Source organism: Burkholderia sp. B21-005, assembly GCF_020843965.1.
Taxonomy (GTDB): Bacteria; Pseudomonadota; Gammaproteobacteria; order Burkholderiales; family Burkholderiaceae; genus Burkholderia; species Burkholderia ambifaria.
The window spans coordinates 1532703-1587517 of sequence record NZ_CP086301.1; the positions used below are offsets into that span (position 1 = coordinate 1532703).

At 62.4% G+C, this 54815-nt stretch carries 66 protein-coding genes and 1 pseudogene (2 of these 67 cut by a window edge); 55 read left to right on the forward strand and 12 right to left on the reverse strand.

The genetic code is table 11. The features are described from left to right. The 11 genes from LMA02_RS07195 to LMA02_RS07245 form a co-directional block, all read left to right on the forward strand. Positions 1-192, forward strand: partial view of a nuclease domain-containing protein gene (locus LMA02_RS07195; protein ID WP_228907445.1) — the final stretch only. The gene continues 258 nt to the left of window position 1, outside the view; the window shows 192 of its 450 coding nt (coding positions 259-450); its start codon lies beyond the left edge, outside the window; it ends in the stop codon at positions 190-192. A gap of 2 nt (positions 193-194) precedes the next feature. Continuing rightward, positions 195-497 carry a hypothetical protein gene (locus LMA02_RS07200; protein WP_212116261.1) on the forward strand — a complete coding sequence of 101 codons (303 nt, stop codon included), beginning with the start codon at positions 195-197 and terminating at the stop codon, positions 495-497. After that, positions 494-730, forward strand: coding sequence for a hypothetical protein (locus LMA02_RS07205; RefSeq protein WP_228907446.1), 237 nt, complete (start codon positions 494-496; stop codon positions 728-730). The genes LMA02_RS07200 and LMA02_RS07205 overlap by 4 nt, the downstream gene beginning before the upstream one ends. Next, positions 730-1002, forward strand: a complete 273-nt coding sequence (locus tag LMA02_RS07210) for a hypothetical protein (RefSeq protein WP_228907447.1) — start codon at positions 730-732, stop codon at positions 1000-1002. The genes LMA02_RS07205 and LMA02_RS07210 overlap by 1 nt, the downstream gene beginning before the upstream one ends. After that, the gene (locus tag LMA02_RS07215) at positions 986-1414 is read left to right on the forward strand and encodes a hypothetical protein (RefSeq protein ID WP_228907448.1); all 429 of its coding nucleotides are present in this window, start codon (positions 986-988) and stop codon (positions 1412-1414) included. Before LMA02_RS07210 ends, LMA02_RS07215 begins: the two co-directional genes overlap by 17 nt. Then, positions 1411-1722, forward strand: coding sequence for a DUF4406 domain-containing protein (locus tag LMA02_RS07220; protein WP_228907449.1), 312 nt, complete (start codon positions 1411-1413; stop codon positions 1720-1722). Before LMA02_RS07215 ends, LMA02_RS07220 begins: the two co-directional genes overlap by 4 nt. A 289-nt stretch (positions 1723-2011) precedes the next feature. Next, the gene (locus LMA02_RS07225) at positions 2012-2221 is read left to right on the forward strand and encodes a hypothetical protein (RefSeq protein WP_228907450.1); all 210 of its coding nucleotides are present in this window, start codon (positions 2012-2014) and stop codon (positions 2219-2221) included. Positions 2222-2312: 91 nt separating this feature from the next. Next, on the forward strand, positions 2313-2528 hold the full coding sequence (locus LMA02_RS07230) for a type II toxin-antitoxin system HicA family toxin (protein WP_279607970.1): 216 nt from the start codon (positions 2313-2315) through the stop codon (positions 2526-2528). 60 nt (positions 2529-2588) lie between these two features. Beyond that, positions 2589-3008 carry a type II toxin-antitoxin system HicB family antitoxin gene (locus LMA02_RS07235; protein WP_324251287.1) on the forward strand — a complete coding sequence of 140 codons (420 nt, stop codon included), beginning with the start codon at positions 2589-2591 and terminating at the stop codon, positions 3006-3008. A 12-nt stretch (positions 3009-3020) separates the two neighbouring features. Further along, positions 3021-3416, forward strand: coding sequence for a phage protein NinX family protein (locus LMA02_RS07240; RefSeq protein ID WP_228907451.1), 396 nt, complete (start codon positions 3021-3023; stop codon positions 3414-3416). Further along, positions 3403-3774, forward strand: coding sequence for a phage protein NinX family protein (locus LMA02_RS07245; protein ID WP_228907452.1), 372 nt, complete (start codon positions 3403-3405; stop codon positions 3772-3774). Before LMA02_RS07240 ends, LMA02_RS07245 begins: the two co-directional genes overlap by 14 nt. Positions 3775-3814: 40 nt before the next feature. Here LMA02_RS07245 and LMA02_RS07250 read toward each other — a convergent pair whose 3' ends face one another. Then, a complete protein-coding gene (locus LMA02_RS07250) occupies positions 3815-4099 on the reverse strand; it encodes a hypothetical protein (RefSeq protein WP_226151232.1) in 285 nt (94 codons plus the stop codon). A 230-nt stretch (positions 4100-4329) separates the two neighbouring features. Here LMA02_RS07250 and LMA02_RS07255 point away from each other — a divergent pair, with 230 nt between their 5' ends. The 27 genes from LMA02_RS07255 to LMA02_RS07385 all read left to right on the forward strand — a co-directional run bounded on the left by LMA02_RS07255 (position 4330) and on the right by LMA02_RS07385 (position 27771). Continuing rightward, positions 4330-4674, forward strand: coding sequence for a hypothetical protein (locus LMA02_RS07255; RefSeq protein ID WP_228907453.1), 345 nt, complete (start codon positions 4330-4332; stop codon positions 4672-4674). Positions 4675-4681: 7 nt separating this feature from the next. Further along, positions 4682-5359, forward strand: coding sequence for a hypothetical protein (locus tag LMA02_RS07260; protein WP_226151228.1), 678 nt, complete (start codon positions 4682-4684; stop codon positions 5357-5359). Positions 5360-5534: 175 nt separating this feature from the next. After that, positions 5535-6128 (forward strand): hypothetical protein, encoded by a 594-nt coding sequence (locus LMA02_RS07265; protein ID WP_228907454.1) that lies wholly within the window; start codon positions 5535-5537, stop codon positions 6126-6128. Next, positions 6064-8229 carry a phage terminase large subunit family protein gene (locus LMA02_RS07270; RefSeq protein WP_228907455.1) on the forward strand — a complete coding sequence of 722 codons (2166 nt, stop codon included), beginning with the start codon at positions 6064-6066 and terminating at the stop codon, positions 8227-8229. The genes LMA02_RS07265 and LMA02_RS07270 overlap by 65 nt, the downstream gene beginning before the upstream one ends. A gap of 7 nt (positions 8230-8236) precedes the next feature. After that, positions 8237-8482, forward strand: a complete 246-nt coding sequence (gpW, locus tag LMA02_RS07275) for a gpW family head-tail joining protein (RefSeq protein ID WP_175738523.1) — start codon at positions 8237-8239, stop codon at positions 8480-8482. Then, complete coding sequence (locus LMA02_RS07280) at positions 8482-10152, forward strand: phage portal protein (protein WP_175738525.1); 1671 nt, start codon at positions 8482-8484, stop codon at positions 10150-10152. The genes gpW and LMA02_RS07280 overlap by 1 nt, the downstream gene beginning before the upstream one ends. Before the next feature lie 47 nt (positions 10153-10199). Continuing rightward, positions 10200-10979: a GIY-YIG nuclease family protein gene (locus LMA02_RS07285; protein WP_175738527.1), complete on the forward strand. Its 780-nt coding sequence runs from the start codon at positions 10200-10202 to the stop codon at positions 10977-10979. Further along, positions 10976-11854: a S49 family peptidase gene (locus LMA02_RS07290; protein WP_175738529.1), complete on the forward strand. Its 879-nt coding sequence runs from the start codon at positions 10976-10978 to the stop codon at positions 11852-11854. The genes LMA02_RS07285 and LMA02_RS07290 overlap by 4 nt, the downstream gene beginning before the upstream one ends. Positions 11855-11880: 26 nt before the next feature. Beyond that, positions 11881-12537: a DNA primase gene (locus tag LMA02_RS07295; RefSeq protein WP_175738531.1), complete on the forward strand. Its 657-nt coding sequence runs from the start codon at positions 11881-11883 to the stop codon at positions 12535-12537. A gap of 34 nt (positions 12538-12571) precedes the next feature. Then, on the forward strand, positions 12572-13219 hold the full coding sequence (locus tag LMA02_RS07300; RefSeq protein WP_228907456.1) for a head decoration protein: 648 nt from the start codon (positions 12572-12574) through the stop codon (positions 13217-13219). Between the two features lie 63 nt (positions 13220-13282). Then, complete coding sequence (locus tag LMA02_RS07305) at positions 13283-14320, forward strand: major capsid protein (RefSeq protein ID WP_228907457.1); 1038 nt, start codon at positions 13283-13285, stop codon at positions 14318-14320. Further along, on the forward strand, positions 14320-14658 hold the full coding sequence (locus LMA02_RS07310; RefSeq protein ID WP_228907458.1) for a head-tail joining protein: 339 nt from the start codon (positions 14320-14322) through the stop codon (positions 14656-14658). The genes LMA02_RS07305 and LMA02_RS07310 overlap by 1 nt, the downstream gene beginning before the upstream one ends. Next, a complete protein-coding gene (locus LMA02_RS07315) occupies positions 14651-15250 on the forward strand; it encodes a hypothetical protein (protein WP_175738539.1) in 600 nt (199 codons plus the stop codon). The genes LMA02_RS07310 and LMA02_RS07315 overlap by 8 nt, the downstream gene beginning before the upstream one ends. Before the next feature lie 12 nt (positions 15251-15262). Continuing rightward, the gene (locus LMA02_RS07320; RefSeq protein ID WP_175738542.1) at positions 15263-15442 is read left to right on the forward strand and encodes a DUF2635 domain-containing protein; all 180 of its coding nucleotides are present in this window, start codon (positions 15263-15265) and stop codon (positions 15440-15442) included. After that, positions 15439-16923 carry a phage tail sheath subtilisin-like domain-containing protein gene (locus LMA02_RS07325; RefSeq protein WP_228907459.1) on the forward strand — a complete coding sequence of 495 codons (1485 nt, stop codon included), beginning with the start codon at positions 15439-15441 and terminating at the stop codon, positions 16921-16923. Before LMA02_RS07320 ends, LMA02_RS07325 begins: the two co-directional genes overlap by 4 nt. Before the next feature lie 58 nt (positions 16924-16981). Beyond that, entirely contained in the window at positions 16982-17698 is a 717-nt protein-coding gene (locus tag LMA02_RS07330) for an HNH endonuclease signature motif containing protein (RefSeq protein ID WP_228907460.1), read from the forward strand. Positions 17699-17758: 60 nt separating this feature from the next. Further along, complete coding sequence (locus LMA02_RS07335) at positions 17759-18133, forward strand: phage tail tube protein (RefSeq protein ID WP_175738546.1); 375 nt, start codon at positions 17759-17761, stop codon at positions 18131-18133. A 3-nt stretch (positions 18134-18136) separates the two neighbouring features. Further along, positions 18137-18697: a phage tail assembly protein gene (locus LMA02_RS07340; RefSeq protein WP_228907461.1), complete on the forward strand. Its 561-nt coding sequence runs from the start codon at positions 18137-18139 to the stop codon at positions 18695-18697. 163 nt (positions 18698-18860) lie between these two features. Then, entirely contained in the window at positions 18861-20285 is a 1425-nt protein-coding gene (locus LMA02_RS07345) for a DNA circularization protein (RefSeq protein WP_228907622.1), read from the forward strand. Between the two features lie 16 nt (positions 20286-20301). Further along, positions 20302-21858 carry a phage tail tip lysozyme gene (locus tag LMA02_RS07350; protein ID WP_228907462.1) on the forward strand — a complete coding sequence of 519 codons (1557 nt, stop codon included), beginning with the start codon at positions 20302-20304 and terminating at the stop codon, positions 21856-21858. Beyond that, the gene (locus tag LMA02_RS07355) at positions 21858-23000 is read left to right on the forward strand and encodes a phage baseplate assembly protein (protein ID WP_228907463.1); all 1143 of its coding nucleotides are present in this window, start codon (positions 21858-21860) and stop codon (positions 22998-23000) included. The genes LMA02_RS07350 and LMA02_RS07355 overlap by 1 nt, the downstream gene beginning before the upstream one ends. After that, on the forward strand, positions 23000-23563 hold the full coding sequence (locus LMA02_RS07360; RefSeq protein WP_228907464.1) for a phage baseplate assembly protein V: 564 nt from the start codon (positions 23000-23002) through the stop codon (positions 23561-23563). The genes LMA02_RS07355 and LMA02_RS07360 overlap by 1 nt, the downstream gene beginning before the upstream one ends. 3 nt (positions 23564-23566) lie before the next feature. Beyond that, entirely contained in the window at positions 23567-24796 is a 1230-nt protein-coding gene (locus LMA02_RS07365; protein WP_228907465.1) for a phage GP46 family protein, read from the forward strand. Between the two features lie 31 nt (positions 24797-24827). Then, positions 24828-25961, forward strand: coding sequence for a baseplate J/gp47 family protein (locus tag LMA02_RS07370; RefSeq protein WP_228907466.1), 1134 nt, complete (start codon positions 24828-24830; stop codon positions 25959-25961). Between the two features lie 6 nt (positions 25962-25967). Then, entirely contained in the window at positions 25968-26564 is a 597-nt protein-coding gene (locus tag LMA02_RS07375; protein ID WP_175725174.1) for a YmfQ family protein, read from the forward strand. A gap of 8 nt (positions 26565-26572) precedes the next feature. After that, positions 26573-27550, forward strand: a complete 978-nt coding sequence (locus LMA02_RS07380) for a hypothetical protein (RefSeq protein ID WP_228907467.1) — start codon at positions 26573-26575, stop codon at positions 27548-27550. A gap of 8 nt (positions 27551-27558) precedes the next feature. Then, complete coding sequence (locus LMA02_RS07385) at positions 27559-27771, forward strand: hypothetical protein (protein WP_228907468.1); 213 nt, start codon at positions 27559-27561, stop codon at positions 27769-27771. 1 nt (position 27772) lies between these two features. Here the strand turns inward: LMA02_RS07385 and LMA02_RS07390 are convergent, their stop codons facing one another. Both LMA02_RS07390 and LMA02_RS07395 read right to left on the reverse strand, forming a co-directional pair. Continuing rightward, the gene (locus tag LMA02_RS07390; RefSeq protein ID WP_228907469.1) at positions 27773-28528 is read right to left on the reverse strand and encodes an SGNH/GDSL hydrolase family protein; all 756 of its coding nucleotides are present in this window, start codon (positions 28526-28528) and stop codon (positions 27773-27775) included. Continuing rightward, positions 28525-28806 (reverse strand): XRE family transcriptional regulator, encoded by a 282-nt coding sequence (locus tag LMA02_RS07395; protein ID WP_228907470.1) that lies wholly within the window; start codon positions 28804-28806, stop codon positions 28525-28527. The genes LMA02_RS07390 and LMA02_RS07395 overlap by 4 nt, the downstream gene beginning before the upstream one ends. A gap of 175 nt (positions 28807-28981) precedes the next feature. On the opposite strand from LMA02_RS07395, the gene LMA02_RS07400 reads away from it, so the two are divergent. The 7 genes from LMA02_RS07400 (at position 28982) to bamC (ending at position 33724) form a co-directional block, all read left to right on the forward strand. Next, on the forward strand, positions 28982-29368 hold the full coding sequence (locus LMA02_RS07400; protein ID WP_175725178.1) for a hypothetical protein: 387 nt from the start codon (positions 28982-28984) through the stop codon (positions 29366-29368). Between the two features lie 2 nt (positions 29369-29370). Continuing rightward, positions 29371-29940, forward strand: a complete 570-nt coding sequence (locus LMA02_RS07405) for a glycoside hydrolase family 19 protein (protein ID WP_228907471.1) — start codon at positions 29371-29373, stop codon at positions 29938-29940. Positions 29941-29977: 37 nt separating this feature from the next. Beyond that, entirely contained in the window at positions 29978-30277 is a 300-nt protein-coding gene (locus tag LMA02_RS07410) for a hypothetical protein (protein ID WP_228907472.1), read from the forward strand. Then, positions 30274-30606, forward strand: coding sequence for a hypothetical protein (locus LMA02_RS07415; protein ID WP_228907473.1), 333 nt, complete (start codon positions 30274-30276; stop codon positions 30604-30606). The genes LMA02_RS07410 and LMA02_RS07415 overlap by 4 nt, the downstream gene beginning before the upstream one ends. Positions 30607-30615: 9 nt before the next feature. Continuing rightward, positions 30616-31065, forward strand: a complete 450-nt coding sequence (locus LMA02_RS07420) for a hypothetical protein (RefSeq protein WP_228907474.1) — start codon at positions 30616-30618, stop codon at positions 31063-31065. Further along, complete coding sequence (locus LMA02_RS35380; RefSeq protein WP_324251288.1) at positions 31062-31907, forward strand: patatin-like phospholipase family protein; 846 nt, start codon at positions 31062-31064, stop codon at positions 31905-31907. Before LMA02_RS07420 ends, LMA02_RS35380 begins: the two co-directional genes overlap by 4 nt. Before the next feature lie 608 nt (positions 31908-32515). Continuing rightward, on the forward strand, positions 32516-33724 hold the full coding sequence (gene bamC, locus LMA02_RS07430; protein ID WP_228907475.1) for an outer membrane protein assembly factor BamC: 1209 nt from the start codon (positions 32516-32518) through the stop codon (positions 33722-33724). A 668-nt stretch (positions 33725-34392) separates the two neighbouring features. Here the strand turns inward: bamC and LMA02_RS07440 are convergent. The 3 genes from LMA02_RS07440 to LMA02_RS07450 form a co-directional block, all read right to left on the reverse strand. Next, entirely contained in the window at positions 34393-34650 is a 258-nt protein-coding gene (locus tag LMA02_RS07440) for a hypothetical protein (protein ID WP_006758856.1), read from the reverse strand. A gap of 136 nt (positions 34651-34786) precedes the next feature. Continuing rightward, a complete protein-coding gene (locus tag LMA02_RS07445; RefSeq protein WP_228907476.1) occupies positions 34787-35059 on the reverse strand; it encodes a hypothetical protein in 273 nt (90 codons plus the stop codon). Positions 35060-35281: 222 nt separating this feature from the next. Beyond that, entirely contained in the window at positions 35282-35956 is a 675-nt protein-coding gene (locus LMA02_RS07450; RefSeq protein WP_324251293.1) for a YdcF family protein, read from the reverse strand. Positions 35957-36155: 199 nt separating this feature from the next. Here LMA02_RS07450 and LMA02_RS07455 point away from each other — a divergent pair, with 199 nt between their 5' ends. Continuing rightward, positions 36156-36473, forward strand: a complete 318-nt coding sequence (locus LMA02_RS07455) for a hypothetical protein (RefSeq protein ID WP_006754206.1) — start codon at positions 36156-36158, stop codon at positions 36471-36473. 191 nt (positions 36474-36664) lie between these two features. Here the strand turns inward: LMA02_RS07455 and LMA02_RS07460 are convergent, their stop codons facing one another. Next, the gene (locus tag LMA02_RS07460) at positions 36665-36916 is read right to left on the reverse strand and encodes a hypothetical protein (protein WP_228907477.1); all 252 of its coding nucleotides are present in this window, start codon (positions 36914-36916) and stop codon (positions 36665-36667) included. A gap of 202 nt (positions 36917-37118) precedes the next feature. Beyond that, positions 37119-37514: pseudogene (locus tag LMA02_RS07465) on the reverse strand (transposase); the annotation flags it as partial. Positions 37515-37946: 432 nt separating this feature from the next. Between LMA02_RS07465 and LMA02_RS07470 the strand changes: the two are divergent. The 9 genes from LMA02_RS07470 (at position 37947) to truB (ending at position 50021) form a co-directional block, all read left to right on the forward strand. Beyond that, positions 37947-38849 carry a LysR family transcriptional regulator gene (locus LMA02_RS07470; RefSeq protein ID WP_166721490.1) on the forward strand — a complete coding sequence of 301 codons (903 nt, stop codon included), beginning with the start codon at positions 37947-37949 and terminating at the stop codon, positions 38847-38849. Between the two features lie 64 nt (positions 38850-38913). Then, the gene (locus LMA02_RS07475; protein ID WP_228907478.1) at positions 38914-40116 is read left to right on the forward strand and encodes a pyridoxal phosphate-dependent aminotransferase; all 1203 of its coding nucleotides are present in this window, start codon (positions 38914-38916) and stop codon (positions 40114-40116) included. Positions 40117-40387: 271 nt separating this feature from the next. Next, positions 40388-41410 carry an SMC-Scp complex subunit ScpB gene (gene scpB / locus LMA02_RS07480; RefSeq protein WP_228907479.1) on the forward strand — a complete coding sequence of 341 codons (1023 nt, stop codon included), beginning with the start codon at positions 40388-40390 and terminating at the stop codon, positions 41408-41410. A 60-nt stretch (positions 41411-41470) separates the two neighbouring features. Then, the gene (gene rluB, locus LMA02_RS07485) at positions 41471-43189 is read left to right on the forward strand and encodes a 23S rRNA pseudouridine(2605) synthase RluB (protein ID WP_228907480.1); all 1719 of its coding nucleotides are present in this window, start codon (positions 41471-41473) and stop codon (positions 43187-43189) included. A 426-nt stretch (positions 43190-43615) separates the two neighbouring features. Further along, complete coding sequence (gene rimP, locus LMA02_RS07490; protein ID WP_006752291.1) at positions 43616-44074, forward strand: ribosome maturation factor RimP; 459 nt, start codon at positions 43616-43618, stop codon at positions 44072-44074. Next, positions 44074-45549 carry a transcription termination factor NusA gene (gene nusA / locus LMA02_RS07495; RefSeq protein WP_006757628.1) on the forward strand — a complete coding sequence of 492 codons (1476 nt, stop codon included), beginning with the start codon at positions 44074-44076 and terminating at the stop codon, positions 45547-45549. The genes rimP and nusA overlap by 1 nt, the downstream gene beginning before the upstream one ends. Before the next feature lie 91 nt (positions 45550-45640). Next, entirely contained in the window at positions 45641-48562 is a 2922-nt protein-coding gene (gene infB, locus LMA02_RS07500) for a translation initiation factor IF-2 (protein ID WP_228907481.1), read from the forward strand. A gap of 114 nt (positions 48563-48676) precedes the next feature. Continuing rightward, the gene (gene rbfA / locus LMA02_RS07505; protein ID WP_006752288.1) at positions 48677-49075 is read left to right on the forward strand and encodes a 30S ribosome-binding factor RbfA; all 399 of its coding nucleotides are present in this window, start codon (positions 48677-48679) and stop codon (positions 49073-49075) included. Between the two features lie 13 nt (positions 49076-49088). Beyond that, positions 49089-50021, forward strand: a complete 933-nt coding sequence (gene truB / locus LMA02_RS07510; protein WP_175798254.1) for a tRNA pseudouridine(55) synthase TruB — start codon at positions 49089-49091, stop codon at positions 50019-50021. A 92-nt stretch (positions 50022-50113) separates the two neighbouring features. Here truB and LMA02_RS07515 read toward each other — a convergent pair whose 3' ends face one another. From LMA02_RS07515 to LMA02_RS07530, 4 genes are all read right to left on the reverse strand, one after another. Then, complete coding sequence (locus tag LMA02_RS07515; protein ID WP_228907482.1) at positions 50114-51673, reverse strand: DHA2 family efflux MFS transporter permease subunit; 1560 nt, start codon at positions 51671-51673, stop codon at positions 50114-50116. 22 nt (positions 51674-51695) lie between these two features. After that, a complete protein-coding gene (locus LMA02_RS07520; protein WP_228907483.1) occupies positions 51696-52919 on the reverse strand; it encodes an efflux RND transporter periplasmic adaptor subunit in 1224 nt (407 codons plus the stop codon). Positions 52920-52971: 52 nt separating this feature from the next. Next, on the reverse strand, positions 52972-54468 hold the full coding sequence (locus tag LMA02_RS07525) for an efflux transporter outer membrane subunit (protein WP_228907484.1): 1497 nt from the start codon (positions 54466-54468) through the stop codon (positions 52972-52974). An 84-nt stretch (positions 54469-54552) separates the two neighbouring features. Further along, positions 54553-54815 carry the 3' portion of a MarR family winged helix-turn-helix transcriptional regulator gene (locus LMA02_RS07530; protein WP_228907485.1) on the reverse strand. The gene runs 232 nt beyond the window's last position, so only the last 263 of its 495 coding nucleotides appear in the window; the start codon falls outside the window, past its right edge; its stop codon occupies positions 54553-54555.

Genomic DNA, 54815 nt, shown 5'->3' on the forward strand with positions numbered 1-54815 from the left:
GGGAAGGCTGGCGCGATGAAGGCGAAAAACGAATTCACAGTTCCCGGGTGCGGCGCGTGTCACGCATGGCTCGACCAGAACCGACTCGGCACGCCCAAGCAGGTGAAGTTCGACGTGTGGGATCGAGCATTCGAAGAGTGGGAGCCGGCGCGGGCTCGAAAGATGGGGTTGATGGAGGAAGTGTGCGACTAGTCGTGAAGATGTCCCTGCCGGCCGTGCGCCACTGGCGCCACTACCGTGCGAACTGGGTGACGTTTGAATGCCGTGCTGTTCGACTGCGCGGCCCGGTTCGCCGGGGAACTCCCGCGAAGCCGGCGCCGGCATGGATCTATGCCGACGTCATCGTGCCGGAACAGTACCGCGACCAGGCCGCACCGCATGCATGGAATCCGGATGGGACATATCCCGTTGAAGTGCCAGTGAATTGGAATTCGAAGACTCTGGCGCCGTTCATTGCGAGCGGCGATCTCGAATGGAACGTAGGAGGTGACGAGTGAGCGAGGTTGCATGCATCGAACTGTCATCGGTGCCCGAGCCGCTGCGCGCGATCGCGGCGAGCCGCGTTGATGATGCTGGCGGCCGGCTGATTGCGTTCACGGGTTGCCCGGTGGTCGGACGCGAAGCGGACAACGGAGAAATCGAATTTTCGTTTCCCCGGGGCGTTGAGCTGCGTGAGTCGCTCATCGACTGGATGCTGTATTGGGGCATCCCTTTCCGGGTGATGCCGTGATGAGCGCGCTCCAACGACCGAAGGGCGGCCCGCTGGCGAACCTTGCCGGACGCTGGGCGAATGATCCGACATTCCTTGACTGGATGCGCGTGAGCGGTCAGCCGGCCAACACGCCGGTCGATGCCGCTGATTTCATTCGGGCTCGATGCTGCATAGAGAGCCGCGCGCAGCTCGACCATGATTCGCGCGCGAGAGCCAGATTCGATCAGTACGTTCGCGGGCCCTATGCCAAGTACCGAGCCGCGCAGAAACTCGATGAAAATCAAAATTGACGACAGGAAGACCATGACGCCCGATCAGAGCCAACAAATCGAAGAACGCCTGCTGACCTGGTACCGCTGGCAGATCCGCCAGTCGCATGCGGAGACCCTGTCGCACTTCTACCGACCGGAGGACCGGACCTGCCGCGGCTATGTGACGCCGACGACCGACGAAGAAGACGACGAGAACGCCTATCAATGGGCCGATGATCGGCAGTCGGAGCAGGTGCAGCTCTGCGTCGATTTGCTGGCGGTCGAGCAACGCGCGGCGATCTCCGTGAGCATGCGCAACAAGGAATGCGGCCGTGATGTCTGGAGCAGCGTTCGGGCCGGCGATCAGCACGCCACGTATCAGGCAGCGAAGGCGGCGTTGCTGCCGATGTTCCTTATCAAGGGGCTGGTGAAGGTCGGGGAGGTTGCATGAAGATCTATGTCGCTGGCCCGATGACGGGACACCCTCACCTGAATTTCCCGGCATTCCACGCGGAAGCGGCTCGTCTCCGCGCCCTCGGATATGAAGTCGTCAATCCGGCAGAACTGAATGCCGATTCGTCGGCAGGCTGGCTGGAGTGCATGCGCATCGACATTAAGCATTTGGTCGACTGCGATGCGATCGCCATGCTGGAGGGTTGGCAGACGTCTCGCGGCGCACAGCTCGAGTACACAATCGCGCTGACGCTGGGTCACGTCGTGTTTCGTGCGGTCGACATCGTCGACGGGGTGGCGGCATGAAACTCTGCATCAACTGCCAATACTACGACCGGAATATGCGGCCGCCGGCGCCGAAGGATGGGCGCGCGCCGGTCGTGATTCATCAGCCCGGCATGGCGCTTTGCTTGCATCCGAGCACGATGGACCGAACGAGCCTCATTTCCGGGGAGCCGGTCCGATACACCGATCGAGCTGGTGTGGGGAATCAGCGGTACACCACACATCTGTTCGCTGTAATTTTCGACCGATGCGGGCCGCGGGGACGTCATTTCGTCCCGGTCGATGTATCCAAACCTAGCGAGGCAAAAACATGAAGACGACCATTCTCGCTGACGGCACGCTCAGTATTACGCCAGAGTCAGATCTCGAAGCCTATGCACTGAACCAGTGGGGGAGAGCGAACTTGGACTACTCGCGCGTCCCGCCGACCTGCGAGCCGCTGCCGAAGATGATCCTCGAATTGAATGAATACGCTGAGCGTCTAGGACTATTCGTCGCTGCGCCCGGCATCCGCAAGTAACGATCAGGGCTGACGATCTTAAGGGCCCGGCGGTGCGAGGCGGCGCAGTAAGCAAAAAAGTTTAAGAAAATGCTTGCCGAAGTAAGCAAAAATGTTTAAAGTATCTCCATGGTCACAACACGGAGGGACGGTGAAACAGAGTGAGTTCAAGAAGTGGTTAGCCGACCAAGGGGCGATCTTCAAAGAAGGAGCGAAACACACGAAGGTCTACCTCAACGGCGAGCAAACCGCACTTCCCAGACACCCGGGGCACGAAATCGGGGAAGGTCTCAGGAAGAAGATTTTGAAGCAGCTCAAACTGAAGTAGGAGGGAGGCCCCGAAAGGGGCTTTCCGCGCACCGTCCGCCAAGCACAATGGAGAATCACTATGTTGCGTTATCCAGCCCTGATCGAGCCTGACGAGGATGGGTTTATGGTGTCGTTCCGCGACATCCCCGAGGCGCTCACGGGCGGCAAGACCGTCGAGGAAGCGCGAGAGATGGCCGCCGACGCTCTGTTGACGTCGATGGACTTCTATTTTGAGGATCGACGCCCTGTTCCCGCGCCGTCAAAGGCAAAAAAGGGAGAGGAGTTGATCTCGCTGCCGGCGAGCGTTTCAGCAAAGGTGTTGCTGTTGAATGCGATGTTGGAGCAGGGTGTCACGCCATCAGAGCTCGCACGTCGCTTGGGAACACGGCCGCAGGACGTCAATCGGATTATGGATCTCGGGCATACGACGAAGATCGACACGATCGCCGCGGCATTTGAGGCGATCGGGCGGCATCTCGAGTTGTCGGTCACCGCATAAAGGAACAATGCAATGAAGGTATCTGACCTGACTGGCGTATTGCTTGATTACTGGGTGGCTAGGGCTGAAGGTATCGAAGCGGAACGTCTTTCTGTCCGCTTTGCGCCGGAGGTCGTCGAGGACGCGTGCATCCGCGACGATATTTTCAAATTCAATCCGTCTGAGAGTTGGATGCTGGGAGGCCCAATCATTGGGCGTGAACGAATTGGTTTCTTCCAAACCTTTCACGACAGGCATCCGTATTTTTCGGAGGGTACGCGCTGGACGGCATGTCTGAACGCGACATCTTATGAAGGCGACATGGTGGACGGAGACGCGAGCAGTCGGGGGCCCACTCAACTGGTCGCCGCTATGCGCGCATACGTCGCATCCAAATTTGGAAACGAGGTGCCGGATGAAGGTTGCTGACTTGAGCGGCGCGCAGCTCGACTACTGGGTCGCTCGCGCGGAGCGCAATCTCGCCCATGGTTCGACATCTCCTGAAAACGCTGTCGTCGAACACTACGGGTATGGTGGTGAGGTTGAGTTTCGTTCTTCACTCAGCAACTGGTCGCCATCGACTGACTGGGAGGATGGCGGACCCGTCATCGATCACACTCCGTTCGGGATATTCGAAAGGGTCGATGGCGGCTGGGCGGCAGGCATCTATAGGCCGCAGGCTGGGATGAGAGACCTGTGCATCGCCTATCAAACCGGCGACACGCTTCTGATCGCTGCCATGCGTGCCTATGTCGCTTCGAAGTTTGGCGATGAAGTGCCGGAGTAGCGCCGGCACTTCCCGGGATGGCATTATCCTCGTGCGCCTCTTAGGCGCGGGCGAGCGTGTTCTTCAGCCATTCAGAAGCAGTGTCGCTGAAACTTCCAGTCCAAGCAGCTTCGTTTTGTACTCGAATGACTAGAAGTCTGTCGTCACTGTGAATGTGCTGCTTTAGATTGTCTCGAATCTGGCTGCATGACTGAGTGGACTCAATCAGCCAAGTAGAGTCGAGGTTTCCCCAGTAGGTTTTGTAAGCCTTGATCGCTGAGATCAGGTTTTCATAGCTTTGGAACTGCTTTCGGGTCAGGTCGTACCCAATGAAATAAACGGCCACGTTGGTCTCCGCGGAATGTGAGGAATGTGCGGCGGATCACGCTTGCACTGCCGTGTTTCCGCAGCAAAATGATTGTAGGGTTTGCGCTACCAAAAAAAAGGGTTGTAAACCCGAAAAAACCGGCGTATAGTTCGTTCCCGGGAAGATGCGTCCTGAGAAAGCCCGCTGATCGAGAGGTCAGCGGGCTTTTTGCATTGGCGTTTCGTCTCTGTTGGGTCTCCTCCTGTCGAGTGATCGACTTTTCGCCCGGTTTGCCGGGCGTTTTTATTTCTGGTGCTGAAATGGCGCGTTCCCCGAAGAAGGCAGAGGCGAGCGCCCCGCATTTCAGCATCGACGACCTGCTGGCAGAATCGGTGCTCGTGCGTTCCCCGCTCTGGCTGAACGGAAGGCGCAAGGTGGCAGCGATCATCGCCGACGCGACCGTCGATCCTGCGCTCTTACCGGAAAATGCAATCGCGCTCGTGAGCCTCACTGCATTCCCGCCTGGCGCGCCGTCCCGAATGATGGTCGATGTTCCGCTGTACGACGGTCCGCAAAGCGATGATGTGCTTCCTGCGGCGTGGCTGAAGCGATGAGGCTCATGTGTTCAAGATCAGTGTTGCAGACGACATCGCGAAGATTCGGAAGTCGCTGACTGATCTGGAAAAGCGGCAATTGCCGTTTGCGACGGCCAATGCGCTGACAGCGCTTGCGAAGAACGCGCAAGCCGCCGAGAAAGAGGCGATGCCGGAAGTATTCGACAGGCCTACCCCTTTTACCGTTAATTCGGTCGCGGTGCGAGGTGCGCGCAAGAGCAACCTCGAAGCGCGCGTGTTCATCAAGGACATTGCCGCAGCGTATCTAGAGCCATTCGAGTTTGGCGGAAACCATAAACTGCTTGGCTCCGGACGGACATGGCTGAACCCGAAAGACAAGACGCAGCTTAACCAGTACGGCAACTTCAGTAAGACAGCTCTCAAGCGGTTGCAGGCCCGTCCCGACATCTTCATCGGCAATATCAAGACATCATCGGGCGAGACGATTGGTGGCGTCTGGCGCCGTCCGCCCTCTGCCCGTGTGACGAAGGTGAAGGGCAAGCGTGGATCGGTCGTCCAAGGCAGCCCACGAGGGCATCTCAAACTGCTCGTTCGATTCGGCGATGCACGCCCAGTGAAGCAGCATCTCGAGTTCGGTGAGAGGGCTTTCGAGGTCGTGAACGACACGTTCGAGCGGGAGTTCGAGGTGGCGATGAATCAGGCAATTGCCACCGCGAAGCTGTGAAATGTTGCGAAATCGCAACGAAAATCAACGAATGTTGCAAAAAAGCGACGAATCTGGCCGGGTCGGGGCGCGAGCGGGTCCTTCCGCCGCCCTTCCGAACACGCGGGCACTGCGCACTGCGATTTTCGACCAGCGCTGAGTTTTGAAATTTGGGTAACAGGTAACAGATCGCGCGATGAATCAGAGCGAGTTCGCGGCACTCCACGGCGTCAGCCGGAAGACGGTCACGAAGTGGAAGGAGCGCGGCTGGCTTGTGTTTGAGGGCGATGTCGTCAATGTTGAAGCCTCGAACAAACTGCTCAAGCGCTACCGCCGTGACGGAGTTCCGGATGTTACCCAGGGTGTTACCCAAACGGCGAAAGGTAACAAACGCAAATCTGTTACCCAGGCAGCTAAGGAGGTAACACTCGACGCCGGCGAAAGCGCTGCCGACGCTGTAAATCGAATTCTTGCTGGCAATGTTGCCTTGCTGAATTTCGACGAAGCGCGCTGCCTGAAAGAGAACTATCTCGGGCTGATGGCTCAGCTCGAGTACGAACGCAAGTCCGGGTCGCTCGTCGAGCTGGATACCGCAACAGCAATCCTCTTTGAGGAGTTCCGGGCGCAGCGCGATGCGTGGCTTAACTGGCCGACAAGGGTAGGTCCGATCTTGGCAGCCGAACTAGGCGTCGAGGCCGACCGAGTTGTCGAGACCCTAACCGCGCATGTCCACAAGCAAATTGCCCAACTCGGCGAGCCGGAAGCCAATTTCTCCGAGCGAGAAGGCTAATCGGCTTCGCGCGTCGGTGCGCCGTGCATGGACGCCGCCACCGCGTATCAGCGTCCCGGCATGGGCGGATAGATACCGCAAGCTCGCGAAAGAAGCGGGGAGCACGTCGGGTAACTGGGAGACGTCGACGGTTGAGGTGGCGCGCGGTCCGATGCTCGCCGTTACCGAGCCTGGTGTGCACATCGTCACGACGATGGTGAGTACGCAGTTGCTCAAGACGGCCCTCCTGGAGAACGTGTTTGGGTATTTCGCGCACCTGGATCCGTGCCCGATTCTGCTGCTGCAGCCGAAAGAGGATGCGGCAGAACAGTTCAGCAAGGAACGGATTAGCCCGCTGATCCGTGTGACGCCCGTGCTGCGTGAGCTCGTAGGGACGAGCAAGACGCGAAACGCGGACGAGACGCTTCTATTCAAGGCATTCCCTGGCGGTTTTCTGGCGCTAGCGGGTGCCGGTAGCCCCGACAACCTTGCGCGTCGACCAGTGCGCGTCATCCTCGCGGACGAGGTCGACAAGTACCCAGTGACGCGCGAAGGCGAGCCGATCGCCCTCGCCGAAGAGCGGACGGCGACATTCGGCGTGAACTGGTTGTCGATTCGTGCATGCTCACCGACGGTCGAGGACGAGAGCCGGATCGAGGCTAGCTATAAGGAATCGGATCAACGTCGTGCGTCGATCGCATGTCCGCACTGCGGGCATCGGATGTTCCCTGACTTCTTCAAGCACGTCGAATGGGACAAGCGTCGCGATGAGAGCGGAAACGTTGTTGAACACTTTCCGAAAACGGCTCGCATCTCGTGCGAATTATGCGGTCAGATCTGGTCAGAAGGTGACCGGCTGCGCGCGCTTCAAACCGCACGCTGGCATCAGACGCGGCCGTTCGAATGCTGCGGATCGCGGCACGTTCCGCTAGACGCTTACGAGCGAGCATGGCGCGGGCCGGAAGACTCGCGCGAGGCGACTTCGGATGCGGCCATCGCCGAAGTATGGGACTGGTGGGAAAGCGATCGCCACGCGGTGTATCGCGCCAAGTGTCCGGACTGCGGCGAATGGAAGGTCGATAACGAGCACGCCGGATTCCAGGCGAGCAAGCTCTATAGCCCATGGCAGAAGGATAGACCGTCTGACATTGCGGCGAAGTGGCTGAAGGCCGAAGGCGACGAAGAAAAAAAGCAGACCTGGTGGAACACGCAGGCAGGCATGCCATATCGCCCGAACTCAGGCAAGGTGTTGCGCCTCGAGGCGCTCGTCGCGCGTGGCGAACGCTGGGCGGCAGAAGTGCCCGACGGCGTCGCGGTGATCACGATCGGTGTCGATACGCAGGACTATCGGTTCGAAGTCGAAGTTGTCGGTTGGGGCCGCAACGAAGAGAGCTGGTCGATTGCCTACGAGGTGATCGAGGGTGACATGGAAACGCCCGAGCCGTGGGAGCGCCTCGACGCACTGCTGAATCGCATCTGGCATCGCGCGGATGGGCGGCCGTTCGAAGCGATGGCCGTGTGCATCGACTCTGGCGGCCATCACACGCAAAAGGTGTACGACTTCTCGAAGGCTCGCCTAGGCCGCAAGGTCTGGGCGATCAAGGGTGAGTCGGCAGTCAGCGGAAAACGCAATCCGATCTGGCCGATCAAGAAGCCGACGCGGAAGACAAAGGCGTCTTTCCGGCCGGTGATTCTAGGTGTGAATGCGGCGAAGGACACCATCCGAAACCGTCTGCACGTCGAAGAGGCTGGGCCGGGCTACATGCACTTCCCGAACGACCGAGACATTGGCTACTTCGAGCAGCTCACGTCGGAGCGATCCGTCGTGAAGGTATCGGGCGGCCAGAAATACCGCGTCTGGGAGCTGCCGTCGGGGCGAGCGAACGAGGCGCTTGACTGCCGTGTGTATGCCTACGCAGCACTGTGCGGTCTGACGCATCTGGGATTGAAGCTGAATCGCCGTGCAGATCTGGTTGCGCAGCCGCTGGATTACGACGCTTCGCAGCAGGCGTGGGTGCCGCAGCAAACGCCCGAACAGCCGGTCGCGCAGGTCACGCCGGCGGCATCACAGTCGGTCGAAGTTAAACCCGTCAGGAAGAGGCTGACGAATCGCCTCGCTTAGGAACGAAATGGCTATCACGGATGGGATGAGCACTGCCGATATGCAGTCGCGGTTGGCTGCGCTTCAGGCGGCCTACTTCGATCTGTCGTCAGGCGCGAAGATCGTGACGGCCACGTACAACCAGGGCGACGGGACGAAGTCGGTCACGTATCAGCAGGGCGACATAACACAGATCCGCAAAGCAATCGAGATGCTACAAAAGGCTCTCGGAATCATCTGTCATTATCCACGCGCACGCAGGGTTCTTTTCTGATGTCACTCATCGTCGATTCCACCGGCAAGCCGTTCGCGGACCTGCCGGCAGGAGGGCGTGCGCGTGCAGATTCTGGATGGGGCGGCCCGGGTATCACCCAGCCGCCTTACTCGAGCCTCTTTCCGTACGAGGCCTCGAACATCCAGACGCCAGAGATGGGTCAATGGTTTCCGTACATCCGTTCGCCGGATTCGGAGATCAACCAGTTTCGCGACCGCATGGTCGCGCGTTCGCGCGATCTCGCGCGCAACGACGGCTGGGCAAGCGGCGGCATCACACGGATTCTGGATAACACCGTCGGCGCGCATCTGCGGCTATCGGCAAACCCTGACTATCGCTCGCTCGCTATGCGCGCGAGCGGGTTCGATGCAACGTGGGCCGACGAGTTCCGGCGCGCGGTTGAAGCGCTCTGGCGCAGCTATTCAGAGGACATCGGCCATTTCAACGATGTCTCCCGTCAGTTGACGATGTCGCAGCAGCTGCGCCTCGCACTCCGCCACAAGCTGATTGATGGCGAAAGCTTGTTCATCAGCTACTGGATGCCGGAGCGCGTTGGCGTAGGTGGCGCACGATATGCCACGAGTTTCCTTCTGGTGGATCCCGATCGCCTGTCGAACCCGTACCAGATTGTCGATACGAAGTATCTGCGTGGCGGCGTAGAGATCGATGACTATGGCGTCCCGATCGCTTACCACATCCGCAAGGCGCACCAGAACGACTGGTATAACGCCGTCGAGTCGATGGAATGGGAGAGGGTTGTCCGAGAGGATGACGACGGCTTCCGTCGCGTGATTCATGATTTCGAGCGCGACCGTGCCGGGCAGAACCGCGGCATTGGCGTGTTCACCCCCGTGCTTGCGCACGCGAAGATGCTTGCGCGGTATTACGGCGTTGAACTGCAGGCTGCGACCGTCGCGACGATCTTCAGCACGTATGTGACAAGCCCGTTCGATCCGAAGATGATCGAATCGGCGATGGACAGCGACGGCGAAGAGCTCGGGTTCTATCAGGATCTTCGCGCAGACTGGGCGAAAGAACGCCCAGCGATGCTCAACAGCGTTCGTATCCCGACGCTGGCACCAGGTGAAGACATCAAGCAGGTCAACGCCGCGCATCCGCACAGCGGCTTCGGCGAGTTCGCTCACGAGATGCTTCGCTCGATAGCGGCCGCTCTTGGCGTGTCTGCCGAGCAGATCACGCAGGACTGGAGTCGCACGAACTATTCCAGCGCGCGAGCTGCAATGCTTGAAAGTTGGAAGACGCTATCCAGGCGAAGCGCAGACTTCAAGGTCGGGACCGCGTCGCCGATTTACGCCTGCTGGCTTCGAGAAGCGATGGAAAGCGGGCATCTCGACGACGTCCTGCCGCGCAACGCGCCAGACTATATCGAAGCGTCGACAGAGTATTCGCGCTGCGACTGGCTCGGAGTCGGACGTGGATACGTCGATGTCACCAAGGAAGCGGCCGGTGCCGTGATGCGGATGGATGGCGGACTCTCGACGCTTCGCGATGAAGCGAAGGAGCAGGGCCGCGATTGGGAAGAAGTGCTGCACCAGCGCGCGCTCGAAGTGAAGATGTTCAAGGAACTCGGTCTCAATCCTCCCGAGTGGGCGGGCGAGGTCGCCGTAGCCGAGGCCGGAAGGCCGGAGCCGACCCCGCAACCGCAATAGTCATCAACGCGTCCTCCGGGGCGCGTTTTCGTTTCAGCCTCAGAAGAATGGAAAGAGAAACGAAGATTTACGTGCTTCGTGATCCGCGCACGAATGCAGTTCGATATGTTGGCAAGACAGTGCAAAGTCTCGCGCGAAGATTGAACGCTCATATTCTTCGAAGCGCGGCAAAGAGAACGCACCGAGACTGTTGGATTTCTGGACTCACGGCGGCCGGCCTGCGGCCGATTATCGAATGCATCGCCACTGCTGGCGCGGATTGGATAGAGCGCGAGCAGTTCTGGATCGCCCACTATCGCGCCACGGGCTGCGACCTGACGAATCAGACTGACGGCGGGGAAGGAACTCCAGGAATCGAGTTCTCGGAATCGTTCCGCCGCCAGCTGTCGGAGCGCCAAACCGCGAGGATGACGCCTGAATACCGCAAGCGTCTCAGCGAGAAGGTGAAGGACGGTTGGACGCCTGAGCGGCGAGCGGCGTGGGCTAAGAAGATGTCAGAGCGTCAAACGCCAGAAGAACGTGCGCGCCGGTCGAAACTGGCAAATTCGCCGGAGATGCTTGCGCTTAATCGCGCTAAACAGATTGAGGTATGGACACCTGAGCGCCGTGCTGCGCGTTCTGCGCAAGTGCGGGCACAGATGACGCCGGAAAGAATCGAGGCACATGCAGAGAAGCTGCGTAAGACCACATCTTCTCCCGAGTGGAAAGCGAAGCACTCAATTTCGCAACGTGCGAAATGGACCCCTGAAATGAGGGCTGCGCAGGCAGAACGCACGAAGGCTCAATTCGCGGCGAAGCGAGCCGCTTTGGAGAGTGGCCCGAAATGAAAAGTTATCCGTTTGCAGCAGCTCGTGTTTTTGACGTGCCGCTGGCGATTCATCCCACTAAGGGACAGGTGATTGCGAAGGTGCTTGCTAGTCGATTCGGCATCTCTGAGGTGGCGTTCGCGGGTGAATCGCCACTCGTCGTGAAGCCGATGGCTTACGACGAGTGGGATGACGGGCCGAGCGAGCAATACGAGGAAACTCCATACGATCTGACGCAAGGTGTTGCGGTGATCGACGTGTCCGGAACGCTCGTCCAGAAAAGCAGTAGCCTTCGACCGTACTCCGGGATGCTCGGGTACAACGCAATTCGCCACAACTTTCTCTCCGCGCTTGATGACAAGAAAGTCAAGGCGATTGCACTGTCGATCGACTCTCCTGGTGGGGAAGTTTCTGGAGTTTTCGATCTCGCCGACCTGATCTACGAATCACGCAGCATCAAGCCGACGCTCGCAATACTGAACGAATCGGCATATAGCGCAGCGTATGCGCTTGCAAGCGCTTGCGAGCAGATCACGGTACCCCGCACCGGGGGAACTGGCAGTGTGGGCGTGATCTGCATGCATGTCGATCAAAGCAAGGCGATCGACAAGGCTGGCCTGACGGTCACGATCATCAAATACGGTGATCGCAAGGCCGACGGAAACCAGTTCAACCCTCTTTCGAAAGAGGCGCTCGACCGATACCAGGCCGAAGTCGACGAAATGGGGGAACTCTTCGTTGCAACGGTCGCCCGAAACCGCAATCTATCTGCCGACGTCGTTCGCAAGACGCAGGCAACCACCTTTCTCGGCGCCGCTGGCGTCGAGATCGGCTTCGCTGACGCTGTCATGGCGCCGGACGAAGCGTTCCGATCCCTGCTGAAAGAGCTGGGCTGACATTACCCACCCCGAAAGGATATTTCATGAGTATTCGCACCCTTGCGGCGCGCGGGCTCTCGTTCGCCCATCTCGCCGGTATCAAACCCCGCGGCGCGCGAGCCGAAGACGATCGTCAAGAGGATGACGAGCGCGCTGAAGACGACGATCAAGAAGAGCAGGATCGCGACGACGGCGATTCGACTGGCTCGAAAGGCAAAAAGGGCAAGCGCGCCGAGGACCGCACCGACGATCCCGACGCGGAGGACGAGGACGACGAGATCGAAAACGACTCGGGCAAGGGCAAGAAGGGAAAGCGCGCAGAAGACGACGAATCTGATGAGGGTGATGACGACGCTGACCCGGATGCGGAAGATGACGACGACGAAATGCGGGGCAAGAGTGCCGTCGCACGTGCTCGTCGCCGTGAGCAGGCACGCTGCGCGGCAATCATGGGTTCGAAGCATGCAGCTCGCAATGTCGAGTTGGCAGCAAACCTTGCCTTCAAGACGCGCATGACGCGTCAGGAAGCGCTGTCGATTCTTGGCTCGTCGCCGGGCGCATCGACGGCATCACAGTCGCAGCGCCGTGCGGATCGCAACCCGCAACTCGGTGCAGGCGGCGAGCTGCTCCGCAACCCGCAGCGAGAAGCGTCGGCTGGCTGGGATCGCGCCTTCTCAAAAGCTTCGGGCAAGCGCGCGTAAGCGTATCTCTCACATCCTCATCTAAGGAGCTCTCATGAGCTACGTTTCTCGCTCGCCTCTGTACGAGCAATGGCACCCGGGTGGCTTTCTGGTCTCGCAGCCGCGCGGCCACCGGCACATCGATCGCGGGACTTTCACCGGCGCTGTCAAGGTGCAGCCTGGCACGGTGATGGGTCAGCAGACGGTCGGCACATCGGCTGTTGCCGCTGCGCTCGGCACGAATACGGGCAACGGTACTTTCGGCACGATCACGGTTGGCGCCGCCAAGGCCGGTGCCTATGCCGTCGAGTTTGACGATGCGACGCACTTCGTCGTATCCGACCCGACCGGCAAGGAAGTAGGTCACGGCACGACGGGCGTTGCATTCAACGCGGGCGGCCTCGGCTTCACCATCACTGCCGGCGGGACGGCATTCGTCGCCGGTGACAGCTTCACCGTGACGGTTGCCGCTGGCTCGGGCAAGTGGGTGCCGTGCACGAAGACGGCAACGGACGGATCGCAGATCGCTGCGGGTATCTCGTTCGGGCTCGTCGACGCGACGCTGAACGACACGCCGGGCGCTTTGGTCGTGCGCGACTGCGAAGTGAACATGTCGGAACTCGTGTGGGATGCATCGATGGATGCACCCGCACAGACCGCCGCTCTCGCTGCGCTGCTCGCGTTGAAGATCATCCCGCGCTGATCCGCACAACTCGAAAACGACAGGCCGCCTTCGGGCGGCTTTTTCATTTGAAGGAGCCGTTCAATGGCATCGCTTGACATTTTCAATCAGGATCCTTTCTCGACCGTCTCGCTGACTGCGGCGGTCGACAAGTACCCGTACCAGCCGCAGACGCTGGGAGAGCTGGGCATCTTCGACGACGATCCCATCCGCACGACCGCGCTGGTTGTCGAGCAGCGCCAAGGTCAGCTCGTGGTGATTCCGCTGAGCGAGCGTGGCGAAGAAGGAACGCAGCGCACGACCGAAAAGCGCCAGGCGCGCTACTTCGACGTGCCGCGGCTGCGTCACGCGGACACGATCTACGCGAACGAGCTGCAGAACATCCGCGCGTTCGGCACCGAGTCGGAACTGATGCAGGTGCAGGACGAAGTCGCACGGCGACTCGCTGGGCCGACCGGTCTGCTGAAGAACATCGAGTACACCTGGGAATTCCAGCGTCTGGCGGCGGTGCAAGGCAAGTTCACGGATGCCGACGGCACCGTGAAGTACGACTGGTTTCAGGAGTTCGGCATTACGCCGGCGACCGAAGTCGGGTTCAACCTCGCGGCTGCTACGGCGAACTCGCTGCGCCCGCTCTGCAACCAGATTACTCGTTCGATGGCGCGCAAGGCGCAGGGTGCTTTCACGCCGTCGACGAAGATCTTCGCGCTGTGCGGCGACGCGTTCTACGACGCGTTCGTGAACCATCCGGACGTGATCCGTACGTTCGTGAACTGGAGCGACGCTGTCGAGATCCGCGGTGGCAATTCCGGCGGCGCATTCCAGGCATTCGAATTCGGTGGCATCCGCTGGCTGAACTACCGCGGTTCGGACGACAACACGACGATCAAGATTGCCGACGACAAGGTCAAGTTCTTCCCGGTCGGCGCTCCCGGGATCTTCCGCCGCGCGCTCGCCCCGGGCGAGTCGTTCCAGTGGGTCAACACGCCCGGTAAGCCGGTCTACGTGGTGCCGATCATGGATCGTGACCGCAACGAGTGGTGGAAGATGGAAGTGTCGAGCTATCCGCTCCACATCTGCACCCGCCCTGAAGTCCTGTTCAGCGGCCGATCGGAGGCGTAATGCCCGTCAACTGGGATGCAGTTGTCATCGGTCCGCTGATGGGTGTCTTTAGCGAGCCGGTGGCGTACACGTCGATTATCGGCGCGTCATTCCAGGTCACGGGTGTTTACGACAAGGCGTTCTTCGCCGTCGACGTCGAGACCGGATCGCTGGTCTCGACATCTCAACCGACGCTTGGCGTGCAGCTTTCGCAATTCCCGTCGAGCTACCTACCCCAGCAAGGCGATCACCTTCAGATCGTTGGAACTGGCGAGCAATGGGAAGTGCGAGAGGTTCATTCCGATGGCAAGGGCGGCGCTCGCCTGATGCTTAACGTGCCGGGACAAACCGATGTCTGATCAGACCGCGCGCGCGGAATTCCGCGCGGCGTTGCTTTCCGTGCTTGGCATGGTGAGCGCGCATCTGTATTCGCCCGGTGACTGGAACGTGCCGGCGTCGAAGCTTCCGGCGATCAAGGTCCGGTACGGCGTCGAAGAGAAAAAGTCGCTTGGCAATTCTGGTCAGACGGCCTTCGATACGACGAGCGTCTTCGAGATCCGTGTGGAGGTGTCCGCTGTCTCTGGTCCGGCAGCGCTCCTCGCGCTCGAAGGACTCCAGGCTGACATCGAGGCGGCGATTTTTAAGAGCGTGCCGCTGCGCAACCTCGCGCAGGACTTCCCGTTCATGCGCACACAGACGGATGTGAGCGCTGAGGGTGAGACGCACATCGGCGGAATGCTGATTTCGCTCGGTGTGCAGATGTACGAAACGTTCTACCCCGACGTGACGGCGCAGCTGGCAGAGATCGACCTGACTGCTGATCTGGTCAACGTCGCCGATCCGACTGGCACATACCCGAATCCGCCGTTCCCGGACGCAGTCACGCCCGCGCCTAGAACCGAAGGCCCAGACGGCCGCGCGGAAGGCTTCGTCAAAGCCACATTCCCCTAAAAGGAGCGACGAATGATCGTCAAACCTGCGCCGGGCCTCAAGGTGAGGCACCCGGTCACGAAGCAATTCCTGCCGGACGAAGGTATCGAAGTGCCGGACAACGATATTTTTTGGAACCGCGCTGCGGCCGACGGTGACGTCGTGATCGCTACGGCGGCTCCCGCGCAAGCTCGCGGAGGTGACAAGCAATGACGGTGCCTTTCAAGCAGATCCCGCAGAACGTCCGGACGCCGTTGTTCTTCGCTGAAATCGACAACTCGCGCGCCAATACGGCGGTGACGAACCAACGCGCGCTGCTGATCGGTCCGATGACGACCGGCGCGGCGACGGCGAACATTCCGTTGCTGTCGGCTGGCACCGGTGATGCAAATACGCAGTTCGGTGCGAACTCCGTCTTGGCGTTGATGGCAGCGAAGTATCGCCAGAACGATCAATTCGGCGAGCTCTGGTGTCTGCCTCTCGCAGATGCCGCCGGCGCAGTGGCTGCTACCGGCTCCATCGCGTTCACGGCAGCGCCGACGGCCAACGGCACGATCTCGCTCTATATCGCTGATCAACTGGTCTCCGTGCCGGTGACGCAAGGCATGACGACAGCGCAGATTGCGACGGCTGTCGCGGCGGCGATCAACCTGATCCCGGCGATGCCTGTCACGGCTGTGGCGTCGACGAGCACGGTGAACCTGACGGCCGACAACAAGGGGCTCGTCGGTAACGACATCGACATCCGCTTCAACAAGCAGGGTGCTCCGGGCGGTGAAGTGCTGCCGACCGGCCTGACCGCGGCGATCACCGCGATGGCGTCCGGTGCGACGAACCCGACGCTCACGACGGCGCTCGGCAATTTGCTGGACATGCCGTTCGACTTCATCGCCTGTGCGTTCACCGACACGACGTCGATGGATGCCATCAAGGCGTTCCTCAACGATTCGACGGGGCGATGGAGCTGGCAGCAGCAGGTCTTCGGGCATGCCTTCTATGCCTATCGCGGCACTTGGGCGAGCCTGACGACGTTCGGTACTGCGCGGAACAACCAGCACGAGTCCGTGATGGGGTTCAACGATTCGCCGACGCCGTCGTGGCAATGGGCGGCGGCGGTCGCGGCCGTGACGGCAGTCAGCGTTCGTGCTGACCCGGGCATTCCGATGCAGACCGTGGCGCTCACGGGCGTTTCGGCGCCCCCGCTGCAGTCGCGCTTCAACCTGAGTCAGCGCAATACGCTGCTGTACGACGGCATTTCGACGTTCACGGTTGCGGACGACGGAACGGTCGCGATCGAGAACCTGATCACGACGTACCAGACGAACGCATTCGGGCAGCCGGACAACAGCTATCTCGAGATCGAGACGATGTTCCTGCTCGCATACGTGCTGCGGCGTCTGCGGACGCTCGTGACGTCGAAATACGCGCGCGTGAAGCTGGCGGCCGACGGAACTCGCTTCGCGCCGGGCTCCGCGATCGTGACGCCGAAGATCATCAAGGCGGATCAGATCGCGGAATACCGCCAGATGGAGTACGAGGGCTACGTCCAGGGCAGCGATGCATTCGCTGAGGTAATCATTGTCGAGCAGGATTCGAGCAATCCGAACAGAGTGAATGTCCTGTACCCGGCTACGCTCATCAACCAATTGCGGATCCTCGCGCTGCTCGCGCAGTTCCGTTTGACGACATCGTAAGTTTCAGAAGCCCGACTTGCTACCGGCCCGCCGGGTTTTTGATCGTTAGGGGATAGTCGTGGATGGGGAAGGTATCACCACAAAGATCTGCACTCAATGCGGGCAATCTAAGCCGGCAACCGTCGAGTTTTTCTCCGCGCAAAAGGGCGGGAGATTCGGCCTGCGTGGATGTTGCAGGCCATGCTTCAATAAAAAATATCTGAAATCTCGATACGACAACGATCCCGAATACAGACAGAAACGTCTGGATCGAGAGCGAAAACGGTACGAGAGCAAGCGAGAAGAAATCAAGGCTCGTGTGACCCAATACCGCGTTGAGAATTCAGCCTCTGTGAAGGCTAGGCGAGCACAGCGATATGCTGAGAACTATCGTGTGATTTCTGAAAGGAAGAAAGCGTGGTACGTGCTTCACGGCGATGAGGTGCGTGCCGCGCGCGCCAAATATCGAGAGATGTTTCCGGAGCGTGTCCGTGCTTCAAAATTCGCCCATTATTCCGAAAATAAGGCGGATTACATAGCTAGGAATGCCAGTCGCAGAGCAGAGTTGATCAGGGCCACGCCTCGCTGGGCTGATCCATCGGCTATCGCGCTGTTATATCGTGAGGCTGAAAGGAAGACGAAGAAAACAGGCGTTGATCATCACGTCGACCATATCGTTCCTTTGCGTGGGCGAAAGGTATGCGGGTTGCATGTCGAGAATAATCTTCGTGTTGTGACTGCGACGGAGAACCTCAGCAAGCATAACAAGCTGATTGAGGACCTGCTGGTTGCATAGCCGCAGATTTTAATTTCAGTGGCAATTTGATGTGCCATTTATATTTCTGGAGAGCCATCTATGGCGAACAACACGGGCCTCATTGCCGGTACCGCGTACCTGACCGCCGACGGGGTGAACTATCAGGTCGAAGGCGAGCTGAAGTACGACGTCGGCAGCGTCACGCGCGAGTCGAAATCCGGACAGGACACGGTGCATGGCTTCAGCGAAATGCCGAAGCCGCCGTACATCAGCGCTTCGATTCGCGACTCGGGCGGTTTGAGCCTTGCCGCGTTCAACGCGATGCGCAGTGTCACCCTCGTGCTCGAGCTCGCGAACGGAAAAACGGTGATCGGCCGGAATATGTGGACGACCGAGGCGCAGGAAGTCGATACGACGGAAGCAAAGTTCACGTGCCGCTGGGAAGGTCTCCAGGGCGCCGTTACGGAGCAGTGATCGATGAGTGATACGAAAACCATCGTCCTGCGAAAACCGTTGACGTACGGCAAGGGTGCGGACGAAAAAATCGTCACCGAGATCACGCTCCGCGAGCCGCTGGCCGGCGACTATGAGTCGGCAGAGCGATCGGCTGGCGTGTTCGGTACATCGATCGCACTGGTCGCGATCCTCAGTGGTGTCCCGGTCGACGTGATCGACCAGATGTATGGGAGCCAGATCGACGAGGCGGAAGATTTCATTGCCTCGTTCGGGCACGATGCCGCACGAAATCCGACAGCCAGCCCCGACGAGATCGTTTTGACGCTCTCGCAGCCGGTGCGGCTGACGACGGACGACAGCCCGCTCAACATCGCGTCGCTGACGCTTTGCGAGCCGACGAACCGGCAGAAGCGGAAAGCGGCCGAGGCGGGCGGCCCGTTCGCCGGCGCCGTCGCCATGATCAGCATGATCGGGAAGGTTCCGAAGAGCGCGGTGCGCGGGCTGTGCGCGCGCGATTTCCTCGAGGCAATCGGCTATTTCAACGGTTTTCAGGTTCGGCGGTCACCGGACTCGGACGACTGATCGCCGAAAGAACCTCGATTCCGGAATGGTGGGATGACCGGCTTGCCGAGTTGACGCACATGATGCGGTTCTCGCCTGACGCGGTCGAGGATATGACTGAAACCGAGACGCTTCGCTGGCTCGAGCGGGCACGACGCCTCGGCAAGAGGATTGGGGTGAGTTGATGGATGTCGAAAATGCAGCTAGCGCTGTACGGGCCGCGGCATTTGGTATCTCCAATCTCGCGAACTCGCTTGCGGCTCGATTGGGCGGATCGCCTGGATCGTATTTCGATCAGCTGCGCCCGGCATCGTTTAGGAACATCCCGTTCGTGTCGCTGGGCGGAAGTTCCTCATTCGGTCGACGGCAACAACTGCACGAGTATCCCCAGCGTGATGAGCCGTGGGCCGAGGATCTGGGGCGTGGTACTCGACGTATCCGGATGCTCGGATTCGTCATTGGCGACAACGTCATCGCGCAACGCGACGTCATGATCGCCGCGTGCGAAGCCATCGGCGATGGCGAGCTCGTACACCCGACGCTCGGCCGACGCACCGTGAGCCTGATGGACTTTCGGAGCGTCGAGCATTGGGAGAAGGGTCGGTACTTCGAATTCCAGTTCGATTTTGTCGAGGGCGGCAAGAGGCAATATCCGACTGCGGAAGTTGCAACGCTGGAATCGGTATTGACATCGATTACCGGGCTAAATGTAGCGGCAGCATTCGATTTTGCTCGTACTGCGCTCGGAGAAATTTCACGAGGCGCAGCCGTTCTGGGGAAGATCGCAAACACGACCATCAGATGGTATTCGTTTGCGAACGATCTGGTCGGCGATGCAAGGAACCTGTTCCAGACGCTATTCAGCCTGCCCGGCGATTTCGGTAGATTTTTTGGAAGCGTTTCGGGCGTGTCCTTTGGCCGATCGCCGAGCATACCCGCATTCTCCGATGCATCGATTCAGTCCTTGATAGAAGGTGCGACAGCTGCCAGGGCAAGCGTGGTAACCGCAGGCGCAACCCTGGACGCCGCCGCGCAAAGCTTCAGTGCATCAAGCGTCGACAATTTCACCGCGGCGGTTCAGGGCGTGACGAGCGCTGTGCTCGCGGCCACGAATGATCCGAGTGATTCGATACGCTTGTTGGCCAAGCTCGCTACGTTTTCGCCGGCGAATGACACAACGACGTCGGTGATCGGCATGGCAATGGGCGGCGTCGAGGGTGCTTGTGCAGATCTGTTCCGGCGCACCTCGATCGGAGCGGTCGCGCAAGCGTCTGCCTCCTATCAACCGCGCTCGAGCGACGACGCAGCGCAGATTCGAGATTTCGTTACCGGGTTGATCGATTCGGAGATGGCCATCGCGGGCGACAGCGGTGCCGATCAAACCTATGAGGCGTTGTCGGCGCTCCGTGCAGCGGTCGTCGCCGATCTCAACAGGAGGGGGGCAGCGCTTTCGTCGATCAAGACGTTCGAGGTTGCGCAGCCGATGCCGTCGCTGGCCCTCGCGACGCGAATTTATCGCGATCCAACGCGGGCTGACGAACTCGTTTCCGAGGCGGATCCCGTGCATCCAGCGTTTTTCCCGACCACGTTTAAGGCATTAGCGAACTGAGAACCGAGCCGCGGCTATGGCGAGCAAAATTTCGATCGCGATTACCGCGAATAACCAGGCGTCCGGCCCAATCGGGAAGGTCCAGAACAGTCTGGCAAAGCTCCAGGCGCAAGCGAATAAGGGTGGCCTGAGCAACATCGGGCGCTCAATTTCGCTTGGGTTTTCCTCGAACAGCGGCGCGATTTCAGAGATCGCAAGCTTTGTCGGCAAGGCGGGAATCATCGGTGGCGTGACAGCGCTGACGATGAAAATCGCACAGATGGAGTCGCAATGGGCGTCGTCGGTGCGCTCGATGAACAACCTCGGGATTCGAACGGGGTTGCCGACGACGACCGCCTATGGCGTTCAGTATGCCGGGCGCCTGGCAGGATTGTCGCCCGAGCAGGCGAATTCAGGAATCGAGCAAGTTCGGCAAACGTATAGCGATGCGGTCAACAACCGCAATCCAGAGGCCCTGAAGCGATTCCAGTACGCCGGAATCTCAACAAGCCCCTACCGGATGGAGTCGCTTGAGTCGGTGCTGACGAAGCTCGCGGCCTACTCTGAAGCGCTTCGAAAGCAAGGCAAGTATGGAGGCGCACAGAATTTCCTCAATGCTGCTGGAGCCGGGTCGCTGATTGATTTCCTGAACCGGGGACCAGGACAGGTTGCGGCGGATCTGCAGGCTGCCAAAGCCTACATTCCGACGGAGCAGGATATTCAGCGCGCCCGCGAATATGCGGACGCATCGGCAAAGCTGAGCATCACCTATGAGCGGCTGAAGACGACGGTTCTGAGCGACCTTGAGCCCGCTCTCAATTCGGTCCTCAACGGAATTCAGTTCTTCTTCGATGCGTCGAGCGGCCGCGGGCGTCCGCAGGCGCAGCCGAACGGATCGGATGGTGCCGAACAGCGTATTTGGGACGGGTTCGAGCGATTCGGGAATTCGCTGCGCGGCCGCGGGCCGTACACGATGTCGCAGCTGAACACGAAGACATCCGTCGGTAATGGCGCGCAGCTCGAGCAGGCGCGCTCGATGGTCGAATGGTACGTAAATCATGGTCTTTCGCGCGAACAAGCGATCGGCATGGCCGCGAACGCGAGTCGTGAAAGCCGATTTAACGAGCGAGAAGTCGGTGACAACGGAAAGGCTGTTGGCCTTTTCCAGTGGCATCCGGATCGACAAGCCTTATACGAAAAGGCATTCGGCCGTCCGCTGGAACTCGCCAAACCTGAAGAGCAGATGGGATTCTCGTTGTGGGAGTTGAAAAACAACGAGAGGACTGCCGGCAACGCGCTCATGCAGTCGAACACATCTGAAGGCGCCGCCTCCGTTGTTTCTTCGCTATACGAGCGTCCGAAAAATCCAAATGAAGCGAATTTGCGGGCTGGGATTGCACGCCAACTGGATTCGGAGCTTGGGCCGGCAACCGGTGAGCCGGGAAAGGTCCGCATCGAAATCGTGCACAAGAACCCTCCCGCCGGCACGAGTGCGAACGTGACCTCGTCTCCGAACGTTGAGACGGACATGAAGACCGACCGACAACAAGCGCCGCTTGGCGACCAATACGCATATTCACCGGGCAATTTCTGATGTCGAACGCAGACCGTATCGTCGATGCCATGGGCGCGAAGCCCGCGGCAGACGAAGTCCGCGTGCTGTTGACGCAGGACGGACTTTCGCTCACTGGGTGGAAAAGCGTTCGGATCTCGCGCTCGATCGAATTCGGGACGTCATCGTTCGATCTCACGTGCTCGGCTGACGCGAACACGCTCAAGCTCGTTTCCAAAGAGGGCGCCCCGATCAAGGTTTCGATCGGCGACGACGTCGTCCTGACGGGCTATGTCGAAACGATCGAAACGATCATGACTCCGCGAACGCACGACGTTCGGATTTCCGGTCGCGGGAAGCTGGCCGATCTGATTGATTGTTCCTGTCGGATCGACAAGATCAATGCGAACACGAAGCTGGTAGAGCTTTGCACGGCGATCGCCCAGCCATATTCCGTGAAGGTGATGGTCGCCGACGACGCAACGCAGAAATTGCTCGATCAGATTCCGGTGCTGCCGCGACAGCTCGTCAGCATTACCGAGACGGCGTGGGAAGTCATCGAGCGTTACGCCCGGTATTGCGGCGTTCTCGTCTACGAAGGGGCCGCTGGTGAACTGGTGATCTCGACGGCGGGCACCGAGGAAGGCGATTCAGGCGTTGCTCTCGGCGAGAACATCGAGGCCATCGTTTGCACGAAGACGACGCTCGGCACATTCAGTACGTTCAACGCCGTTTTGAGTGCATACAGCATGGCCGCCGACGACGAGGGTGTCGAGAATCTGCCAGTCGTGACCGTCATCGCGAAAAGCACAACGGGCAGGCTCAGACCGACTTACTTCGTATCGGAGCAGAGCGCGACAGACCGGCAGTTCGTCGAAAAGCGAGTGAACTGGATGGCATCGCGTGCATATGGCCGCTCGCGGCGTGTCCGCACCATGGTCGATAACTGGCGCGATGCGGACGGCGTTCCGTGGACGCCGAACATCAACTACCCGGTGTCAGCCGGCGCAGTGGGTGTTCCAGACGGGACGATGCTCCTGCTCGCTGAAGTGTCGTACATCCTGAATGAAAACGGCACGCACGCCGAGCTCGTGTTCGGGCCGCGGCAAGGATTCCTGCCAGAGCCGGTCGCGCTCGACACGCTGCCGATGGACGAATCGATTCAAACCCCCGCGGAGGGATAGTGCTTGATCAGCTCAACAGGCTTGCGCGCCGAATTCTCTTGATGATGGCGCGCGGCACGATCACGCTCGTCGACGATTCGAAAAAGGTGCAGACCATGCAGGTTCGCGTGAACGGCTTGGAGCTGCTTCCGGATATTCCGCGCTTCGCGGAATACGGCTACACGTCGAATCCGCCGGCCGGGACGCAGGCAATCATCGGTTCGAAAAACGGTGATCGCAACGATGGAATCGTGATCGCAACGTCCAATGCGAAGTATCGGCTTGTGGGCTTGTCGACTGGGGAAGTCGCAATTCATGACGACAAGGGGCAGTCGGTGTACCTCTCCGCGAGTGGAATTGTTGTGAATGGCGGCGGCAAGCCGATCACGTTGACGAACACACCGAAAATTCGGGCCGAGACCGTACGGTTCGAATGTACCGGCGACATCGTCGACAACTGCGATACGACGGGCCGCAGCATGGCTGGCGATCGATTGATCTTCAACGGCCACAACCATCAGGTGAAGAACGTGCAGGGCGGTAGCAGCACGATTACGTCGGAAGTCCCGGCGCAGCAGGAGTGATGGATGTCCGACATCAGTGTTATTTGGGACGCCGCCAATAGCCGCGGGGATTGGTCGTTCCAGCCGCTCACGGTCGCGGGACAGGTGATCAATGTTTCGGCACCGTCGACGTTCGGTATTGGCGATGGCGTATCGACGTTGTTTCAGTTGTCGGCTACGCAGGGCAGAATCAACGGAATCATTTCGGCTCAGCTGTACCGCAACGACTGGCAAGGAAACCAGTTGCTGTATGCGACGCCGCGAACGAACAGCTTCCTCCAATCGGCGAATCTTGCATCGGCGTCGTGGGTCCGCAATAACGTCGCGTCGCTGGCGGCTGCGACCGGTCCGGACGGAAGCTCCAATGCGTACACGCTCACATCGACCTCGAGCGGCTTCGGTTTCGTCTATCAAAGCCTCTCGGTGACCATCGGCGTACCGGTCTGGGTCTCGATCTTTGCTAAAGCGGGTAGCACGAACAGCTTCCGCATGGTCAGCAATACGCAGGCTGGTTCTGCAACATTCACGCTGTCAGGTGCGGGGTCAGCAAGTGCAGTCTCAGGTGTGTTTTCGAATGCGACGATCGTCACCCTCGATGGAGTTTGGTATTGCTGCTCGGTTCTCCTGACACCGACAGCCACGGGCACCAATACGATTATCCCGGCAGACATCACCACCGCAAGCGCATCTGTAACGTTCTTTGGGCCGCAGTATGGAAGTGCGGGCGGCTATATCCCAACGACCACAGCACCGGTAACAGTCACTGACTACACGCTCACTCCCACGGGCTCGGCGGCACTTTCGGTGCCCCCAGCAGTTGCCGCAGCATTGACGTGGACTGGGTCATATGTGAGTGACACGGTCAGCGGCGGAGATCTGGCGACCGGTCTCGATCTCGAAACTGCCGTATTGGTGAGTCTCTTCACGGATCGAATGGCGAATCGGGATGACCCGATTCCGGATGGGACCGACGATCCACGTGGATGGTGGGGCGACATCGGGGAAGACAAGCCTATCGGCTCTCGCTTGTGGCTGCTCGATCGCTCGAAGCAAACGCAGGAAGTGCTCAACAACGCGCGCGACTACATCTTCGAGGCCCTGCAGTGGCTGGTGGATGACGGCGTCGTCGCGAGCATCGATGTGCAAACGCAGTGGGTGCGCGACACGTTCCTCGGCGCGCAGGTAACGCTCTATCAACCCACGGGCCAGAACGTCTCCATGGCGTACGCCTGGGCTTGGAACCAACTTTCCTGATATGCCATTCCAAAGAAAGACGCTTTCCACCTTGATCTCCGAGGTGGCGGCAGATATTTCGTCCGCACTTCCGGGGGCGGACGCTCTGCTGCGATTTGCGGTGCTGCGTGTGATCGGTAAGGTCCAAGCCGGCCTCACGAATTTGCAGTTCGGATACCTCGATTGGATCGCAAAACAGGCTGTGCCATTTACGGCGGAAGACGAATATCTGGAAGGCTGGGCCGCCCTGAAGAAGGTCTATCGCAAGGCGGCATCGCAAGCCCAGTTGACTGCCCAGTTCACGGGAACGGTCGGCAAGGTTTTGAGCGCGGGAACGTCCGTGGTGCGTGGAGATGGCGTTTCGTACACGACATCGACAACCGGCACCGTCGGTTCCGGCGGCACGGTCGTGGTGACGATCATCGCGGATGTCGCCGGTACGTCGGGGAATGCAGATCCTGGCACGGTCGTTTCACTCGGCATGGCCGTCGACGGCATCCAGACCGCCGGTACGGTGACCGGCAACGTTTCGGCAGGTGCCGACATCGAGATCAATGATGACCTCCGCGATCGGATGCTCGGCGCGTACCAGGAATCGCCGCAGGGTGGCGACGTCGAAGACTACATCGGATGGGCAAAGGATGTCGCCGGCGTAACGCGAGCATGGTGCGCGCCGAACGGCTTCGGTGCGGGCACGGTCGTGATCTACACGATGTGGGACAACGCGGAATCCGGACACGGTGGCTTCCCGCAGGGCACCGACGGCGTATCTCAGTTTGACAAGGGGCCGGGCGGTGTTCCGCGGGGCACCATCGCAACAGGCGATCAGCTCGTCGTCGCTGATTCGATCGTCACGGAGCAGCCGGTTACCGCGCTGGTGTATTCCTGCGCGCCGATCGCGAACAACCTGACCATCACGCTATCCGGGCTGACATCCGCGACGACGGCGACGCGGGCGGCGATTTTCGCCGCCATTGCCGATGTGCTGTTCCGAAACGGCGACCCTCGCGCAGGGACGATCAACCGGGATGACATTTCGGCCGCAATTCGATCGGTTGCCGGTACGGGTGGGTTCCTGATCAACCTCATTCAGGGTGTTGTGGGCACAACCACGACGACCTATTCGGGGAACATCACCAGCGGATTCGGCCAGTTGCCAGTTCTCGCAAACGTGCTTTACGTGTGAGGGACCATGCTCGCACCGAACTTCACCGCAGCAGATTTCCTGAAAGCGCTGCAAGGCCTGATGCCGCGAGGACGTGTGTGGCCGCGGGCACAAGACGCCGTCCAGACAAAAGTGCTGAGCGGTCTTGCGCCGAGCTACGAGCGTCAGACCGCGCGCGCGAACTATCTCCTCGTCGATGCTTTCCCGGCAAGTGCCTACGAGCTCTTGCCTGAGTGGGAGGCGACGCTGGGGCTGCCGGATCCGTGCGCTGGTCCGGCGCCCACGATTCCGCAGCGGCAGAGCCAGGTGGTCGCGCGCTTCGTTGGCGGCGGCGGCCCATCGATCGCGGAGCTGATCCAGTTTGCAGCCAACCTCGGCTACACGATCACGATCACGCAATTCGTCGAGGCGCGCGCCGGTCAGCTGAAGGCGGGTGATCCCTGCTGCGGTACCGACTGGAGCTTCGCCTGGCAGGTGAACGCACCACTCAATACGGTTGTTTTCGCCCTGGCTGGCGCGATGGCGGCCGGCGATGCGCTCGCATCTTGGGGAAACGCCGTTCTCGAATGTGAGCTCAAGGCCATAGCGCCGGCTCACACGATTTTGATTTTTGCTTACGCATAAGGGGATGTATGTATCGCATCGATGACGCAACCGCTGCCACTTCGCTGCCGACGCCCGAGGCCGCGGGCACCGAGGGGTACTTCACCGAAGGAAACCCAGCGACGGGCACGCCTGCGACGAAGGTTCGCGGGTCGTGGCTCAACATGCTCCAGGAGGAGCTGTGCTCGATTCTCGCTGCGGCAGGAATCGCACGCTCGAAGACGAGCTACAACCAGGTCAATAGCGCACTGCAGAAGATGTACTCGCCCGTCATCGGGGCGCAGCGCAATCTCGTAATGAGCGTCACGGCCGCATCGGCGACCGCAACGCTGACGGCCGATCAGATCGTCGTGGCGACGGCGCTGAACGGCCAGACTTTCATGTTGTCGAGCTTCAACAAGACGATCAACCTCGCGACGACGGGGGCCGGCGGTATGGATACCGGTACGGCGCCGGTTTCGGGCTATGTCGCGCTGTACGCAATCTATAACCCAACGACGGGGGCGAGTGCGCTGCTCGCGAAGAACGCCACGTCGGCGGTGCAGACGAACGTGTATAGCGGCGCGAACATGCCCTCGGGATACACGGCGTCCGCACTGGTTTCGGTCTGGCCGACGAACGCGAGCAGCCAATTCGTGGTCGGTGATCAGACCGATCGGCTTGTTTCGCTTCCATACGCTACGATTTCGACGATCTCATCGCAAATTTCGTCGCTTACCGCACTCAGCATCTCATCGTTTGCACCACCGAATGCAAGGAGCGTCGGTGGCCTGCTGAGCATTGCAACGACGAACTCCAGCAATTCGACTGTCGCCGTCGCCTCGAGAGCGTCTGCTGTTGGGCAGCAATCGAGCTCGTGCAGTGGCACGTCTGCCGGCGGCCTCCTGGCCGGGTCATCGTTCAGCAATCTTGCCGTTCTCGTGCCTCAGACGATCTATTGGTCGGCAACGGCCGCCTCCGGCACTTTCACGTCGGCATCTATTTTCCTGTCTTCGTACAGCATCTAAGGAAACATATGACAACGCTCATCGTTCAATTTTCGGATTCGATGGAATCTGAGGTGATCGCTTATTTTTCTGCGCCTCAAGACTCGGCAGCATATGAAAACCTCGGAACTGTCGATGTGTCCGATGCGCGATGGATGCGCTTCTATCAAAACGCTGGTGGGCCGAACTCGAAGCTTCCTGAGGCTCAATCGATCGCCCCATCAACCTCGGGTTCGGCGTGAATCAACGGCTCGTCATCAGTTTTGATACCGCGTCCGACAGGACAGGAAATTCCAGCCCGGCCTTTATCTGATACCCATCGTCGGTCGGATGCAGGCAATCAGACAGAAGGCCTTGCCAATTCGGCATTGCCATCATCACGTCGTACTCGCCGACGATTGGCACTCCCTGCTGTTGCGCAACCTGCCGAAGGGCGGTGACATACTGGCCGAGCACCGGTTGGCGGATCGGTTCACACGTGGGGTTAGGCTCGAGCAGAATGACCTGTTTGCCGGCCTGCTTCGCGATGCTGACCAGTTGGGTCATGACATCCGCATAGGTCGATGGTGATTCGACGGTTACGCCTGGTGTCTGCGTTGCGGCGAAGTAGGGGCTGTTCAGCGTCATGTTGATCGTGACGATCTGCGCCTTCGATGCGGCCATCTGCGTGTTCCAAGACGGATGCACGCCATCGGTGCCGTTCAGCAACTGCGATGCTTCGGTCGATGAGACGCCCTGATTCGACATCGTAACCGTCGTGCCGAACTTTGCCTGTAGAGCCGATTGAAGAAGTGCAGGCACCGAGTTTTTGGTGATGAATCCGCCGGACGGAGGGATTTCAACGCCAACCGTGGTCGAGTCACCGTACGCCTCGACCAGCACCGTCTTCGGCGCGGCAGGAGCGGCCGATTGGGCTGACGCGCTATCGCCGCCCCCGCCACCGCAGCCGCTGCATGCCAACACCAGTGCGCCGATCATGGGGATCAGGGCGCTCTTCACGATTGCTCGTCCTCGTGTGCTTCCTCGGCGATGGCTCCGAATTCCTTCATCTTCGTGAGCACTCGCGTGAACTCGTCCTGTGTCAGCGTGAGTTTTGCCGCCGCCACGAATGCCATATGCGGACTCAGCTCGCGGGGTGACTGTCCTCCGGTGTACTTGCGCCATTGATGATCGCCGGCGAGCCAGAACAAATCCGCCATCTGCTTGCCGGTCATGTTGAGTTCGTGCTTCAACGTCGCGAGATCCCTGGTTGAGGGGGGGGTGTACTTGATCGGCATCGGTATTTGTGAGCATCGTGTGCGAGCGAAATGTGAATTTCATGATCGTTTCCTTTCGGGGTGTTGGGCTGCGCAGGGGCGCTACCGCCAGCCGTAAATGTAGACCCATAGGGTCTATTGGTCAAGAAATATTCATCGCCGCCCGCCGGGCGGTTTTTTCGTTTACGGGGAATGAATGACCGACAACGCATCGGGACGCACGCAGGTCGAGGAACGACTTCGCGCAGGGGAGCGGCGCTTCTCAAAACTCGAACAGCGCCTCGACGAGAGCGCTGCGGCGACGAAAGAGCACCTCCAGAGCCAGGACAAAAAGATCGACGCGATCGTGGCTTCAGTCGCGACGATCCAGGCGAATACGCAATCAATGGTCGACACGTGGGAGGGCGGCGCCCGAGTGGTGCGCGCCTTGTGCCGGCTTGCCGATGCGTGGCGCTTCCTACTCAAGCATGTTGCCGGGCCGCTGCTGGCATTGAGCACGGTCGCCGTGATTCTGATTCGCTACATGCGTCACGAACCGATCCCCGATTGGGCGAATGCGGTCGTGAAACTTCTCTTGGGATGACCATGACACCACAAGTTCTTGCGAGCGCGCTCCAGATTCCGCTCGCCCGCGCGGTCACATGGGCCGACCCGCTATCGGCAGCGATGGCGCTCTATGCGATCGATTCGCCTGCGCGTCAGGCAGCGTTTCTCGCGCAATGCGGACACGAATGCGGTCGTTTCCAGTGGCTTCGCGAGATCTGGGGGCCGACGCCAGCCCAGCGAGCATACGAGCCGCCCGCCGCGAAGGCCGCTGACCTGGGAAACACGCAGCCCGGCGATGGGTTCCGGTACCGCGGGGGAGGCCTTCTGCAGATCACGGGTCGCTACAACTTCCGCGTGATGGGCCAGAAGATCGGCATCGACCTCGAGGGCAATCCGGACCAGATCGTGCAGCCGAGCGTGGCGGCCGAAGCCTCCGCGCAATTCTGGGCGGACAAAGCCCTGAGTGCATTCGCGGACAACGGCGATTTCCTGTCGATCAGCCGCGCAATCAATCTCGGCAACCCGCGCTCCGCGGCTACGCCGAATGGCATGCCCGACCGCCTGGCGCTCTGGGATTCCTGCAGGGCTGCGCTCGGCATCGCAATTTAACCTGCCGCACACGCGGCATTTTCAGGAGAAAAACCACATGAACCCGTGGATGAAGTTCATCGCAGCTGTCCTGCTGTTCGGCGCCTGGCTCGCGCTGGTCCTGCTGCATTACGTGCCGCCCCAGTCGTTGGTAGATGCGATCGGTTACACGCTGGCCGGCCTCGGCGTCTACCACGCCACGGCTGGGTCGGTCGGGCCGATTGTGACCGGACTGACCGGGACGGCCGAACTCGGTGTCGGAGAGCCATTGAAGCCCGCGTCGCAGCCGGTGGTTGTCTCCGTTTCCGGGGCGGCATCGGGGGTGGCGCCCGCGTCTCCAGCGCCGACGATCCAGTGATCCGCGCCGCGATCGCGGTAGCCGCATGTTTCGCACTCGCTGGGTGCGACTCGCTTCGATATGCCGGCATTGCCAGATACGAGGTCTCACCGCTCGTCGATGCCGCCGGCACGCCGGCTGGCTGCTGTGTATTGCGCGTCTGGAACGGCAAGCAAATGGCGACCGTCGAGGCGACGTTTACGCACCAATCCGCCAACAGCTATTCCATCTCGCTTCGCGAAACCGATGTTGAAGCATTCGTGGGGCAGGCCACCGCCGCGTCAGCGGCATCCGATGTCGTCGGCGCGGCAACTTCCGCCGCAGTGACGGCGCTCAAGACTCTCAAGTAAGGAACTTCCATGAAGCGCTTTTCGATGCTGCTCGCGGCAGGCATTATCGCGTCCGTTTCCATCCTCGCCGGCTGCAGTTCGGCGCCCGCGCTCACGTTCCCGCAACAGCTCGCGATCGCGTGCGGCGCGGCGAACGGCGAAATCGCCATCCTGAAGGCCGACGGCGTGTTCACCGGCGGCGCGGCCACCACGCTGAACGACACCGTGCAGCCGGCCATCGCGAAGGTGTGCGCGGTCGGCGCGACCGTGACCGCACCGGACCTCCAGACGATCGTCAACACCACGTTGCCGGCGATCAAGGCGCTGGTCGCCGCGTCGTCGCTCCCGAACAAGAACGCGGCGGATGCCGCGATCGACACTGCAATCCTCGCGTTCAATGTGGCGATCTCGATGAATCAGGCGCCCACTGCGCCGCCGGCGGCCGCGTCGACGCCGCTCGCGGGGAGCGCTCCGCAATGAGCAAGCCGATCCGCGTCGCTCTCAGCGGCAGCGGCTTTCGCCTCGGCGCGCATCTCGGCGCGCTGCAGGCGATCGAAGATGCCGGCTATACCATCGTGGAGCTCGCGGGTACGTCCGGTGGCTCGATCGTTGCGAGCCTCTATGCAAGCGGTCTGCCGCTGGATGTGATGCGCCAGATGCTGATGGAGCTGGACTGGTCTCCGATGATGAGCTTCTCGCCGTGGACTTTTCTCCGGCGTCAGGCCCTGTGCTCTGGTAACCAGCTCCTGTGCTACTTGACGCAATCGACGGCCGGTAAGACGTTCTCGCAGCTCGAGATCGATCTCAAAGTGATCGCGACGAACCTGCTGACTGAACGCGAATTTCAATTCTCGAAATTGGCGACGCCAGATGTGCCGATCGCGCTGGCTGCGCGCGCGAGCGCGTCGATTCCCATCGTCTTCGTGCCTGTCTCCGTTGCTGGCGGGCTGATGGTCGACGGCGGAATGTGCGACAACATCCCCGTCAGTGATCTGACGGTCGACGGGGTTCCGCGGGTGGGGATCTACCTCCAGTCCGACGATGCGCCTCTTCCGCTTGGCGCTTATGGGATCGGGACGCTGGCGCCTCGGATGATCGACATCATGCTCGCCTCAAATGAGGATTCGCATCTTGCCCTCGACACGCTCAGCGGTGCGACGATCGTGCGCGTGCCGACTGGTTATGCCAGCTCGTTTGACCGCCGCATGGCGGTCGCCACGCGACAGCGGCTGTATGACGACGGCTACAACACGACGATCTCAGCCCTGCGCACGCAGGACTTCGTCCATCAGCAGCAGGCGCAGCTGGTGGAGCGCTACTAGGTTGCTACCTACATCCTCATTCCAGACCTTCTGAACCGATTTACGCAGGTCGTCAGCGTCTTGAAACGTCCGGCGGCACCGGGCGATTTCGAGGATCAGCCGGCGCACTTCGTGACCTTCCGGATACCGGCTCCACATTTCGCGCAATTCGGCGTTGCTGGGCGGCACGAAGAGAGGGAGGGCCTTGCGGAGCATGATGAGACATGTCGGTACTGTATGGACATACAGTATAGCGGACCCCGAGGCATCACCGTCAAGAACCGCAATTCTGTGCCGAGCGGGTCGGCACCGTTTCTCTAATAAGCATGTCGGCATTTCCCGGAATGCCTCGTCTCTACGTGCCTATTTCTTCGGCAATTTGTTGGAGGTGCAAAGCTGCAAACGCATACGCACAGGCCGAGACAGCCGGTTTCCGTGGGTGCATGGGGTGCAGGTGGTCGGAGGTTCAAATCCTCTCGCCCCGACCAGATAAAGAACCCGCGTCAGTTCAGGCTGACGCGGGTTTTTTCTTGGCCGTCGCTTTTTTGCACATCCCGGCGCGGCCCCGGTAAAATGCAAGGTTGATCCACGGAAAGCGCCGTGATTTAGCGGAAGAGGATTCCCCGAACATGACTGATCTTCGTCTTACCATGCGGTTCGCTGCAGTGCTCGCCACCGGCGCGCTCGTCGCCGGTTGCGGTACGTCGTCGCCCACGAAAGTGGACTACAAGAGCGATTCGAAATCGAAGGAAGCGTCGCTCGCAGTGCCGCCCAACATGCTTGACGAGACGGCCGATCAGCGTTCGCTGCCGCCGCAGGGCGGCGCGACTTCCCTGTCTGCGCTTCAGCAGGTCCAGCACGCGGCACCCGCGTTGGACACCGTCGCGCCCGCCGTTTCCGGCATGCATATCCAGCGCGACGGCACCGAGAGCTGGCTCGTGATCGACGGCAAGAAGCCCGCCGACATCTGGCCGCAGGTTCGCCGCTTCTGGCAGGAGCAGGGCTTCCTGCTCGTCGTCGACCAGCGCGACAAGGGCGTGATGGAAACCGACTGGAACGAGACCCATCCGCAGATCAACGACGGCCTGATCCGTAGCGTGATCTCGAAGGCGATGGGCAACTCGTACGTGACGGCCGAGCGCAACAAGTACCGCACGCGCCTCGATTCGGCGCCGAACGGCGGCACCTACGTGTTCATCAGCCAGAAGGGCATGCGCGAGGCGATCACCGGTGCGAACAACGATTCGAGCAAGTGGGAAGCGAAGCCGAACGATCCGGCGCTCGAGACGGAATACCTGAAGCGGCTGATGGCGGTGCTCGCCCAGAACGAGCAGCGTGCGAAGAACGGCGAGCCGCCGATCGCGAACATCAACGACAACACGGTGCCGAAGGACAAGAAGGCGGATACCGACGCATCGAAGGCAGCCGCCGCGGCGATCGCCGCGCAGAACGTCGCGCGTACGTCGTCGCAAGCGAACGACGTCGACTCGGCTGCGGTGCCGTCCGAAGTCACGCTCGGCGAGCCGTACGACCGTTCGTGGCTGCACGTCGGCCTCGCGCTCGATCGCGCGAACTTCACGGTCGACGATCGCGATCGCACGAAGGGCCTGTATTTCGTGCGTTATGTCGATCCGAAGGACATCAGCGCGGCCGAGCAGGGCTTCTGGAGCCAGCTGTTCCACGGCAAGAAGGAAAAGCAGGCGAAGCAATATCGCGTCAACGTGAAGGCGCTGTCGTCCGACCAGACGCGCGTCGCAGTCGTCGACGATTCGGGTGCGATCGATACGTCGACGCCGGCCCGGCAGATCATGGGGCTGCTCGTGAATCAGCTGCGCTGATCGCGGTACGATCCCGGCCTTCGAAAAAGCCCGCCTTCCGGCGGGCTTTTTTCATTGTCGCGCGTGGTGGCGCTGGCGTGCGCGGGATGTTCGATCCCTCGTCGTGACGTTACGTAACATCCGCGCGTTACGGCCGCAGAACAGGTGTTACATCGTCATGGCCGCAGAAAATATCCTTATGGATCAACGGCGTACTTTCGTAAATGTGCCTGGCACGCAAACTGCTTTATAAGTTGGAATCGTGAGGACAGGGAGGATGGCGTCAGAGAGCGGGTGGCTTCGTGACCGTCCGACCAACGGTATCCACGTCTTCAGATGCCGGTGCTGCAAGCGCCGGCGCAAAACCGATGACGATCCGCGCCATGCGCGGATCCCGATGGCCCCGTCGCCTTTCCTCGTAGGGCGACGGTTTCGCCCGCGCTTCTTCTGAAGCGCGGGCAATTTTTTTTGTGGGGCGGCAAAGCGAGTGCGTGCCGACCCGGCCGCGGGGATTCGTATTGGTCGAGCGTTGGGAGGGCGAGGCTGCGTTGGCCGTGCATGCGCATTCGTCGCACATTCTGGCTTGCCGCGGAGCGGTCGCGGACGAAATGATCGTTCCGGGATCCGCGCGCTGCGGAGATTCGTGTGAGCGGGGCGGCGCGGCCGGACGTGCCGGCCGCTGCGATCCGTCAGTGCGACGTGCTGGGTACGTCGAGAATCAGGATGATCGTCCAGTCGGCATCGCCGTCGTGATGATACTGGCGTTCGGCGACGATGAACGGTTGCTGCTTGCCTTGCGGGCCGAGGAAAAGCACATCGCCCTCCATCGGCAGGCACTCGATCGGTGGCAACGCGAGGAAGGCGTCGGTCGAGCCGCGCGGCATCAGTTGCTTGATCTTGCGAGTGGCTTCTTCGGTCCACTCGATGTCGAGTTGAATGTTGCTCATGCTGTCCTCCGCACCGGGGTGCGCACGGGTGGAAAATTTCGGTGCGCGACTTTAGCACAGCGCGCAGGCGCCGCAACCAAAAAAGCCGAACCCGGTTGCCCGGATTCGGCTTTTCGCGTGTGCGGTGCCGCCGAACTTACTGGCTGGCAGCTTCTGCCGGAGCGGCCTTCTTGCCGGCCTTCTTCGCTGCCTTGTGATGCATCGCCTTCTTGGCGTGGTGATGCTCTTCCTGCGCCGCCGGCTGTGCAGCCTCGGCTGCCTGCTGCTGTTGCAGTGCCTGTGCGCGCTGCTCGATCTCGGCGATCTTTGCCGGATCGGTGATGGTCTGGATTTGCGTGCTCTCTTGCGCATACGCTGCGCCAGTCAGCGCCGACATCGCGACCAGAATAGCCAGGGACGTCTTCTTCATTGCTTTACCTCCGCTAAGTGGTGATGAACCCGAATGTTGCCGTTTTGTCTGGCGACTGCAATCGAGTGCGTGTCGAGTGTAACAAAAGTGACGGATCAATGTGCACCGGATCGCGGCGCAGTGCAAGGCCCCGTTGAAGTCGCGCAACACTTCGTGCGTTCCGTCACGCGCATGCCATCCCGGGGCGGCACGGTCGCTTTTGCTCCGGTGCCCGTCGTGCCGTCAGAACCAGCCGAGCCATCGATAGACGTGGAATTGCGCGATGCCGACCAGCTCGTGCAACGCCTGGTTCGCGTCTTCCAGGTTGTGCCAGCGGGGCAGCAAGCCCATTTGAGCGCGCCGGCGGTTCGAATAAACGGGCTGCGGATCGATGCCGAAGTGGCGGAAATCGAGCAATGCGCGGCGCATCTGGTACGACGACGCGACGAGAATGCGCGTGTCGTCATGTTGTGAGCGTAGTATAGAAGCAGTGAATTTCGCATTTTCGTAGGTCGTGCGGCTGTTCGGCTCGAGCACGAGGTCGCGGGGAGCGACACCTTCCGCCACCAGCCGGCGCCCGTAGACGGCCGCCTCGGTTTCGCCGTGATGTTGCGGGTCGCCGCCCGACATCACCACGGTGCAGCGGGTGGCCTGCTGCAGGCACGTGCGATAGAGCGCGGCGGTCTGGCGGATGCGCGCTTCGCCGTCGGGAGGTGCACGCAGGCCGGTTTCGCCGCGCCGCGTGCCGATGCCGATGATGATCAGCGTGGTCCGGCCGTGCATGTCGGGGCGTTCGACCGGCGTAACACCGGCTTCGGTCCATGCGATGAGCGGTGCCGCGAGCCAGCCTGTCGCGAGCAGCCAGAACACCGCGGCGCCGGCGATTGCGATCTGTCGCCGCCGCTTGCGGCAGAGCATGAAACAGATGAAGAGAAGTACAAATGAATCGAACAGAATCAATTTGATTGGGGTATGGTGTCTTTTTATGGACGGCTGACGATCTGGCCCTAACGCGACGCCGAACGTCGGCCCCCAGAATCGGTGGCGGTATCGGCGGGCGGAGCTCCCGCCCGGCGCGCCGCTTCGCATTGTCGCTGCACTTTAAGAAAGAATCGAGATGGCCACGTATTCCAACGAAGCGGTGCTCGACGCATTGAGACGAGTGCAGTACCGCCAGGTACCGTGGGCGCGCCGCCCGGGCGTGTTCGAGTATCTCCGGTCGCTAGGACTGATGGACACGGTCAGGCAGAAGACCGTTGCTCCCGCACCGGGTTTTCATGCGCCGGTCGACATCGCGGTGCTGACCGACAACGGTCGAGCCGAATGCGCGCGCCTCGAGCGCGACGAGAAATTACTTTCCTGGACCGATCGCCGTATGGACGACTACGCATTGAGCGAAGCCAGCGCCGTGGCGATTCTCGAAAGCCGCCTGTAGCGGCGCGCGCCTGTCCTCGCGCACCCATCCGCGCGACACTCCGAAAAAAAGCCCGTATCGCGAGGATACGGGCGTACCGGATACTTTTGCTGTTGCCACGCTGTGCTCATGGCAACGAATGTGACTCGTCGCATGTCGAGCAGTTCCCGAATCGGGGAATTTTCTTTGACGAAAACCTGCAGGATGTCGGGCTACGGATGACGCGGCAGCTCGGACGGCTGCGAGCCGATGCGCGCACGCGCGTTGCTGGCGATGTCGCCGCGCAGGTCGCCGCGCGGCACGGTCTGCCGGTTGGACGACGTGGCGGGTGGTTGCTGGCGAAGGGTGTTCCGGTGTTCTTGCTGGCGGTGAGGCGGCTTCCCGTGATCGTCGGCACGAGCGGGGGCGGTCAGCGCCAGCGAAATGACAATGCCGCATGCGACGAGCAGTGACATTGGTTTCATGGCGGGGGCTCCCTTCAAGCCGCCGGCGCAGCTTGTTGATATGACGCTAAGGTAAGCGCGGGAGTGCAGGTTTGCTGTAAATAATAGTAAAGAGATGTATCGCAGCACGACAGCGGTGATCGACGACGACGCGAGCGCCGCACAATGAACGAGGCGCTGAAAGAAACCGGGCGGCCGAAGCCGCCCGATCGAGTATGCGTTACGCCATCTTCACGGGGGCGCGCCAGGATTCCGGATTGGTCCAGAATGCGCCGCGCAGCCGGTCGCGGCTCGGCGGTGCAGGCGGCTTCGCCGCGCTTGCCCCGATGCGACCGCGCAACGAGATCTGGCGGCCGCTCGTGCCGAGTCGCTTGACGATTTCGGCGAGCGTACCGTCTGCCTGCCATTCGTCGAAGCGACGGCGGCAGGTCGGCGGCGACGGATAGCGGCCCGGCAGCTTGGACCAGCCTTCACCCGTCGACAGTACCCACAGCACGGCATTGACCACGGAACGGGCCTCCACGCGGGGACGGCCGCGTCGTTCGCTTCGTGCGGGTTCCGAGCAAAACAGACCCTCGACCAGCGCCCACTCGTTATCTCTCAAATCGTCGAACAGCATCATGTCCTCACCTCAGCGAAGCTAACTCCGGTGCGCTGCCCTGCGCCGCGCACTCTTCAGGCACTCGAACATCGAGTGCCGGGTGGGGGCGTCCGGTTGGCCGGCAGCGGCGTTTCTGCCTTCCCGTCCGACGAAAACCTGCGCCCTGTGCGTCAGATAAAGCACGATGTGTGCCACGTCGGAGGCGATTCCCTCGAGAGCCGCTTGGCAGCGGGCTAACGGCTAAGTCAGCTAGGGGCGTATAAGACGCCAAAATAACCCGGCAGCAAATCGGGACAATCACCAATCTTGTGCACTTCGCCCGTGCCGCGTGCGTTCGCGCGAATATTGCACCGCAGCGAAACATGGGTGATCGATGCCGGATTCGCACATCGAAGCGCGTTTCGCGCATTAAAATCGCGCATCGGTATCCACGATTGATGAGGTGAGGGGATGAACGTAACGCTGCGCCAGCTTCGCGTCTTCATCGAGGTTGCGCGGCTCAGGAGCTTCAGCCGCGCGGGCGACGAGATCGGGCTCACGCAGTCCGCGGTGAGCCGTTGCGTGCGTGAGCTCGAGACGGAACTCGGGCTGAAGCTGATCGACCGGACGACGCGCGACGTGCAGCTGACCGATGTCGGTGCCAACCTGATCGCGAGCGTGTCCCGCCTGATTGACGATCTCGACGACACGCTGCGCGAGATTCGCGAGATCGGCGAGCAGCGGCGGGGGCGCGTGATCGTCGCCGCGAGCCCGACGATCGCGTGCCGGCTGATGCCGCGTGTCGTCGCGTCGTGCGAGCGCCAGTTCCCGTTCGTCACGCTTGGCTTGCGCGACGACGTGCAGAGCGACGTGCTGCGCAAGGTGAAGTCGAGCGAGGTCGATTTCGGCGTTGTCATCGGGCCGCTCACCGTTGCCGATCTCGTGTGCGAACCGTTGATGACCGATTCGTTCTGCCTGGTCGCGCGCGCCGATCATCCGCTTGCGGCGCGGGCGGAGGTGCCGTGGACGGCGCTCGACGGCGAGCGCCTCGTGCTGCTCGACCATGCGTCCGGAAGCCGGCCGCTGATCGACGCCGCGCTGGCCGCCCATCGGGTGAATGCGACGGTCATGCAGGAGCTCGGGCATTCGGCGACGGTATTCGGGCTCGTCGAGGCCGGCGTCGGCGTGAGCGTGCAGCCGTGGCTGTCGCTGCCGCTGCCGGCAGGATCGACGCTGGTCGCGCGGCCGCTGACGCCGCGTACCGAGCGCACCGTCGAGCTGGTGCGCCGCCGCGACCGGTCGCTGTCGCCCGCCGCGCAGGCGATCTGGGAGCTCGCGCGCCAGATGCCGGCGCGGGCGGAGGACCTCGATTGAGGGTGCGGATCCGGCGCGCACGCCGGTACACTACGCGAATCGTGTTCCACGGTGGCGGTTCTCGATGACGCATTCCGCAGATGTCGGCCCGGCGACGGGCGCACCGGCGGCACGCGGCGCAGTCCAGGCGCTGCGTCCGTCGCTGATCAGGGAAGTGGCGAACGCCGGCTTCGACGTGCCCGACATGCTGCCGTTCTGGTTCGGCGAATCCGATCGCGTGACACCGGCATTCATTCGCGACGCGGCCGCGGCGGCGCTGCGCGACGGCGCAACCTTCTATACGCAGAACCTCGGCACCGTCCCGTTGCGCCGCGCGATCGCGGACTATGTGAGCGCGCGTCACGGCGCGACGCCGGTCGATACGGTCGCCGTGACGAGTTCGGGCGTGAGCGCGCTGATGCTGGCTGCGCAGCTGCTGGCCGGTCCGGGCGATCGCGTCGTCGCGGTCACGCCGCTCTGGCCGAACCTTGTCGAAATCCCGAAGATCCTCGGTGCACTGGTCGAATGCGTGCCGCTCGGCCATGGCGATGCAGGCTGGCGGCTCGATGTGGACCGGCTGCTCGCGGCGCTGACGCCCGACACGCGGATGCTGTTCGTCAACTCGCCAAACAATCCGACCGGCTGGACGATGTCCCGCGACGACCAGCAGGCCGTACTCGCGCATTGCCGACGTCATGGCATCTGGGTGGTCGCCGACGAGGTGTACGAACGACTCGCGTTCGGTGCGGCCGGCGCGCCGTCGTTCCTCGATATCGCGTCGCGCGACGAGCGGCTGATCGTCGTGAATTCGTTCTCGAAGGCTTGGGCGATGACGGGCTGGCGGCTCGGATGGCTGGTCGCACCGGCGCCGGTCATGGGCGATCTGTCGAAGCTGGTCGAATACAACACGTCGTGCGCTCCCGGTTTCATCCAGGCCGCGGGCGAAGTCGCGCTACGCGATGGCGAGCCGTTCGTGCAGTCGTTCGTCGCGGCGCTGCGCGGCGCGCGTGACCATCTGGTTGCGGCGCTGCGCGCGCTGCCGGGCGTCGACGTGCCGCCTCCGCCGGGCGCGATGTATCTGTTCCTGCGCTTGCCGGGCGCGGAAGACAGCCTCGCGTTCTGCAAGTCGCTGGTGCGCGAGGCGGGGCTCGGACTGGCGCCGGGGCGCGCGTTCGGCCCGGAGGGGGAAGGGTTCGTGCGCTGGTGCTATGCATGCGATCCGGCGCGGCTCGAAGCGGGCGTCGAGCGCTTGCGCCGCTTCCTCGCGCGCGGCGCGGGCTCGCGCTGAAGCGGGGACGGAGCGCCTGGGGCATGCGGAACGGCGGGGCCGTTCGGCTCATCTTTACGCACCGGGCGATTTTGCGTAATATGGCGCTCAGTCACGCGGTTCCGTCGTTGAGCCGTGCTGTTCCGTCCGGTTTGGGCCTGGCTTGAAGTTGGTTCGCCGCCCCCGGTTCGTGCTCCCATCAATATGACCGATCAGAATCGGGCGAGCGCGTCTTCCGTTACTTTCGTCTGTTTGATCCGGTTCGTTTGACCACAGGGTCTGGCCTAGCTGCATGAATACCCAAGAGGCGAAGATCGTCCTCGAGACTGCTTTGATCTGCGCGCAGGAACCGCTGAAGCTCGGCGATTTGCGCAAGCTCTTTGCCGACGGCGTGTCGGCTGACACGGTCCGCACGTTGCTCGAAGATCTGAAACAGGATTGGTCCGGCCGCGGTGTCGAACTGGTGGCGCTGGCAACCGGATGGCGCTTTCAGAGCAAGCCGGCGATGCGTCACTACCTGGATCGATTGCATCCCGAGAAGCCGCCGAAATATTCGCGCGCGGTGCTCGAAACGCTCGCGATCATTGCGTATCGGCAACCCGTTACGCGCGGCGACATCGAAGAGATTCGCGGCGTCACGGTCAATACGCAGGTGGTCAAGCAGCTTGAGGACCGTGGCTGGATCGAAGTGATCGGGCATCGCGACGTGCCGGGGCGTCCGGCGCTGTATGCGACGACCAAGCAGTTCCTCGACGATCTCGGCCTGAAGGCGCTGGACGACCTGCCCGCGCTCGAGGAGCCGGCCGCGAACATCGAGGCCGCGCTGCTCGCGCAGCAGGCGATGGACTTCGACGGCGATGTGTTGGCGGTGGAAGCGACGCCGGAAGCCGGCGAAGCGGCGGTCGACGAACCGCATGCGCAGCATGACGAATTGCCGGGTGACGCGGCGACGGACGTCGCGTCGACGCACGAAATGCCGAACCGCGATACGCTGGAAGTGGATCGCGTTCAAACCGAACAGGACGGCGCCGAAGCAGCGCCGGCCGGCGGGCAGTCCGAGCCGCCGCGCGCGGAGTGGAACGAGGAAGATCGCAAGCCGGCCGCCGACGCGGTTGCCGGAGACGGAGCGGAGGCGGTCGGCGACATGCCGGGCGAGGCTGGGAACGCCGGCGCCTCACGATCCCGTCCCGCGGACGGCGAGATGCTGGACGATACGTCCGACAGCCTCGCCGATGCCGTACGCAGTGCCAGCGCGCCCATCGGCGCCGACGCGCTGCCGGACGACGAAGCAGAACCCGAACAGCGCCGCGCCTAATCGCGGCCGACTTCTTGCCGCGCCCGCGCCGGGCGCGAGACCTGACATTTTGAGGTTGTTTTGACAGATATCCACGATATTGAATCGTCCGCGCCTGCCGTGCAGGCCGCGCGTGCCGACGATACGCCGGAGCAGGACGCTCCGGCCGCGGGTGGTGACGAGCGTCCCCGCCGCGGCCTGCGGCGCGGCCCGCGCAGCTTGATCGCACGTCGCCGCGCGGCGGCCAAGTCGAAGGGCGCCGATGGCGAGTCCCAGGACGGCGAAGGCGCGGACGCGCAGCCGGCCGAGGCCGCGGAAGCGCAGCCCGCACGCGCACCGCGCAAGGAAGGTGCGGCCAAGGGCGGCCGCAAGCCGGCCGGCAAGCGTGAAGGTGCAGCCAAGGGTGCTCCGGGCGGACAAGGCGGCCAGGGGCGGCGTGGCGGTCCGGCGAAGGCCGAGGGCGGCGCGGCGAAGGCCGAAGGCGATGCAGTGTCGCAGGACGATCTGTTCGCCTATGTGACGTCGCCGGCCTTCGACGCGGACAACTCGGCGGGCGGCAGCGGCGTGCGTGCGCCGATGCTGCGTCGCGGTCGCGCGCAGCCGACGAACAAGCGCGTGCTGTCGCCGGACGACGACGCGCCGAAGCTTCACAAGGTGCTCGCGGAAGCAGGCATGGGCTCACGCCGCGAAATGGAAGAGCTGATCGTCGCCGGCCGCGTGTCGGTGAACGGTGAGCCCGCGCACATCGGCCAGCGCATCATGCCGACCGACCAGGTCCGCATCAACGGCAAGCCGGTCAAGCGCAAGCTGCCGAACAAGCCGCCGCGCGTGCTGCTGTACCACAAGCCGACGGGCGAGATCGTCAGCCATGCGGATCCGGAAGGTCGTCCGTCGGTGTTCGATCGCCTGCCGCCGATGAAGACGGCGAAATGGCTCGCGGTGGGCCGCCTCGACTTCAACACCGAAGGTCTGCTGATGCTGACCACGTCGGGCGATCTCGCGAACCGCTTCATGCACCCGCGCTACAGCGTCGAGCGCGAATATGCGGTGCGTGTCGTCGGCGAGCTGTCCGAAGGGATGCGCCAGAAGCTGCTGCATGGCGTCGAACTCGATGACGGCCCGGCGAACTTCCTGCGCATCCGCGACGGCGGCGGCGAAGGCACGAACCACTGGTATCACGTTGCGCTGGCCGAAGGCCGCAACCGCGAAGTGCGCCGTATGTTCGAAGCGGCCGGCCTGATGGTGAGCCGCCTGATCCGTACGCGCCACGGTCCGATCCCGCTGCCGCGCGGCCTGAAGCGCGGTCGTTGGGAAGAGCTCGACGAGGCGCAGGTACGCAAGCTGATGGCGACCGTCGGCCTGAAGGCGCCGTCCGAGGAAAAGGGCAAACGCGGTGGCAGTGGGCCGGCCGAGCGCCGCCAGCCGGATCCGATGCAAACGTCGATGGGCTTCATCAGCCGCGAGCCGGTGCTGACTACGCATGGTCAACTCGACCAGCCGCGTCGCGGCGGCGGTCGGCGCGGCGGCCCGGGCCTGCCGGGCCTGAGCGGCTACGGCAGCCTGCCGGTTTCGCCGTCGGGCCATGGCAACCGCTCGGGCGGCGGCCGCGATGTCGACGGCAATCGTGCGTCGTATGGCGCTGGTCCCAAGCGTGAAGGCGGCGCGGGCGGCAAGCGTGGCGGCGTTAAGGGCGGCGGCAACCGCAACCCGAACGGCAATCGCGCCGAAGGCGCCGGCAACGCCGGTGGTGGTGCACGCGGCGGCCAGCGTCCGCAGCGCAATCGCTCGCGCGGTCGCTGAGCGTTTCTGGCGGACGGCGGCGTGAAGCCGCCGGCATGCCGGTGTGCCGGCTAAATCGGCGTGAATCCGGTTCGGTCGGCACCGTGCGTTGCGTGACTTGCTTTTGACTGTATATATATCGCGCTGCCGGATTGTGCCTGGTCGGACAGTCCGGTTTCGCATTTTTGGTCGGTAAATGCGGGCTGGGCGCTGCTTTTACCGGCTGGCTTGGCGTTTGCGCCAAAAAACGCTATAATCGCGGAGTCGCTGGGCGTACGGATTCAATGTGCGGCTCAGGTGCGACCACCAGTAAGAGAAGATGGGCGTTCCGCCCATTTTTTTTTGCTGAAACGGTTAGGCATCTCGGGTAGCGCTTCCTGCGCCGGCTAAGGCGCGCGCCCGCGGGTGTAATCGCGAGCGGCGGGCGCGAACACCTGAGAGGACACAGTGCAACTGACGGAACTGATAGAAACCACGGTCACCGGGCTCGGCTACGAGCTGGTGGATCTCGAGCGCACCGGGCGCGGCATGCTTTGCATCTATATCGATCAGCTTGCCGGCATTTCGCTCGAAGATTGCGAAAAGGTCACGCGTCAGCTCCAGCACGTCTTGACGGTCGAAAACATCGATTACGAACGGCTCGAAGTCTCGTCTCCGGGGCTCGACCGCCCGTTGAAGAAACTGGCCGACTTCGAGCGCTTCGCCGGCAGCGAAGTTTCCGTGACCTTGAAAAAGCCGCTGGATGGGCGCAAGACGTACCGGGGCATTCTGCACGCGCCGAATGGCGAAACGATCGGTTTGGAATTTGAGGGGAAGAAGGGCGAGGCGGCCATGCTGGATTTCACGCTGGCAGACATCGACAAAGCCCGCCTGATTCCGCAAGTTGACTTTAGGAGCCGCAAATAATGAGTCGCGAAGTGTTGATGCTGGTGGATGCGCTGGCGCGCGAGAAAAACGTCGACAAGGATGTGGTGCTGGGCGCCCTCGAGGCTGCGCTCGCGTCCGCTTCCAAGAAGCTGTTCGACGAAGGCGCCGAAATCCGCGTCCATATCGATCGCGAAAGCGGCGAGCACGAAACCTTCCGTCGCTGGCTCGTCGTCCCTGACGAGGCAGGCTTGCAGGAGCCGGATCGCGAGATCCTGCTGTTCGAAGCGCGTGAGCAGAACCCCGACGTCGAAGTCGGCGAATTCGTCGAGGAACCGGTGCCGTCGATCGAGTTCGGCCGTATCGGCGCGCAGGCTGCCAAGCAGGTGATCCTGCAGAAGGTGCGCGATGCCGAGCGCGAGCAGATCCTGAACGACTACCTCGAGCGCGGCGAAAAGATCATGACGGGCACGGTGAAGCGCCTCGACAAGGGCAACTTCATCGTCGAATCGGGCCGCGTCGAAGCGCTGCTGCGCCGCGACCAGCTGATTCCGAAGGAAAACCTGCGCGTGGGCGACCGCGTGCGTGCGTACATCGCGAAGGTCGACCGCACCGCGCGCGGCCCGCAGATCGAACTCTCGCGCACGGCGCCCGAGTTCCTGATGAAGCTGTTCGAGATGGAAGTGCCGGAAATCGAGCAGGGCCTGCTCGAGATCAAGGCAGCCGCTCGCGATCCGGGCGTGCGCGCGAAGATCGGCGTGATCGCCTACGACAAGCGGATCGATCCGATCGGTACCTGCGTCGGCATCCGCGGCTCCCGCGTGCAGGCCGTGCGTAACGAGCTTGGTGGCGAAAACATCGACATCGTGCTATGGTCCGAGGATCCCGCCCAGTTCGTGATCGGCGCGCTCGCGCCGGCAGCCGTCCAGTCGATCGTCGTCGATGAAGAAAAGCACTCGATGGACGTCGTCGTCGACGAGAACGAGCTGGCTGTCGCGATCGGCCGCAGCGGTCAGAACGTTCGCCTTGCCGGTGAACTGACCGGCTGGCAGATCAACATCATGACGCCGGACGAATCCGCCCTGAAGCAGGGTGAAGAGCGCGATCGACTGCGTGCGCTCTTCATGGCGCGTCTCGACGTCGACGAAGAAGTTGCCGACATCCTGATTGACGAAGGCTTCACGAGCCTCGAAGAGATCGCTTACGTGCCGCTCAACGAAATGCTCGAAATCGAGGCATTCGACGAGGACACCGTGCACGAGCTGCGCAACCGCGCACGCGACGCACTGTTGACGATGGCGATCGCGAACGAAGAAAAGGTCGAAAACGCAGCGCTGGATTTGAAGGGCCTCGACGGCATCACGCCGGAGTTGCTCGCAAAGCTGGCCGAACACGGCATGCAGACGCGGGACGATCTCGCCGAGCTGGCTGTGGATGAACTGGTCGATATGACCGGGATGGAAGAGGATGCCGCTAAGGCGTTGATCATGAAAGCACGTGAACACTGGTTCCAGTGAGAAATGACCATGGCGCACTGATTTGATGGCGGCCTTATGGCCTGACCCGATGCTAACCGCAAGGAATCGGTCCTTGCACTAAGAGGAATGAATGGCGAGTAACAACGTAGCCCAATTTGCCGCGGAACTGAAAATGCCTGCTGGTGTGCTGCTCGAACAGCTGCAGGCAGCGGGCGTCCAGAAAGCGAGTGAAGACGATGCGCTGTCCGAGGCGGACAAGGCGCGTCTGCTCGATCATTTGCGCAAGTCGCACGGCGCAACCGACGGCGACAAGCGCAAGATCACGCTGACCCGCAAGCATACGTCGGAGATCAAGCAATCTGACGCGACGGGCAAGGCTCGCACCATTCAGGTCGAGGTCCGCAAGAAGCGTACGTTCGTCAAGCGCGACGACGTGGCCGAGGGTGCGGAACAGGGTCAGGCGCAGGTCGCCGAAGCGGACGACGATGCAGAACTGAAGCGTCGCGAGGAAGAAGCGCGCCGCGAGGCGGAGCTGCTCGAGAAGCAGGCGCAGGAACTGCGCGAGCGCCAGGAGCGCCTCGAGCGCGAGGAAGCCGAGCGCCGCGCCCGTGAGGAAGCGGCCGAAGCCGAGCGCCGTCGTGCCGAGGAAGAAGCGGCGGCGAAGCGTGCCACGGCCGAAGCCGTAGCGGCACAGCAGCAGGCTGCTGCCCAGCAGGCCGCCGAGGCTCAGCAGGAATCAGCCGGTGCGCAGTCCGCGCAGGACGAAGCACGCGCGGCCGCCGAACGTGCGGCCCAGCGCGAAGCGGCGAAGAAGGCCGAGGACGCTGCCCGCGAGGCGGCGGACAAGACGCGCGCCGAGCAGGAAGAGATTCGCAAGCGTCGCGAGGCGGCCGAGGCCGAAGCGCGCGCGATCCGCGAAATGATGAACACGCCGCGCAAGGCCATGGTCAAGGCAGTCGAGCCGCCGAAGCCGGTGGAACCGCCGAAGCCGGTCGAAGCGAAGGGCACGTTGCACAAGCCGGCAAAGCCGGCGGGCGCAAGCACGGCACGTCCGGCCGTGAAGAAGCCGGCCGGCGCAGCGCCGGCGACGACGCAGGCACCGGCAGGTGCGGGCGACCGCAACAAGAAGCCGGGTGGCGGCAAGGGCGGCTGGCAGGACGACGCAGCCAAGCGCCGCGGCATCAAGACGCGCGGCGATTCGAGCGGCGGCGTCGACCGCGGCTGGCGCGGCGGCCCGAAGGGTCGTGGCCGTCACCAGGACAGTGCATCGACGTTCCAGGCACCGACCGAACCGATCGTGCGTGAAGTGCACGTGCCGGAAACCGTCTCGGTTGCCGATCTCGCGCACAAGATGTCGATCAAGGCCTCGGAAGTCATCAAGGTGATGATGAAGATGGGCCAGATGGTCACGATCAACCAGGTGCTGGACCAGGAAACGGCGATGATCGTCGTCGAGGAACTGGGCCACCGCGCGGTTGCCGCGAAGCTGGACGATCCGGAAGCGCTGCTGGTCGAAGGCGAGACCACCACCGATGCGGAGCAACTGCCGCGTCCGCCGGTCGTCACCGTGATGGGCCACGTCGACCACGGCAAGACCTCGCTGCTCGACCACATCCGCCGCGCGAAGGTTGCAGCAGGCGAAGCGGGCGGCATTACGCAGCACATCGGCGCATACCACGTCGAAACGCCGCGCGGCGTCATCACGTTCCTCGATACGCCGGGTCACGAAGCGTTCACGGCAATGCGTGCACGCGGCGCGAAGGCGACCGACATCGTGGTGCTGGTGGTGGCTGCCGACGACGGCGTGATGCCGCAGACGAAGGAAGCCATCGCTCACGCGAAGGCGGGTGGCGTGCCGATCGTCGTGGCGATCAACAAGATCGACAAGCCGGAAGCGAACCTGGACCGCGTCAAGCAGGAACTGGTCGCGGAAGGCGTCGTGCCGGAAGAATACGGTGGCGATTCGCCGTTCGTGCCGGTGTCGGCCAAGACGGGCGTCGGTATCGACGACCTGCTCGAGAACGTGCTGCTGCAGGCCGAAGTGCTGGAACTGAAGGCACCGATCGAGGCGCCGGCCAAGGGCATCGTGATCGAAGCGAAGCTGGACAAGGGCAAGGGCCCGGTCGCGACGATCCTGGTGCAGTCGGGTACGCTGAACCGCGGCGACGTCGTGCTCGCAGGCTCGGCTTATGGCCGCGTGCGTGCGATGCTCGACGAGAACGGCAAGCCGACGAAGGAAGCCGGCCCGTCGATCCCGGTCGAAATCCAGGGTCTGTCGGAAGTGCCGGGTGCCGGTGAGGAAGTGATCGTGCTGCCGGACGAGCGCAAGGCGCGCGAAATCGCGCTGTTCCGCCAGGGCAAGTTCCGCGACGTCAAGCTGGCGAAGCAGCAGGCCGCGAAGCTGGAAAGCATGCTCGAGCAGATGGGCGAAGGCGAAGTGCAGAACCTGCCGCTCATCATCAAGGCGGACGTGCAGGGCTCGCAGGAAGCGCTCGTGCAGTCGCTGCTCAAGCTGTCGACCGACGAAGTGCGCGTGCAGATCGTGCACAGCGCGGTGGGTGGCATCAGCGAAAACGACGTCAACCTCGCGACGGCATCGAAGGCGGTCATCATCGGCTTCAACACGCGTGCGGATGCACAGGCGCGCAAGCTGGCCGAAGCGAACGGTATCGACATCCGCTACTACAACATCATCTACGACGCAGTGGATGAGGTGAAGGCCGCGATGTCGGGCATGCTGGCGCCGGAGAAGCGCGAAGTCATCACCGGTATGGTCGAGGTGCGCCAGGTGTTCAAGGTGCCGAAGATCGGCACGGTCGCCGGCTGTATGGTCACGGACGGTATCGTCAAGCGCTCGTCGTCGGTGCGCGTACTGCGCAACAACGTCGTGATCTTCACGGGCGAACTCGAATCGCTGAAGCGCTTCAAGGACGACGTGAAGGAAGTGAAGCAAGGCTTCGAGTGCGGTATGTCGGTGAAGAACTTCAACGACGTCATCGAAGGCGACCAGTTCGAAGTCTTCGAAGTGACCGAAGTCGCGCGTACGCTGTAATCGTCGCGTATCGGCTCGTGGGCGGGGCAGGCTTGTGGGCCTGTCCCGCCCATTTTCATGGCGGCGTGCCAGAAGGCGGCCGCATTATCCTGATAAACGAATCAGGGATCGATCATGTCCAGGAAACGTACTTCCCCCAATCGCAACGTTCAGATTGCCGACCAGATTCAGCGCGATCTGTCCGAACTCATCATGCGCGAGGTCAAAGACCCGCGCATCGGTATCGTGACCATCCAGAGTGTGGAGCTCACGCCGGACTACGCGCACGCGAAGATCTATTTCACGGCGCTCACCGGCGATCCGGACAAGACGCAGGAAGCGCTGAACCACGCGTCGGGTCACCTTCACAACCTGCTGTTCAAACGCCTGCACATTCATACGGTGCCGACGCTGCATTTCCATTACGACCAGACGATCGAGAAGGCCGTGGAAATGTCGCGCCTGATCAAGGAGGCCAACTCGACGCGCGCGAAGGACGACGACGAAGCCGACGCGCCTGCGAAGGACGATTGAGCGCGCGCGCCCTATGAAGACTGCAGCCCCCCAGCGTCCGCGCGTGCCTCGGCGCGCGCTGGACGGCGTCCTCCTGCTCGACAAGCCGGTTGGTCTGTCGAGCAACGACGCCCTGATTCGCGCGAAGCGCCTGCTTCTCGCGAAGAAAGCCGGTCACACCGGCACGCTCGATCCGCTGGCCTCGGGCCTGTTGCCGCTGTGCTTTGGCGAGGCGACGAAGTTCTCGCAGGACTTGCTGGAAGCGGACAAGACCTACGAAGCGACGATGCGTCTAGGCGTACGCACGACCACCGGCGACGCGGAAGGCGACGTGCTCGACACACGCGCCGTCGAATGCGACCGGGCGGCGGTGGAAGCCGCACTCGCACGCTTTACCGGCGAGATCGTGCAGGTGCCGCCGATGTATTCGGCGCTCAAGCGTGACGGCAAGCCGCTGTACGAATATGCGCGCGCGGGCCAGACCGTCGAACGGGAAGGCCGCAACGTGACGATTCATGCACTCGACCTGCTGGCCTGCGAGCTGCCGGACGTGACGTTTCGCGTGACCTGCAGCAAGGGCACGTATGTGCGTACGCTGGCCGAAGATATCGGCGAAGCGCTCGGTTGCGGCGCCCATCTGACGATGTTGCGTCGCACGGGTGTCGGTGCACTGACGCTCGAGCATGCGGTGACGCTCGACGCGCTGTCCGACGCGGACGAAGCGGCGCGCGATGCGTGGCTTCAGCCGGTCGACGCGCTGCTGTCGACGTTTCCGCTGGTGCGTCTGGACGAAGCCGGCGCGAAGCGCTTCCTGCATGGTCAGCGCTTGCCGCTGTCGGCGCTCGATCCGATCGATGCGGCGGAGGGCGAGCGTGTGCGCGTGTACGATGCGGCGCGGCTGCTCGGCGTGGCTCGCAAGGCCAACGGCGTGCTCGCACCCGAACGCCTGGTCGTGACGGCTGCATGATGCGCGGCGCGCCAGCGCCGTCGGAATGAAAAAATAGCCCGGTCGGAGTCGACCGGGCTATTTTGTTTGGCGCGCTCGTTCGAGCGCGGTGCTCAGTGTGCAGCCGACGCCGCCGCACCCGCATCGCCGCCGCCCGCGCGTTCGGGCTTCGTGATCCAGATCAGTCCGATCAGCAGCACGAAGATCGCCGCCGAGATATAGAACAGATCGTTCACGCCCAGTTGCGCGGCCTGCTGCGTGGCCATGTTGTTGATGAGGCCATGCGCCTGGTTTTGCGTCAGCCCGAGGTTGCCCATCTGCGTGACGGCCTGGTTGAACGTCGGGTTGTACGGGTTGGCCTGCTCGACCAGTTGCGCGTGGTGGAAGTTGTTCCGGTGATCCCACGCGGTCTGGAAGATCGACGTGCCGATGCCGCCGCACATGATCCGCACGAAGTTCGACAAGCCCGATGCCGCGGGAATGCGATGGCCGGGCAGGCCGGACAGCGTGATCGACACGAGCGGGATGAAGAAGCCGGCCATCGCGATGCCTTGCACGAGCGTCGGCAGCGTCAGTGACCACTCGTCGACCCCGGTCGTGTAGCGCGAGCGCATCCAGAAGCACAGCGCGAACGTCAGGAACGCGGCGGTCGCGATGTAGCGCGGGTCCGTGCGCGGCAGGAACTTGCCGGTCAGCGGCGACAGCAGGATCGCGAACAGCCCGACGGGCGCCATCACGAGGCCCGCATCGGTGGCCGTGTAGCCAATCTGGGTCTGCAGCCACAGCGGCAGCAGCACGAGGTTGCCGAAGTAGAGCCCGTAGCCGACCGCGAGCGCGATCGTGCCGCCCGTGAAATTGCGCATGCGGAACAGCGACAGGTCGACGACTGGATGTTCGGCCGTCAGCTCCCAGATCACGAAGAACGCGAACGAGATGATCGCGATCAGCGCGAGCGCGATGATCGTCGTCGACGCGAACCAGTCGAGATCCTTGCCCTTGTCGAGCATGATCTGCAGCGAACCGACCCAAAGCACGAGCAGCGCGAGGCCGACGCCATCGATCGGCGCGCGGCGCACCGTCGATTCGCGCGTGCGATAGATCGACCACGTGGCCAGCGCTGCGGCGATGCCGACCGGGATGTTCACGTAGAAGATCCACGGCCACGAATAGTTGTCCGAGATCCAGCCGCCGAGGATCGGGCCCGCGACCGGTGCGATCAGCGTCGTCATCGACCACAGCGCGAGCGCCATCGGCGCCTTCGCGCGCGGGTAGCTCGACAGCAGCAGGGATTGCGACAGCGGAATCATCGGCCCCGCGACCGCGCCCTGGAGCACGCGCGACGCGAGCAGGAACGGCAGGCTCGGCGCCAGCCCGCACATCCACGACGAGATGACGAACAGGATGATCGACGCGATGAACAGGCGAACCTGTCCGAAGCGATCGGTCAGCCAGCCCGTCAGCGGCACGGAGATCGCGTTCGCGACCGCGAACGACGTGATGACCCACGTACCCTGGTCGGACGATACGCCGAGGTCGCCCGAGATGGTCGGGATCGCGACGTTCGCGATGGACGTGTCGAGCACGTTCATGAACACCGCGAGCGATACCGCGATCGTCCCGAGCACGAGTTGCCCGCCTTGCAAGGGCGGGTGGGAGACTGGAGCCTGTGCCATGTCGGTAGTTTTTCCGGAGTCGTTACATCATCTTGGCGGCGCCGCTCGATTTCGCTGCAGCCGCGGCCGGCGCCGCTGCGTTGCCGCCGGCGTTCTCGGCGACGATGCGTGCGATCTCGGCGTCGGCTTCATCGCCGTACTTCGCGAACACGTTGGTCTCGTAGACGGTGTTCTGCGCGTTGGCGAGCTGGTCGCCGCGCTCGTCCTTGATGTCGACGTCGACCTGCATCGACAGGCCGATGCGCAGCGGATGCTTCTCGAGCTCCTTCGGGTCGATCTCGATACGCACCGGCAGGCGCTGCACGACCTTGATCCAGTTGCCCGTCGCGTTCTGCGCCGGCAGCAGCGAGAACGCCGAACCCGTCCCGGCCGAGAAGCCGACGACCTTGCCGTGGTAGACGGCTGACGAGCCATAGATGTCGGCCGTCAGTTCGACCGGTTGGCCGATGCGCATGTGCTTGAGCTGGACTTCCTTGAAGTTCGCATCGACCCACACCGCATTCAGCGGCACGACCGACATCAGCGGGTTGCCCGGCGACACGCGCTGGCCGACCTGCACCGAGCGCTTCGCGACATAGCCAGTGACCGGCGCGGGCAGCACGTTACGTGCGTTCGCGAGGTACGCGTCGCGAACCTTCGCCGCAGCAGCCATCACGTTCGGATGCGACGCGATCGTCGTGTTCGCGGTCAGCGCGCGGTTCGATGCGAGCTGCTGTTGCGCCGCGTCGACCGACGCCTGGGCGGCGCGCACCGCGTCGCGGGCGTGGGAGATTTCTTCCTGCGACACGGCGCCCGTTTGCGCGACGGCCACCCGGCGGCGCAGGTCGTCCTGCGCCTTCGACAGGTCGGACTGGCGCAGCGCGACTTGCGCACGGTACTGATCGTCGTTGACGAACAGGCCGCGCACCTGGCGCACCGTCTGCGCGAGGTTCGCCTCGGCCTGCTGCAGCGCGACCTGCGAGTCGGCCGGATCGAGCACGACCAGCGGGTCGCCGGCCTTGACCGTCTGCGTATCGTCGGCCTTCACGGCGATCACGGTACCCGTGATCTGCGGCGTGATCTGCACGACGTTGCCGTTCACGTACGCGTCGTCGGTCTCTTCATGGAAGCGCGCGACGAGGAAGTAGTACAGGCCGTACGCGATGGCCGCGATCACGATGACCGCGATCAGCAGCGTCATCATCCGTTTGCGCTTCCCGTTGTTCTGCGGCTGTGCGCTGGCGGCGTTTTGTTGAGGGTCGCTCATGGCGATTTTCTCCGTCCGTTATTTCGAGTGTCTGCGTAGTGGTGGCGCCGGATCAGTTGGCGGCCTGTTTCGTCGGCTTGTCGGCGTCGGGCGCGGCGAGCCGCGTGCCGGTCGCGTCGAACCCGCCGCCGAGCGCCTTGATCAGCGCGAGCTGCATGTCGCGCCGGCGCATCTTCAGGTTGGTCACCGTCTGTTCCGATGCGAGGCGGTTGCTGTCCGCGGTCAGCACCTGGAGCTGGGGCGACAGGCCGGCCTTGTAGCGGATCACGGCGAGATCGTACGCACGCGTCGACGCGTCGAGCGCACGCTGTGCGTCATCCATCTGGCGATCGACCGCGCGGATCGACGCGACCTGCGTCGCGACGTCGTTCAGCGCGTTGATCAGCGTCTGGTTGTAGTTCGCGACCGACAGGTCGAAGTCCGCATAGCGGCCCTTGAGCTGCGCGCGCAGCGCGCCGGCATCGAAGATCGGCAGGTGGATGGCCGGGCCGAACTGCGCCTGGCGGCTCGCGAAATTCAGGAATTTGCCCCAGCCGAACGCATCGAAGCCGAAGCCGGCCGCGAGATTCACGTCCGGGAAGAACTCGGCCTTCGCTTCCTTCACGTCGTGCATCGCGGCCTCGACCTGCCAGCGCGCGGCGACGATGTCGGGGCGCCGCGCCACGAGGTCGGCCGGCAGGTTGCCGGGCAGCGCGACGTCGCCGGCCGGGCTCATCACCGGCGCGGCGATCTGCAGCCCGCGGTCCGGACCCTTGCCGAGCAGCGCAGCGAGCTGGTAGCGCACGGTCGTGATCTGGCCGTCGAGGTCGGACAGCGACGCCTGGGTCGTCGCGATATTGCCGCGCGCGGTCTGGCGTTCCACGTTGGTGTCGAGGCCGGCCGACACGCGGCCGTCGGTGATCTTGCCGACCGTCTGGCGGTTGGTGATCTCGCGTTGCGCGATGTCGCGCAGCGCATACAGTTGCGCGAGCGAGTTGTAGGTGCGGGCGACCGACGCCGCGAGCGTGATGCGCGCCTGCTGCATGTCGGCTTCGGCGGCCTTTTCCTGCGACACGGCCGTGTGCAGGCGCTCGCGATTCTTGCCCCACAGGTCGAGATCCCACGACGCGCTCGCGAGCGCGTTGTTCTCGCTGTACCACTGGCCGCCGTACGGGGGCGGGAACAGCGCGTTCGACGAATACAGCTCGCGCGTCCACGAGTAGCTGGCTTCGGCCTTCGGCATCAGGTTCGAGCGCGACGATTCGATGTACGACGAGGCTTTCGCGATGCGCGCCTGCGCCTGCGCGATCGACGGGTTGCCCTGGAGCGCCTCGTCGATCAGCTTCGGCAGCTGCGGATCGCCGAACTGGTTTGCCCAGTCGAGCGCCGGCCACTGGCCGCCCTGGGCCGGCAGGCTCTGGGTGGTTTCGAATTGCGACGCGGGAGCGATCTGCTTGTCGCTCTTGATGCCGATGTAGTTTGCGCAGCCTGCCAGCGTCAGCGCGGCAAGCGCGGCGGCGACGGCGGCGCGGCACGACCCGGCGCGCACGGACAACGGGGAGGATTTCATCGCGCTGTTCCCTGACTCGGAATGAATGATGGACACTGCAAGGATTTCCTTACATTAATCTGTCAAAAGTAATTGTTATGGCAACTATTGCGCGATGCTACCGCCGGCGGTCTCGCAATAGTTGCTGAGAATGCGGCGCAGCATGCTCTTGAGGAACCCGACTTCTTCCGGCGTAAACCCGCCCAGCAGCTCGTCGAGCACGCTGCGGAACACCGGCGGCAACCGCTCGGCCAGCGCGCGGCCTTCGTCGGTCAGCTCGAGCCGCACGACCCGCCGATCCTCGATGCTGCGCACGCGGGACAGCAGGCCGCGCTTCTCGACGCGATCGAGCAGGCGCGTGACCGCGC

Excerpts from the sequence above, each read along its gene's own strand:
- LMA02_RS07380 (WP_228907467.1), top strand. The coding sequence starts at position 26,573 with ATGTATCGCATCGATGACGCAACCGCTGCCACTTCGCTGCCGACGCCC.
- LMA02_RS07320 (WP_175738542.1), top strand. The coding sequence starts at position 15,263 with ATGATCGTCAAACCTGCGCCGGGCCTCAAGGTGAGGCACCCGGTCACG.
- LMA02_RS07290 (WP_175738529.1), top strand. The coding sequence starts at position 10,976 with ATGAAAAGTTATCCGTTTGCAGCAGCTCGTGTTTTTGACGTGCCGCTG.
- LMA02_RS07220 (WP_228907449.1), top strand. The coding sequence starts at position 1,411 with ATGAAGATCTATGTCGCTGGCCCGATGACGGGACACCCTCACCTGAAT.
- truB (WP_175798254.1), top strand. The coding sequence starts at position 49,089 with ATGAAGACTGCAGCCCCCCAGCGTCCGCGCGTGCCTCGGCGCGCGCTG.
- LMA02_RS07420 (WP_228907474.1), top strand. The coding sequence starts at position 30,616 with ATGAAGCGCTTTTCGATGCTGCTCGCGGCAGGCATTATCGCGTCCGTT.
- LMA02_RS07440 (WP_006758856.1), bottom strand. The coding sequence starts at position 34,650 with ATGAGCAACATTCAACTCGACATCGAGTGGACCGAAGAAGCCACTCGC.
- LMA02_RS07345 (WP_228907622.1), top strand. The coding sequence starts at position 18,861 with ATGGATGTCGAAAATGCAGCTAGCGCTGTACGGGCCGCGGCATTTGGT.
- LMA02_RS07280 (WP_175738525.1), top strand. The coding sequence starts at position 8,482 with ATGTCACTCATCGTCGATTCCACCGGCAAGCCGTTCGCGGACCTGCCG.
- LMA02_RS07375 (WP_175725174.1), top strand. The coding sequence starts at position 25,968 with ATGCTCGCACCGAACTTCACCGCAGCAGATTTCCTGAAAGCGCTGCAA.
- LMA02_RS07265 (WP_228907454.1), top strand. The coding sequence starts at position 5,535 with ATGAATCAGAGCGAGTTCGCGGCACTCCACGGCGTCAGCCGGAAGACG.
- LMA02_RS07315 (WP_175738539.1), top strand. The coding sequence starts at position 14,651 with ATGTCTGATCAGACCGCGCGCGCGGAATTCCGCGCGGCGTTGCTTTCC.
- LMA02_RS07225 (WP_228907450.1), top strand. The coding sequence starts at position 2,012 with ATGAAGACGACCATTCTCGCTGACGGCACGCTCAGTATTACGCCAGAG.
- LMA02_RS07350 (WP_228907462.1), top strand. The coding sequence starts at position 20,302 with ATGGCGAGCAAAATTTCGATCGCGATTACCGCGAATAACCAGGCGTCC.
- LMA02_RS35380 (WP_324251288.1), top strand. The coding sequence starts at position 31,062 with ATGAGCAAGCCGATCCGCGTCGCTCTCAGCGGCAGCGGCTTTCGCCTC.
- LMA02_RS07245 (WP_228907452.1), top strand. The coding sequence starts at position 3,403 with ATGAAGGTTGCTGACTTGAGCGGCGCGCAGCTCGACTACTGGGTCGCT.
- infB (WP_228907481.1), top strand. The coding sequence starts at position 45,641 with ATGGCGAGTAACAACGTAGCCCAATTTGCCGCGGAACTGAAAATGCCT.
- LMA02_RS07340 (WP_228907461.1), top strand. The coding sequence starts at position 18,137 with ATGAGTGATACGAAAACCATCGTCCTGCGAAAACCGTTGACGTACGGC.
- rbfA (WP_006752288.1), top strand. The coding sequence starts at position 48,677 with ATGTCCAGGAAACGTACTTCCCCCAATCGCAACGTTCAGATTGCCGAC.
- LMA02_RS07305 (WP_228907457.1), top strand. The coding sequence starts at position 13,283 with ATGGCATCGCTTGACATTTTCAATCAGGATCCTTTCTCGACCGTCTCG.
- LMA02_RS07215 (WP_228907448.1), top strand. The coding sequence starts at position 986 with ATGAAAATCAAAATTGACGACAGGAAGACCATGACGCCCGATCAGAGC.
- LMA02_RS07525 (WP_228907484.1), bottom strand. The coding sequence starts at position 54,468 with ATGAAATCCTCCCCGTTGTCCGTGCGCGCCGGGTCGTGCCGCGCCGCC.
- LMA02_RS07395 (WP_228907470.1), bottom strand. The coding sequence starts at position 28,806 with ATGCCGATCAAGTACACCCCCCCCTCAACCAGGGATCTCGCGACGTTG.
- LMA02_RS07300 (WP_228907456.1), top strand. The coding sequence starts at position 12,572 with ATGAGCTACGTTTCTCGCTCGCCTCTGTACGAGCAATGGCACCCGGGT.
- LMA02_RS07310 (WP_228907458.1), top strand. The coding sequence starts at position 14,320 with ATGCCCGTCAACTGGGATGCAGTTGTCATCGGTCCGCTGATGGGTGTC.
- LMA02_RS07405 (WP_228907471.1), top strand. The coding sequence starts at position 29,371 with ATGACACCACAAGTTCTTGCGAGCGCGCTCCAGATTCCGCTCGCCCGC.
- bamC (WP_228907475.1), top strand. The coding sequence starts at position 32,516 with ATGACTGATCTTCGTCTTACCATGCGGTTCGCTGCAGTGCTCGCCACC.
- LMA02_RS07355 (WP_228907463.1), top strand. The coding sequence starts at position 21,858 with ATGTCGAACGCAGACCGTATCGTCGATGCCATGGGCGCGAAGCCCGCG.
- LMA02_RS07410 (WP_228907472.1), top strand. The coding sequence starts at position 29,978 with ATGAACCCGTGGATGAAGTTCATCGCAGCTGTCCTGCTGTTCGGCGCC.
- LMA02_RS07460 (WP_228907477.1), bottom strand. The coding sequence starts at position 36,916 with ATGAAACCAATGTCACTGCTCGTCGCATGCGGCATTGTCATTTCGCTG.
- LMA02_RS07325 (WP_228907459.1), top strand. The coding sequence starts at position 15,439 with ATGACGGTGCCTTTCAAGCAGATCCCGCAGAACGTCCGGACGCCGTTG.
- LMA02_RS07445 (WP_228907476.1), bottom strand. The coding sequence starts at position 35,059 with ATGAAGAAGACGTCCCTGGCTATTCTGGTCGCGATGTCGGCGCTGACT.
- LMA02_RS07475 (WP_228907478.1), top strand. The coding sequence starts at position 38,914 with ATGACGCATTCCGCAGATGTCGGCCCGGCGACGGGCGCACCGGCGGCA.
- LMA02_RS07400 (WP_175725178.1), top strand. The coding sequence starts at position 28,982 with ATGACCGACAACGCATCGGGACGCACGCAGGTCGAGGAACGACTTCGC.
- LMA02_RS07210 (WP_228907447.1), top strand. The coding sequence starts at position 730 with ATGAGCGCGCTCCAACGACCGAAGGGCGGCCCGCTGGCGAACCTTGCC.
- LMA02_RS07520 (WP_228907483.1), bottom strand. The coding sequence starts at position 52,919 with ATGAGCGACCCTCAACAAAACGCCGCCAGCGCACAGCCGCAGAACAAC.
- LMA02_RS07295 (WP_175738531.1), top strand. The coding sequence starts at position 11,881 with ATGAGTATTCGCACCCTTGCGGCGCGCGGGCTCTCGTTCGCCCATCTC.
- LMA02_RS07270 (WP_228907455.1), top strand. The coding sequence starts at position 6,064 with ATGTCCACAAGCAAATTGCCCAACTCGGCGAGCCGGAAGCCAATTTCT.
- LMA02_RS07240 (WP_228907451.1), top strand. The coding sequence starts at position 3,021 with ATGAAGGTATCTGACCTGACTGGCGTATTGCTTGATTACTGGGTGGCT.
- LMA02_RS07285 (WP_175738527.1), top strand. The coding sequence starts at position 10,200 with ATGGAAAGAGAAACGAAGATTTACGTGCTTCGTGATCCGCGCACGAAT.
- LMA02_RS07235 (WP_324251287.1), top strand. The coding sequence starts at position 2,589 with ATGTTGCGTTATCCAGCCCTGATCGAGCCTGACGAGGATGGGTTTATG.
- LMA02_RS07365 (WP_228907465.1), top strand. The coding sequence starts at position 23,567 with ATGTCCGACATCAGTGTTATTTGGGACGCCGCCAATAGCCGCGGGGAT.
- nusA (WP_006757628.1), top strand. The coding sequence starts at position 44,074 with ATGAGTCGCGAAGTGTTGATGCTGGTGGATGCGCTGGCGCGCGAGAAA.
- LMA02_RS07335 (WP_175738546.1), top strand. The coding sequence starts at position 17,759 with ATGGCGAACAACACGGGCCTCATTGCCGGTACCGCGTACCTGACCGCC.
- LMA02_RS07230 (WP_279607970.1), top strand. The coding sequence starts at position 2,313 with ATGTTTAAAGTATCTCCATGGTCACAACACGGAGGGACGGTGAAACAG.
- LMA02_RS07515 (WP_228907482.1), bottom strand. The coding sequence starts at position 51,673 with ATGGCACAGGCTCCAGTCTCCCACCCGCCCTTGCAAGGCGGGCAACTC.
- LMA02_RS07455 (WP_006754206.1), top strand. The coding sequence starts at position 36,156 with ATGGCCACGTATTCCAACGAAGCGGTGCTCGACGCATTGAGACGAGTG.
- LMA02_RS07385 (WP_228907468.1), top strand. The coding sequence starts at position 27,559 with ATGACAACGCTCATCGTTCAATTTTCGGATTCGATGGAATCTGAGGTG.
- LMA02_RS07450 (WP_324251293.1), bottom strand. The coding sequence starts at position 35,956 with ATGCTCTGCCGCAAGCGGCGGCGACAGATCGCAATCGCCGGCGCCGCG.
- LMA02_RS07470 (WP_166721490.1), top strand. The coding sequence starts at position 37,947 with ATGAACGTAACGCTGCGCCAGCTTCGCGTCTTCATCGAGGTTGCGCGG.
- gpW (WP_175738523.1), top strand. The coding sequence starts at position 8,237 with ATGGCTATCACGGATGGGATGAGCACTGCCGATATGCAGTCGCGGTTG.
- scpB (WP_228907479.1), top strand. The coding sequence starts at position 40,388 with ATGAATACCCAAGAGGCGAAGATCGTCCTCGAGACTGCTTTGATCTGC.